This window comes from Brevundimonas bacteroides DSM 4726 (assembly GCF_000701445.1).
GTDB lineage: Bacteria > Pseudomonadota > Alphaproteobacteria > Caulobacterales > Caulobacteraceae > Brevundimonas > Brevundimonas bacteroides.
Window position 1 is genome coordinate 176,161 of the sequence record NZ_KL370782.1, and the last position, 55,427, is coordinate 231,587.

The 55,427-nt window shown below is 69.0% G+C and carries 52 protein-coding genes (2 of these 52 only partly in view); 32 read left to right on the forward strand and 20 right to left on the reverse strand.

The genetic code is table 11. The features are described 5' to 3' along the window. From Q333_RS0115690 to lepA, 6 genes are all read left to right on the forward strand, one after another. On the forward strand, positions 1-3,009 hold the 3' portion of the coding sequence (locus tag Q333_RS0115690) for an efflux RND transporter permease subunit (RefSeq protein ID WP_029418198.1). Its footprint begins 180 nt before the window's first position; the window shows 3,009 of its 3,189 coding nt (coding positions 181-3,189); its start codon lies off the left edge, out of view; it ends in the stop codon at positions 3,007-3,009. 75 nt (positions 3,010-3,084) lie between these two features. Continuing rightward, a complete protein-coding gene (locus Q333_RS17155) occupies positions 3,085-3,744 on the forward strand; it encodes a class I SAM-dependent methyltransferase (protein WP_162175594.1) in 660 nt (219 codons plus the stop codon). A 143-nt stretch (positions 3,745-3,887) separates the two neighbouring features. Continuing rightward, positions 3,888-6,890 (forward strand): 2-oxoglutarate dehydrogenase E1 component, encoded by a 3,003-nt coding sequence (locus Q333_RS0115700; protein WP_029418200.1) that lies wholly within the window; start codon positions 3,888-3,890, stop codon positions 6,888-6,890. A gap of 77 nt (positions 6,891-6,967) precedes the next feature. Continuing rightward, a complete protein-coding gene (gene odhB / locus Q333_RS0115705) occupies positions 6,968-8,188 on the forward strand; it encodes a 2-oxoglutarate dehydrogenase complex dihydrolipoyllysine-residue succinyltransferase (protein ID WP_029418201.1) in 1,221 nt (406 codons plus the stop codon). A 69-nt stretch (positions 8,189-8,257) separates the two neighbouring features. After that, the gene (locus tag Q333_RS0115710) at positions 8,258-8,614 is read left to right on the forward strand and encodes a hypothetical protein (protein ID WP_157072488.1); all 357 of its coding nucleotides are present in this window, start codon (positions 8,258-8,260) and stop codon (positions 8,612-8,614) included. A gap of 67 nt (positions 8,615-8,681) precedes the next feature. Next, positions 8,682-10,490, forward strand: a complete 1,809-nt coding sequence (gene lepA, locus Q333_RS0115715) for a translation elongation factor 4 (protein ID WP_029418203.1) — start codon at positions 8,682-8,684, stop codon at positions 10,488-10,490. A 54-nt stretch (positions 10,491-10,544) separates the two neighbouring features. Here the strand turns inward: lepA and Q333_RS0115720 are convergent, their stop codons facing one another. The 3 genes from Q333_RS0115720 to Q333_RS0115730 form a co-directional block, all read right to left on the reverse strand. Next, positions 10,545-12,212, reverse strand: coding sequence for an alkaline phosphatase D family protein (locus Q333_RS0115720; protein ID WP_029418204.1), 1,668 nt, complete (start codon positions 12,210-12,212; stop codon positions 10,545-10,547). A gap of 2 nt (positions 12,213-12,214) precedes the next feature. After that, a complete protein-coding gene (locus Q333_RS0115725; RefSeq protein ID WP_029418205.1) occupies positions 12,215-14,782 on the reverse strand; it encodes a TonB-dependent receptor in 2,568 nt (855 codons plus the stop codon). A gap of 157 nt (positions 14,783-14,939) precedes the next feature. Further along, positions 14,940-15,824 carry an isoaspartyl peptidase/L-asparaginase family protein gene (locus Q333_RS0115730; protein ID WP_029418206.1) on the reverse strand — a complete coding sequence of 295 codons (885 nt, stop codon included), beginning with the start codon at positions 15,822-15,824 and terminating at the stop codon, positions 14,940-14,942. Between the two features lie 109 nt (positions 15,825-15,933). Here Q333_RS0115730 and Q333_RS0115735 point away from each other — a divergent pair, with 109 nt between their 5' ends. Continuing rightward, complete coding sequence (locus Q333_RS0115735) at positions 15,934-16,935, forward strand: NADPH:quinone oxidoreductase family protein (RefSeq protein WP_029418207.1); 1,002 nt, start codon at positions 15,934-15,936, stop codon at positions 16,933-16,935. Positions 16,936-16,974: 39 nt separating this feature from the next. Here the strand turns inward: Q333_RS0115735 and Q333_RS0115740 are convergent, their stop codons facing one another. Next, on the reverse strand, positions 16,975-17,379 hold the full coding sequence (locus Q333_RS0115740; protein WP_029418208.1) for a YkvA family protein: 405 nt from the start codon (positions 17,377-17,379) through the stop codon (positions 16,975-16,977). Between the two features lie 54 nt (positions 17,380-17,433). Here Q333_RS0115740 and Q333_RS0115745 point away from each other — a divergent pair, with 54 nt between their 5' ends. Continuing rightward, complete coding sequence (locus Q333_RS0115745; protein ID WP_029418209.1) at positions 17,434-18,216, forward strand: SDR family NAD(P)-dependent oxidoreductase; 783 nt, start codon at positions 17,434-17,436, stop codon at positions 18,214-18,216. Positions 18,217-18,222: 6 nt separating this feature from the next. Here the strand turns inward: Q333_RS0115745 and Q333_RS0115750 are convergent, their stop codons facing one another. The 5 genes from Q333_RS0115750 to htpX all read right to left on the reverse strand — a co-directional run bounded on the left by Q333_RS0115750 (position 18,223) and on the right by htpX (position 22,295). Continuing rightward, entirely contained in the window at positions 18,223-18,738 is a 516-nt protein-coding gene (locus tag Q333_RS0115750; protein WP_029418210.1) for a hypothetical protein, read from the reverse strand. A 98-nt stretch (positions 18,739-18,836) separates the two neighbouring features. After that, positions 18,837-19,139, reverse strand: coding sequence for a hypothetical protein (locus tag Q333_RS0115755; RefSeq protein ID WP_029418211.1), 303 nt, complete (start codon positions 19,137-19,139; stop codon positions 18,837-18,839). A gap of 84 nt (positions 19,140-19,223) precedes the next feature. Further along, complete coding sequence (locus tag Q333_RS0115760) at positions 19,224-19,676, reverse strand: hypothetical protein (RefSeq protein ID WP_157072489.1); 453 nt, start codon at positions 19,674-19,676, stop codon at positions 19,224-19,226. Positions 19,677-19,740: 64 nt separating this feature from the next. Next, complete coding sequence (locus Q333_RS0115765) at positions 19,741-20,967, reverse strand: argininosuccinate synthase (RefSeq protein ID WP_029418213.1); 1,227 nt, start codon at positions 20,965-20,967, stop codon at positions 19,741-19,743. A 371-nt stretch (positions 20,968-21,338) separates the two neighbouring features. Further along, on the reverse strand, positions 21,339-22,295 hold the full coding sequence (htpX, locus tag Q333_RS0115770) for a zinc metalloprotease HtpX (protein ID WP_029418214.1): 957 nt from the start codon (positions 22,293-22,295) through the stop codon (positions 21,339-21,341). 50 nt (positions 22,296-22,345) lie between these two features. On the opposite strand from htpX, the gene Q333_RS0115775 reads away from it, so the two are divergent. From Q333_RS0115775 to Q333_RS0115785, 3 genes are all read left to right on the forward strand, one after another. After that, complete coding sequence (locus Q333_RS0115775; protein ID WP_029418215.1) at positions 22,346-22,543, forward strand: DUF1674 domain-containing protein; 198 nt, start codon at positions 22,346-22,348, stop codon at positions 22,541-22,543. A gap of 376 nt (positions 22,544-22,919) precedes the next feature. Next, complete coding sequence (locus Q333_RS0115780; RefSeq protein ID WP_029418216.1) at positions 22,920-23,942, forward strand: NADP-dependent oxidoreductase; 1,023 nt, start codon at positions 22,920-22,922, stop codon at positions 23,940-23,942. A 5-nt stretch (positions 23,943-23,947) separates the two neighbouring features. Beyond that, positions 23,948-24,355 (forward strand): MaoC family dehydratase, encoded by a 408-nt coding sequence (locus Q333_RS0115785; protein WP_029418217.1) that lies wholly within the window; start codon positions 23,948-23,950, stop codon positions 24,353-24,355. Between the two features lie 3 nt (positions 24,356-24,358). Here the strand turns inward: Q333_RS0115785 and Q333_RS0115790 are convergent, their stop codons facing one another. Further along, on the reverse strand, positions 24,359-25,159 hold the full coding sequence (locus tag Q333_RS0115790) for a SapC family protein (protein ID WP_029418218.1): 801 nt from the start codon (positions 25,157-25,159) through the stop codon (positions 24,359-24,361). 130 nt (positions 25,160-25,289) lie between these two features. On the opposite strand from Q333_RS0115790, the gene Q333_RS0115795 reads away from it, so the two are divergent. Together Q333_RS0115795 and Q333_RS0115800 are read left to right on the forward strand one after the other, a co-directional pair. Beyond that, positions 25,290-25,775, forward strand: a complete 486-nt coding sequence (locus Q333_RS0115795) for a Fur family transcriptional regulator (protein WP_029418219.1) — start codon at positions 25,290-25,292, stop codon at positions 25,773-25,775. Between the two features lie 47 nt (positions 25,776-25,822). Further along, positions 25,823-26,710, forward strand: a complete 888-nt coding sequence (locus tag Q333_RS0115800) for an alpha/beta fold hydrolase (RefSeq protein WP_029418220.1) — start codon at positions 25,823-25,825, stop codon at positions 26,708-26,710. 6 nt (positions 26,711-26,716) lie between these two features. Here the strand turns inward: Q333_RS0115800 and Q333_RS0115805 are convergent, their stop codons facing one another. Then, positions 26,717-27,049: a hypothetical protein gene (locus Q333_RS0115805; protein WP_029418221.1), complete on the reverse strand. Its 333-nt coding sequence runs from the start codon at positions 27,047-27,049 to the stop codon at positions 26,717-26,719. Between the two features lie 112 nt (positions 27,050-27,161). Between Q333_RS0115805 and Q333_RS0115810 the strand changes: the two genes are divergently transcribed. The 7 genes from Q333_RS0115810 to scpA all read left to right on the forward strand — a co-directional run bounded on the left by Q333_RS0115810 (position 27,162) and on the right by scpA (position 35,915). Beyond that, on the forward strand, positions 27,162-27,926 hold the full coding sequence (locus tag Q333_RS0115810) for an electron transfer flavoprotein subunit beta/FixA family protein (protein ID WP_029418222.1): 765 nt from the start codon (positions 27,162-27,164) through the stop codon (positions 27,924-27,926). Then, positions 27,927-28,856: an electron transfer flavoprotein subunit alpha/FixB family protein gene (locus Q333_RS0115815; protein WP_029418223.1), complete on the forward strand. Its 930-nt coding sequence runs from the start codon at positions 27,927-27,929 to the stop codon at positions 28,854-28,856. A 56-nt stretch (positions 28,857-28,912) separates the two neighbouring features. After that, a complete protein-coding gene (locus Q333_RS0115820) occupies positions 28,913-29,380 on the forward strand; it encodes a hypothetical protein (RefSeq protein WP_157072490.1) in 468 nt (155 codons plus the stop codon). 110 nt (positions 29,381-29,490) lie between these two features. Continuing rightward, positions 29,491-30,969, forward strand: a complete 1,479-nt coding sequence (locus Q333_RS0115825; protein ID WP_029418225.1) for an amidohydrolase — start codon at positions 29,491-29,493, stop codon at positions 30,967-30,969. After that, the gene (locus Q333_RS0115830) at positions 30,969-32,321 is read left to right on the forward strand and encodes an amidohydrolase family protein (RefSeq protein WP_029418226.1); all 1,353 of its coding nucleotides are present in this window, start codon (positions 30,969-30,971) and stop codon (positions 32,319-32,321) included. The genes Q333_RS0115825 and Q333_RS0115830 overlap by 1 nt, the downstream gene beginning before the upstream one ends. 67 nt (positions 32,322-32,388) lie before the next feature. Then, on the forward strand, positions 32,389-33,774 hold the full coding sequence (locus Q333_RS16750) for a methylmalonyl-CoA mutase family protein (RefSeq protein WP_029418227.1): 1,386 nt from the start codon (positions 32,389-32,391) through the stop codon (positions 33,772-33,774). Further along, positions 33,771-35,915, forward strand: a complete 2,145-nt coding sequence (gene scpA / locus Q333_RS0115840; RefSeq protein WP_029418228.1) for a methylmalonyl-CoA mutase — start codon at positions 33,771-33,773, stop codon at positions 35,913-35,915. Before Q333_RS16750 ends, scpA begins: the two co-directional genes overlap by 4 nt. A 4-nt stretch (positions 35,916-35,919) precedes the next feature. Here scpA and Q333_RS0115845 read toward each other — a convergent pair whose 3' ends face one another. The 6 genes from Q333_RS0115845 to motA all read right to left on the reverse strand — a co-directional run bounded on the left by Q333_RS0115845 (position 35,920) and on the right by motA (position 40,446). Beyond that, entirely contained in the window at positions 35,920-36,315 is a 396-nt protein-coding gene (locus tag Q333_RS0115845) for a DUF6491 family protein (protein ID WP_029418229.1), read from the reverse strand. A gap of 52 nt (positions 36,316-36,367) precedes the next feature. Then, positions 36,368-38,131: a tRNA (5-methylaminomethyl-2-thiouridine)(34)-methyltransferase MnmD gene (gene mnmD / locus Q333_RS0115850; RefSeq protein ID WP_029418230.1), complete on the reverse strand. Its 1,764-nt coding sequence runs from the start codon at positions 38,129-38,131 to the stop codon at positions 36,368-36,370. A 105-nt stretch (positions 38,132-38,236) separates the two neighbouring features. Next, positions 38,237-38,512: a hypothetical protein gene (locus Q333_RS0115855; protein ID WP_029418231.1), complete on the reverse strand. Its 276-nt coding sequence runs from the start codon at positions 38,510-38,512 to the stop codon at positions 38,237-38,239. A 187-nt stretch (positions 38,513-38,699) separates the two neighbouring features. Beyond that, a complete protein-coding gene (locus Q333_RS0115860; protein ID WP_029418232.1) occupies positions 38,700-38,978 on the reverse strand; it encodes a hypothetical protein in 279 nt (92 codons plus the stop codon). A 140-nt stretch (positions 38,979-39,118) separates the two neighbouring features. Beyond that, positions 39,119-39,442, reverse strand: a complete 324-nt coding sequence (locus tag Q333_RS0115865) for a hypothetical protein (protein WP_029418233.1) — start codon at positions 39,440-39,442, stop codon at positions 39,119-39,121. Positions 39,443-39,576: 134 nt separating this feature from the next. Continuing rightward, positions 39,577-40,446, reverse strand: coding sequence for a flagellar motor stator protein MotA (motA, locus tag Q333_RS0115870; protein WP_029418234.1), 870 nt, complete (start codon positions 40,444-40,446; stop codon positions 39,577-39,579). Positions 40,447-40,618: 172 nt separating this feature from the next. Between motA and nadA the strand changes: the two genes are divergently transcribed. The 6 genes from nadA to Q333_RS0115900 all read left to right on the forward strand — a co-directional run bounded on the left by nadA (position 40,619) and on the right by Q333_RS0115900 (position 45,640). Further along, entirely contained in the window at positions 40,619-41,695 is a 1,077-nt protein-coding gene (gene nadA / locus Q333_RS0115875) for a quinolinate synthase NadA (protein ID WP_035294575.1), read from the forward strand. Between the two features lie 199 nt (positions 41,696-41,894). Beyond that, a complete protein-coding gene (locus Q333_RS0115880; RefSeq protein ID WP_029418236.1) occupies positions 41,895-42,758 on the forward strand; it encodes a metalloprotease in 864 nt (287 codons plus the stop codon). Then, on the forward strand, positions 42,755-44,266 hold the full coding sequence (locus tag Q333_RS0115885; protein ID WP_029418237.1) for an L-aspartate oxidase: 1,512 nt from the start codon (positions 42,755-42,757) through the stop codon (positions 44,264-44,266). The genes Q333_RS0115880 and Q333_RS0115885 overlap by 4 nt, the downstream gene beginning before the upstream one ends. After that, a complete protein-coding gene (nadC, locus tag Q333_RS0115890; RefSeq protein ID WP_029418238.1) occupies positions 44,263-45,138 on the forward strand; it encodes a carboxylating nicotinate-nucleotide diphosphorylase in 876 nt (291 codons plus the stop codon). Before Q333_RS0115885 ends, nadC begins: the two co-directional genes overlap by 4 nt. Positions 45,139-45,194: 56 nt before the next feature. Next, a complete protein-coding gene (locus tag Q333_RS0115895) occupies positions 45,195-45,407 on the forward strand; it encodes a hypothetical protein (RefSeq protein WP_029418239.1) in 213 nt (70 codons plus the stop codon). A gap of 2 nt (positions 45,408-45,409) precedes the next feature. Beyond that, on the forward strand, positions 45,410-45,640 hold the full coding sequence (locus Q333_RS0115900) for a hypothetical protein (protein WP_029418240.1): 231 nt from the start codon (positions 45,410-45,412) through the stop codon (positions 45,638-45,640). Between the two features lie 3 nt (positions 45,641-45,643). Here Q333_RS0115900 and Q333_RS0115905 read toward each other — a convergent pair whose 3' ends face one another. Then, a complete protein-coding gene (locus Q333_RS0115905; protein ID WP_245591562.1) occupies positions 45,644-46,750 on the reverse strand; it encodes a cell wall hydrolase in 1,107 nt (368 codons plus the stop codon). A gap of 285 nt (positions 46,751-47,035) precedes the next feature. Here Q333_RS0115905 and Q333_RS0115910 point away from each other — a divergent pair, with 285 nt between their 5' ends. The 6 genes from Q333_RS0115910 to Q333_RS0115935 all read left to right on the forward strand — a co-directional run bounded on the left by Q333_RS0115910 (position 47,036) and on the right by Q333_RS0115935 (position 52,762). Further along, the gene (locus Q333_RS0115910; protein ID WP_029418242.1) at positions 47,036-47,365 is read left to right on the forward strand and encodes a PadR family transcriptional regulator; all 330 of its coding nucleotides are present in this window, start codon (positions 47,036-47,038) and stop codon (positions 47,363-47,365) included. Positions 47,366-47,396: 31 nt separating this feature from the next. After that, entirely contained in the window at positions 47,397-48,539 is a 1,143-nt protein-coding gene (locus Q333_RS0115915; RefSeq protein WP_029418243.1) for a hypothetical protein, read from the forward strand. Between the two features lie 45 nt (positions 48,540-48,584). Then, on the forward strand, positions 48,585-48,827 hold the full coding sequence (locus Q333_RS0115920; protein ID WP_029418244.1) for a hypothetical protein: 243 nt from the start codon (positions 48,585-48,587) through the stop codon (positions 48,825-48,827). Positions 48,828-49,008: 181 nt separating this feature from the next. Further along, a complete protein-coding gene (locus Q333_RS0115925; protein ID WP_029418245.1) occupies positions 49,009-50,121 on the forward strand; it encodes a bifunctional transcriptional activator/DNA repair enzyme AdaA in 1,113 nt (370 codons plus the stop codon). Then, the gene (locus Q333_RS17930; RefSeq protein WP_029418246.1) at positions 50,102-50,626 is read left to right on the forward strand and encodes a methylated-DNA--[protein]-cysteine S-methyltransferase; all 525 of its coding nucleotides are present in this window, start codon (positions 50,102-50,104) and stop codon (positions 50,624-50,626) included. The genes Q333_RS0115925 and Q333_RS17930 overlap by 20 nt, the downstream gene beginning before the upstream one ends. A 192-nt stretch (positions 50,627-50,818) precedes the next feature. After that, positions 50,819-52,762: a peptide MFS transporter gene (locus tag Q333_RS0115935; protein ID WP_029418247.1), complete on the forward strand. Its 1,944-nt coding sequence runs from the start codon at positions 50,819-50,821 to the stop codon at positions 52,760-52,762. Positions 52,763-52,837: 75 nt separating this feature from the next. Here the strand turns inward: Q333_RS0115935 and Q333_RS0115940 are convergent, their stop codons facing one another. Beyond that, positions 52,838-54,934, reverse strand: coding sequence for a TonB-dependent receptor plug domain-containing protein (locus tag Q333_RS0115940; RefSeq protein ID WP_029418248.1), 2,097 nt, complete (start codon positions 54,932-54,934; stop codon positions 52,838-52,840). Between the two features lie 121 nt (positions 54,935-55,055). Then, positions 55,056-55,427 carry the 3' portion of a hypothetical protein gene (locus Q333_RS0115945; protein WP_029418249.1) on the reverse strand. It continues 207 nt past the right edge of the window, so the window shows 372 of its 579 coding nt (coding positions 208-579); its start codon lies off the right edge, out of view — the gene reads right to left on this strand; its stop codon occupies positions 55,056-55,058.

Genomic DNA, 55,427 nt, shown 5'->3' on the forward strand with positions numbered 1-55,427 from the left:
GAACTGGAGACCCAGGTCACCCGTCTGATCGAGGATTCGGTCGCGGGCCTCGGCGAGGTCGACGACATCAACTCGGTGGTGAACGATTCGGTCTCGACCACCTCGATCACCTTCAATCTGGGCGTCGATCTGGAGAAGGCGACCAACGATGTGCGCAACGCCGTCGCCGGCGTGCGCCAGGACCTGCCCGCCGACGTGCAGGAGCCGATCGTCCAGCGCATCGAGTTCACCCAGTTCCCGATCGTGACCTATGTGGTCCGCGCGCCGGGCATGAACCCGGAAGAGCTCAGCTGGTTCGTCGACAACACCATCGCCAAGCGCATGCTGTCGATCCAGGGCGTCAGCCAGGTCAGCCGCGACGGCGGCGTCAACCGCGAGATCCGCGTCAAGCTGGACCCCGTGAAGCTGGCCGCCCAGGGCGTCAGCGCGGCGGATGTGTCCAACCAGCTGCGCGCCGCCAACATCAACCTGCCGGGCGGACGCGGCGAGATCGGCGGTAACGAGCAGGCCATCCGCACCCTCGGCTCCGCGCCGTCGGTCGAGGCTCTGGCCGAGACCCTGATCCCCGTGGCCGGCCGCACCGTGCGGCTGGGCGACCTGGGCGAAGTCACCGACGAGTGGTCCGAGCCGCGCGGCCGGGCCCGCTTCAACGGCGAGGAGGTCGTGGCCTTCTCGATCAGCCGCTCGCAGGGCTCGTCCGAACTGGACGTCTATGAGCGCACCATGGAAGAGGTCGAAAAGCTCGACGAAGAGCTGCCGGGTGTCACCATCGAGGAGGTGACCAACACCACCCAGGACGTGATCAACAACTTCCACGCTTCGGTGGAGGCGCTGCTGCTGGGCGCGGGCCTGGCGGTCTTGGTGGTGCTGGTGTTCCTGAGGGACTGGCGCGCGACCTTCATCGCGGCGGTGGCCATGCCGCTGTCGCTGATCCCGACCTTCCTGGTCATGGACCTGACGGGCCAGTCGCTGAACGTCGTCACGCTGCTGGCGCTGTCGCTGACCATCGGCATCCTGGTCGACGACGCCATCGTCGAGATCGAGAACATCGTCCGGCACATCCGCGACGGAAAGGCCCCCTATCCGGCCGCCATCGAGGCGGCGGACGAGATCGGCCTGGCGGTCATCGCCACCACCGCGACCCTGATCGCCGTGTTCGCGCCGACCGGCTTCATGCCGGGCGTGGTGGGCCAGTTCTTCAAGAGCTTCGCCATCGCCGCCTGCGTCAGCGTCTTCTTCTCGCTGGTGGTGGCGCGCACGCTCACGCCGCTGATGGGCGCCTATATGCTCAAGGCCAACCAGGGCAAGGAGCACGCCGATCCGGCCTGGATGCGCTGGTATCTGGTCGCTCTGCGCTGGGGCATGGGTCACTCGGCGTCTGAAGATTTGAAGCGCGACCGCGAGCGCAAGACGGGCGGCTTCTTTCGCCGTCACTTCGTCTGGCGCGGCCTGGATCACCGCATGTGGGTGATGGGGCTGGGCCTGCTGTTCTTCATCTTCTCGTTGTTCCTGGCCTCGCGCCTGCCGTTCGAGTTCATTCCGGTGGAGGACGTGTCGCGGTCCAACGTGACGGTCCAGCTGCCGCCCGGCGCGACGCTGGCCGAGACCGATGCGGCCGTTCAGCGGGTGACCGACGCGCTCACGGCCCGCGAGGAGGTCCGCTCGGTCTATGCCTCGATCGGCTCGGCCACGACCAGCTTCGGCCCAGGCGGCGGCGGATCGGCGGGCGAGGTGCGGCGCGCCTCCATCACGGTGAACCTCGTCAAGAAGAGCGAGCGCTCGATCCGCCAGCAGGCCTTCGAACAGGAGATGGGGCCGATCCTGCGCCAGATCCCCGGCGCGCGCGTCCAGTTCGGCCAGGACGGCGGGGGCGGCGGCCAGGTCTCCATCTCGCTGGTCGGTGACGACGGTGAGGTGCTGGAGGACGCGGCCGCGGCGGTCGAGCGCGAGATGCGTTCCATCCCCGGCCTGTCCAACGTCATCTCCTCGGCGGCGCTGGTGCGGCCCGAGATCCTGATCACGCCCAAGGCCGACATCGGCGCGCTGCAGGGCGTGTCGGCGTCCGACATTTCTTCGGTGGCGCGAGTGGCGACGCTGGGCGACGCCGACCAGCTGCTGCCCAAGTTCAACCTGGGCGACCGTCAGGTGCCGATCCGGGTCATGCTGACGGAGCAATCGCGAAGCGACCTCGGCCTGATCGAGAACCTGCAGGTGCCGACGGCCTCGGGCGCGACCGTGCCGCTGTCGTCGGTCGCCGACATCAGCTTCGGCGCAGGTCCGAACCAGCTCGACCGTCTGGACCGGCGGCGTGTAGCCACCCTGACGGCGGAGCTGAACGGCATCACGCTGGGCCAGGCGTCGGAGCGGGTGAACCAGCTGCCGTCGATGCAGAACCTGCCGGACGGCGTCAGCCAGGCGGTGTCGGGCGAGCTGGAGAACCTTCAGGAGACCGCGTCGGGCTTCATCTTCGCCATCACGACGGGCATCCTGCTGATGTACATCGTGCTGGTCCTGCTGTTCAAAAGCTTCTTCCACCCGATCACCATCCTGGCGGCGCTTCCGGTGTCCTTCGGCGGGGCGTTCTTCCTGCTCTTGGTGACCGGCAAGGCGCTGTCGATGCCGGCGCTGATCGGCATCATCATGCTGACCGGGATCGCGGCCAAGAACTCCATCCTGCTGGTCGACTACGCGATCATCGCCATGCAGCGCGGCATGAACAAATATGACGCCATCATGGACGCCGCCCACAAGCGCGCCCGGCCGATCATCATGACGACGCTCGCCATGGGTCTGGGCATGCTGCCGATCGCGGCTGCGTTCGGCGAGGGCACCGAGTTCCGCTCGCCCATGGCCATCGCCGTGATCGGCGGGCTGATCACCTCGACCCTGCTGTCGCTGCTGTTCATCCCGGCGGCCTTCAGTCTCATCGACGGGGTCAAGACACGGCTGGAACGGGTGCTGGAGCGTCGCTTCGGCCACCAGCACGGGGAGGTAAAGCCGGCGGAGTAGTGCAAGAGCGACTGTCTCGCCATTTTCATGTGACACTGTTATCGCGGAGCTGTTGACCGACTTTTGGAGGGCGCGGTGCACAGGCCTGTCTACGTCCAGTTCGGTGCCGGCTGGAGCGCGCCTGAGGGTTGGCTGAGCTTCGATTCCTCACCCACCGTGTGGCTCGAAAGGCTTCCGCTGGTAGGGCGGTTCATTCGGGTGAACAGTCGACGGTTTCCCGCCGACGTTCGGTTCGGCGACATCCTCCGGGGCCTACCTGTGCCCGATGGGACGGTGAGGGCCGTCTACGCCAGCCATGTCCTGGAGCACCTGAGTCGGGACGATGTCGAGATCGCCCTTCGCAACACCTTCAAGCTTCTGGAGCCCGGCGGGGTCTTCCGCCTGATTGTTCCGGACCTGAACGCACGCGCGATCCGCTATCTGGAAGCGTCGCGAGCGGGGCGGGCCGATGCCGCCGACGCCTTCATGACCGAAACCATGCTGGGTCGGCGCAGTCGGCCGCGCGGTCCGGCAGGCTTCATCCGCGCCGCGCTGGGCAACAGCGATCACCTGTGGATGTACGACGAGGCCGCGATGTCCGAGCTGCTGCGGAACGCGGGGTTCACGGACATCCGCAGATGTGATCTGGGCGATGCCGAGGAATCGGCGTTCCAGCGGATCGAACTGGCCGATCGCTTCAGGGACGAACGGATCGGCTGTCGTGAGGTCGCCATGGAGGCGCGAAAGCCGGTCTGACCCTCGCGAAAGCGGTTTTTGCGGCTTTTGGCCCCCTTTCGGTCATGACCCATAAGGAAACAGGGCCTATATGAGCCTCGCCGGCCTCACGCGGATGTGACCGCGATTGAACCCCGAGGCCGATGTCGGGACGACGAGATACGATGGCGGACGATGCCGGTCGGCTGAACCAGGTCTTTGCCGAGACCAGCTTTCTCTATGGCTCCAACGCCGCCTATATCGAGGAGATGCACGAGCGCTGGGCGGCGGACCCCGCCAGCGTGCCCGCCGAATGGCGCGGTTTCTTCGACCAGCTGAGAGACTCGGCCGAGGCGGTGAAGGCCTCTTCCGCCGCCGCCGGCTGGGGTCGTTCCTCGACGACCGAGCCGAGTGAAACCACCGCCGTGTTCGACGGCCGCTGGCCCGCTCCGAAGGCGGATCCCAAGGCCAAGGCGCCGAGCGCGGCTCCGGCTCAATCGTCCCCCGCGTCCGCCGGCGTGTCGGCGGAGGAAGTCCGCGCCGCGGCGCACGATTCGATCCGCGCCCTGATGCTGATCCGCAGCTACCGCGTGCGCGGCCACCTGGCGGCGACGCTGGATCCGCTCGGCATCGAGCAGCCGGGCTCCAACCCGGAGCTGACGCCGGAGTTCTACGGCTTCACCGAGGCCGACTTGGACCGGCCGATCTATTTGGACGGGGTGCTGGGTCTGCAGACGGGCACGCTGCGCGAGGTGCTGGCGATCCTCAAGCGCACCTACTGCGGCAACATCGGCATCCAGTTCATGCACATTGCCGAGCCGGAGGAGAAATCCTGGCTCCAGCAGCGGTTCGAGGGTCCGGACGCCTTCGAGAGGAACGGCTTCACCAAGGAAGGCAAGATCGCCATCCTGAACAAGCTGATCGAGGCCGAGGGCTTCGAGCGCTTCCTGCACAAGCGCTTCCCCGGCACCAAGCGGTTCGGCCTGGACGGCGCCGAGGCCATGGTCCCGGCCATGGAGCAGATCATCAAGCGCGGCGGGGCGCTGGGCGTCGACGAGATGGTGTTCGGCATGGCCCACCGCGGCCGCCTGAACATGCTCGCCGCCGTCATGGGCAAGCCCTACAAGGCCATCTTCCACGAGTTCCAGGGCGGCTCGACCGTGCCGTCGGACATCGAGGGCTCGGGCGACGTCAAATATCACATGGGCGCCAGCTCAGACCGGGCGTTCGACGGCAACAAGGTCCACCTTTCGCTGACCGCCAACCCGTCGCACCTGGAAATCGTCAATCCGGTCGTGCTGGGCAAGGCGCGCGCCAAGCAGGCCTTCGACATCCGCGAGGCCAACGCCGGCCTGCCGGAAAGCCAGTGGGCGCTGGACCGCTCCAAGGTCATGCCGGTCCTGATTCACGGCGACGCCGCCTTCGCCGGCCAGGGCGTGGTGGCCGAGTGCTTCGCCCTGATGGGGCTGAAGGGCTACCGCACCGGCGGCACCATGCACTTCGTGGTGAACAACCAGATCGGCTTCACCACCTCGCCGCGGAACAGCCGTTCGACCCCCTATCCGTCGGACGTGGCCCTGATGGTCCAGGCACCGATCTTCCACGTGAACGGCGACGACCCCGAAGCGGTCGTCTTCGCCGCCAAGGTGGCCACCGAGTTCCGCCAGAAGTTCAAGAAGGACGTGGTGGTGGACATGTTCTGCTACCGTCGCTTCGGCCACAACGAAGGCGATGACCCGACCTTCACCCAGCCGATCATGTATTCGAAGATCCGCTCGCTGCCGTCGACGCGGGAGATCTACGCCAAGCGCCTGGTCGAAGAGGGCGTCCTGACGCAAGCCGACGTCGACGCCGAGGTCGCCCGCTTCGAGGCCTTCCTCGACGCCGAGTTTGAGGCCGGCAAGAGCTTCAGGGCCGAGAAGGCCGACTGGCTGGACGGCCAGTGGAAGGGCGTGGGCCTGCCCGACGGCGACGAGCGCCGGGGCGACACAGCCGTGCCCGAGGCCAAGCTGCGCGACCTGGGCCACCGCCTGACGACCATCCCCAACAGCGTCGACATCCACAAGACGCTGAAGCGGGTCATCGAAGGCCGCCGCGAGATGATCGACAGCGGTGCGAACATCGACTGGGCCACGGCCGAGAGCCTGGCCTTTGCCTCCCTGCTGACCGAGGGCTTCCCGGTCCGGCTGTCGGGCCAGGATTCGGTGCGCGGCACCTTCTCCCAGCGCCACTCGGGCATCGTCGACCAGACGACCGAGGAGCGCTACGTCCCGCTGAACAACCTCGGCGCCGACCAGCAGCAGTTCGAGGTGATCGACTCAGCCCTGTCGGAAGAGGCGGTTCTGGGCTTCGAATACGGCTACGCCCTGTCGGACCCGAACACGCTCGTCATGTGGGAAGCCCAGTTCGGCGACTTCGTGAACGGCGCCCAGGTCGTCATCGACCAGTTCATCTCATCCGGCGAACGCAAGTGGCTGCGGATGTGCGGCCTCGTGATGCTGCTGCCGCACGGCTACGAGGGTCAGGGGCCCGAGCACTCCTCCGCGCGGCTTGAGCGATTCCTGCAGCAGTGCGCCGAAGACAATATGCAGGTCGCCAACTGCACCACCCCGGCCAACTACTTCCACATCCTGCGTCGCCAGATGCACCGGCCGTTCCGCAAGCCCCTGGTGCTGATGACGCCGAAGTCGCTGCTGCGGCACAAGAAGGCGGTCTCGACCCTGAAGGACATGGCGGAGGGTTCGTCCTTCCACCGCGTGTTGCATGACGACGCCCAGACGCGGCCGGAGGTCTCAGGCATTTCGATCAAGGCGGACAAGGACATCCGCCGCGTCATCCTGTGCTCGGGCAAGGTCTATTACGACCTGCTGGACGCGCGCGAGAAGAAGGCGATCGACGACGTCTACATCCTGCGGCTGGAGCAGTTCTATCCCTGGCCGATGAAGTCGCTGCTGACCGAGCTGGCCCGCTTCCCCAACGCCGAGCTGGTCTGGTGCCAGGAAGAGCCCAAGAACATGGGCGGCTGGACCTTCGTCGATCCGTGGCTGGAGCTGACGCTCGAGAAGCTGGACGTGAAGTCCAAGCGCGCCCGCTATGTCGGCAGGCCCGCCTCCGCGTCCACCGCCGCCGGATTGATGAGCCGCCACCTCAAGGAGCTGGAAGCCTTCACGACCGAGGCTTTCGCCTGACTGTCGGGCGGGATGTCTCCCGCCCGACGCCAAACCTGACTATATGACCGCCTGACCTGAACGACCGGAACTCCCCCATGGCCGACATCCTGACCCCCACGCTCGGAGAATCCGTCTCTGAGGCGACCATCGCCAAGTGGTCCAAGAAGGTCGGTGATCCCGTCAAGAAGGACGAGATCCTGGTCGAACTGGAGACCGACAAGGTCTCGCTGGAAGTCGTGTCCCCCGCCGACGGCTCGCTGGCCGAGATCAAGTTCGGCGAAGGCGACACCGTGACGCCCGGCGCCGTGCTGGGCTCCGTGACCGAAGGCGCGATCGCCGCCGAGGCCAAGCCCGAGCCCATCCCGGCCGCTGCCGCGCCGTCTGCCAACACCGGCTCGGCCGCCTTCAAAGCACCGGCGGGCGACGCCGTCCTGTCGCCGGCGGTCCAGCGCGTGGTGACCGAGAACAACCTCGACCCCGCCGCCATCACGCCCACGGGTCCGAAAGGCAACATCACCAAGGGCGACGCGCTGGCCGCCATCGGCGCGGCCGCTCCCGCTCCGGCGGCCGCCCCGGCCCCGGTGGCCGCCGCCGCCTCGGCCCCGCGCGCGGACCATCCGCGCGAGGAGCGGGTGAAGATGACGCGCCTGCGCCAGACCATCGCGCGCCGCCTCAAGGAATCCCAGAACACCGCCGCCCAGCTGACCACCTTCAACGAGGTGGACATGACGGCGATCATGGCGCTGCGGAACCAGTACAAGGACGCCTTCGAGAAGGCCCACGGCGTGAAGCTGGGCTTCATGTCCTTCTTCACCAAGGCGGTGGTCCACGCCCTGAAGGAGATCCCCGCCGTCAACGCCGAGATCGACGGCACGGACATCATCTACAAGAACCACTACGACATCGGGGTGGCGGTCGGCACCGACAAGGGCCTGGTCGTGCCGGTTCTGCGCGACGCCGACCAGCTGACCCTGGCGGGCATCGAGAAGGGCATCGGCGAGCTGGGCAAGGCGGCGCGCGACGGCACGCTGAGCCTCGACCAGCTCCAGGGCGGCACCTTCACCATCACCAACGGCGGCACCTACGGCTCGCTGATGTCCACGCCGATCCTGAACGCGCCCCAGTCAGGCATCCTGGGCATGCACAACATCGTCCAGCGGCCGATGGCGGTGAACGGCCAGGTCGAGATCCGGCCGATGATGTACGTGGCGCTGAGCTACGACCACCGCCTGGTCGACGGGAAGGAAGCCGTGACCTTCCTGGTGCGGGTCAAGCAGCTGCTGGAAGACCCGGCGCGGGCGCTGCTGGATCTGTAAGGCGTGTCAGGGGGCGGGCCGTCCGATCAACTCGAGGTCGCTCGCTTCGCTACGCTGCCGGAAGGCGAATTGGCGGTTTCGTTCCTCCGCCAGCACAGCATCGACGCGCGGTTGCCGGACCGCGATACGGCGACTGTAAACCCTGACCTTCTGTTCGCCTTGGGCGGCGTTCGCGTCTCCGCGCCCGACTTCCAGATTGGAGACGCTCGCCGCCTGATCGCCCGCATGAGGGCGGGAGAGTTCTCCGGCGGCGACCTCGAGACGGACGAATGGATGCAGGACGCCACACCCGGAAAGGTCGGCGAACTGGACGAAGCCGAGATCAGCGGCGTCATGGGCTTGGCCAAGCGGGCGGGGGTGGTCGTCATCCTCCTTTTCGTAATCGTCTTCCCCTTGGCGAGCTGCGTTCTGTCTGTGCTCGGCTAGGTTCGGACGGGACGCGCACCCGGCCGCATTGGCGCTCTGCCTGAGGCCATGCTAACCGCGCCGCACAATGACGACGCCCCCCATCGAACGCATCCGCAACTTTTCGGTCGTGGCCCACATCGACCACGGCAAGTCGACCCTGTCCGACCGCCTGATCCAGGTCACCGGAGGGCTGAGCGCGCGCGAAATGTCAGCGCAAGTGCTTGATAACATGGAGATCGAGAAGGAGCGGGGGATCACCATCAAGGCGCAGACGGTGCGCCTGCACTACAAGGCCAAGGACGGGCTCGACTACGTCCTGAACCTGATGGACACGCCGGGGCATGTGGACTTCGCCTATGAGGTCTCGCGCAGTCTGGCGGCTTGCGAGGGCTCGCTGCTGGTGGTGGACGCGTCTCAAGGGGTCGAGGCGCAGACGCTGGCGAACGTCTATCAGGCCATCGACAACAACCACGAGATCGTGCCGGTCCTGAACAAGATCGACCTGCCGGCGGCGGAGCCCGACCGGGTGCGCCAGCAGATCGAGGACGTCATCGGGCTGGACGCAAGTGACGCCGTGATGTGCTCGGCCAAGTCCGGCATCGGCATTGAGGATGTGCTGGAGGCCATCGTCACCCGGCTGCCGGCGCCGAAGGGCGATCCGGACGCGCCGCTGAAGGCCATGCTGGTCGACGCCTGGTACGACCCCTACCTGGGCGTCGTTCTGCTGGTGCGGGTGTTCGACGGCACGCTGAAGGCCGGGCAGAGGGTCAAGATGATGCAGGCCGGCTCGACCCATCTGGTCGACCGCGTCGGCGTGTTCCTGCCCAAGAACACGCCGGTCGAAAGCCTCGGCCCCGGCGAGGTCGGCTTCATCACCGCCCAGATCAAGGAGGTCGCCAACGCCGCCGTCGGCGACACCATCACCGACGAGAAGCGCCCCACGGCCGAGCCGCTGAAGGGCTTCAAGGAAGTCCAGTCGGTGGTCTTCTGCGGCCTGTTCCCGGTCGACGCCGCCGACTTCGAGGACCTGCGCGCCGCCATCGGCAAGCTGCGCCTGAACGACGCCTCCTTCACCTATGAGATGGAGAGCTCGGCCGCCCTGGGCTTCGGCTTCCGCTGCGGCTTCCTCGGCCTGCTGCATCTGGAGATCATCCAGGAGCGCCTGAGCCGCGAGTTCAACCTGGACCTGATCGCGACGGCGCCGTCGGTGGTCTACAAGATCACCAAGCGCGACGGCACCGAGATCGACCTGCACAACCCGGCCGACCTGCCCGACGTGATGCAGATCGAGACCATCAGCGAGCCGTGGATCAAGGCCACCATCCTGACGCCCGACGAATATCTGGGCGGGGTCATCAAGCTGTGTCAGGACCGGCGCGGCACCCAGCTCGAGCTGTCCTACGTCGGCGCTCGCGCGCTCGTGGTCTATGAGCTGCCGCTGAACGAGGTCGTCTTCGACTTCTACGACCGGCTGAAGTCGATCTCGAAGGGCTATGCCAGCTTCGATTACGAGCTGACCGACTACAAGGTCGGCGACCTGGTCAAGATGTCGATCCTGGTCAACGCCGAGCCGGTCGACGCCCTGTCCATGCTGGTCCACCGGGCGCGGGCCGAGACGCGCGGCCGGGGCATGGTCGAGAAGATGAAGGAGCTGATCCCGCCCCACATGTTCGTCATCCCGATCCAGGCCGCCATCGGCGGCAAGATCATCGCCCGCGAGACCGTGCGCGCGCTGCGGAAGGACGTTACGTCCAAGTGCTACGGCGGCGACGCCACTCGCAAGAAGAAGCTCTTGGAAAAGCAGAAGGCCGGCAAGAAGCGCATGCGCCAGTTCGGCAAGGTCGAGATCCCGCAGGAGGCCTTCATCGCCGCCCTGAAGATGGACGAGGATTGAAGGCCGTCGCCCGATAGTCCCTGTCGATTAGGTCCGTTCGGGCCGACGGTTGGACTAGGCTCTCTGGGGCGCGCTGATGCCGGTCTCGTCCCGCGTCACCGCGAACGTCGCCACCGTGCGCGTCTCGAACGGCTTGGCCAGGATAGTGGAGACCGACTGCAGCTTCGCCTCCGCCCGCTCGGGCGTCAGGGTCAGCAGCAGATAGCCCTTGGCCGACTGGTCGCAGAACACGACCTCGTCGTTGTTGGCGCTGAGCAGGGGGCCGAGCGGCAGGGGCGCGACGGCGTCGCCGACCGAGGGGCTGGAGATGGCGCTGGTGCCGAACTCCACCGCGCGGCGAGCTCCGGCGGAGTCCTTCAGCTCATTGACCCAATAGGCATGGCTGTCGCCCGCGAGCACGATCGGTTGGACCTCGGCCTCGGCGAAGGCGGCATACAGACGCTCGCGACCCGCCGGATAACCGTCCCAGCTGTCCAGGCTGAAGGGCACGCCCAGCCTGTAGAGCTGTATGACCTGGCGGATGCCGGGCTGGACCGCCTCGGGCAGCCCCGAGATCAGGCCCTCGATCTGGGCGTCGGAGGCGATGCGGGTGATGTCGGGGCCGTTGACGCGGGCCATGACGATCTGGTTGCCCAGCACCTGCCACGGCTTGCCCGCCGACTTCGAGGCGGTCAGCACCCCCTTCAGCCAGTCGCGCTGGGGCTCGCCCAGCAGGTCGCGCTCGGGCGCGGCCAGGGTGCGGCGGAAGGCCTCGACGTCGGGACGGCCGTCCACGACCGGCATGTCGATCTCATAGTCCAAGGGCTTGGCGCGGTTCAGCAGCCGGGTCTCGACCATCGCCAGGGTCGCCAGGTCGCCGAACTCGAAGCTGCGGTTGACGTGCTCAAGCGAGAGGCCGCCCGCCGGCTCGCGGATCGGCATCCACTCATAATAGGCGCGAAGGGCGGTGGCCTTCTTGGCGGCGAAGTCGCCCTCGGTCTCGGGCTGGTGGTTCTCGGCGCCCTGCATCCAGGCGTCGTTGGAGACCTCATGGTCGTCCCACACGCAGATGAAGGCGGCGCGCGCATGGGCGGCCTGGAGGTCGGGGTCGGACTTGTACTGGGCGTGACGCAGCCGGTAGTCCTCAAGCGTCAGGATTTCGCGTGGCGGCTGGTGCAGGCGGCTCAGCTGGACGCCGGTCGCGCCGCCGTAGTCGTTCTCGCGCGCGCCATACTCATAGATGTAGTCGCCGAGGTGGATGACGGCATCCAAGCGCGGCTCGGCCGCCATGGCCTCCCAGGCGTTGAACAGACCGCCGGGATAGAGCTGGCAGGAAGCGACGCCGAGCACGACGTCGGCGGTCGCGCCCGATGGCAGGGTACGGACCCGGCCGGTCGGGGAAACGACGTCGCCGACCCGGAAGTCATACCGGTATTCGACACCGGCCCGCAGGCCGCCCGCGATGACCTTGACCGTGAAGTCCCGCTCCGGAGAGGCCTCGGCCGTCCCTGATGCAACGACGCGCTCGCCGTCCATGACCCGCCAGGCGACGGGGATGGCGCCTGAGACGTCCGTGCCCGGAGTCACGCGGGTCCAGAGGACCACACTGTCGGAATGAGGATCGCCCGACGCGACGCCGTGCAGGAAGGCGACCGCCACAGCCTGTTTCGGCGCAGCGACTGCCGGGGCGGCGAGGGCCCCGGCTCCGAGACCGGTGAGAAGGCCGCGACGGTCTATGCGCATGGTCAGTAGCTCACGGTCAGGTTGACGCCGTAGGTCTGGGGTTCGCCGGCGATGAAGGTGGGCAGGCCCAGGCCGTCGCCGGTGTTGCCCGCGTCCTTGAGGAAGTCCTCGTCCAGCAGGTTGTCACCGAACGCCTCGACCGACCAGTTGCCCTGATCGGGCGTGTAGCGGACGCGCAGGTTCAACAGGCCATAGCTGTCCTGGAGCTCGTCCACCGCGCGGTCGGGCACGAAGTTGGAGGTCTGCAGGCTGGTGCGGTCGTTGTCGTTGTCGAAGAAGATCTCCGACTGCCAGGTGTAGGTCGGCTGGACCTCAACAGCGCCGCCCGCGACGGGGATCGACCACAGGGCGCCCAGGCTGAACTTGTGATCCGGCGACAGGCGGAAGCGGTTGCCGTCGAAGATGCCCGCCTGGAAGCGCGAGTGGTTGTAGCCATAGGTGCCGTACAGATCGAGCGTGTCGGTCGCCGACCACACGACCTGGCCCTCGAAGCCGTAGCTCTCGGCCTCGCCGGCGTTGGTGGTGATGAACTGGGTGCCGACCTGAACCGTCGTCTGGAAGTTCTGGTAGTCGTAGAAGAAGACCGCGCCGTCCAGCCGCAAGGCGCCGTCGGCGAGCACGGTCTTCAGGCCGACCTCGTAGCTGTCGACCGTCTCTTCCTCGACCTCGTTGAACACCGGCGCGCCGAAGGGCGTGGTGGGCACGCCGACGGCCAACACCGCCGGACGGCGGCCCCGGGCGTAGGTGGCATAGACGCTGGCGTCCGTCGTGATTTCGTAACGGCCGGTCAGACGCCAGGTGAAACCGTCGTCCTCCAGCGAGCGCTCGCTGAACTGGCCGTTGCCGGCGGTCGGCTGGAACGTCAGGCCGAACAGGGGGAAGGCGGCGCTGGCCGGCGCATTGGCGGCGCCCGGCGTGGCCAGCTGCGTGACCAGACCGGTGGCGAAGGCCCCGAGCTGGGCGGCCTGGGCCAGGGCGGCCGGCGTGCCCTGGGCGATCAGGGCGTTGATCTGGCCCTGAACCTGGACGAGAGCCAGAAGGCCGCCCGCGATCGAGCGGCCGTTCACGACGGTCGAGGCGAAGGCCGACGTCTTTTCGTCCGATGTGTAGCGAACGCCAGCGGCGAACTCCCAGCGGTCGGTCGGCTTCCAGGTCAGGTCACCGAAGATGTCGAAGCTGTCGAGCTCGGTCTCGGTAATGGCGTTCTCGATGTGGCTGGCCTTGAGGTTCGCTGCAATGCCGGCGCGCGCCGGGGCCGGAATGCCGAAGCCCGCCAGCAACGGCTGGAGAAAGGCCTGCGACCCATAGACCGACCGGGGCAGGGCGGTGGTGCCGACCGTGGTCGGGCTGCCGTCCAGGATGCCGGCCAGCTGGGCGAGCGCGATCCTTTCGTCGATCTCGATGGGCGAGGAGGAATCGTTGTCTTCGCGGAAGTAGCCGGCCCCGATGAAGCCCGACCACTGGCCGCCGTTGTCCCAGTTCAGACGCAGCTCCTGGCTGAACTGCTCGCCGTTCGAGATACCGATGCCGGTCAGGATGGGGAGCGAGATGCCGTCCGGATCGAAGGTCTCGGCGGTCTCGAAGCTGCGGACCGCGGTGATGGAGTTCAGCGTCAGGCTGTCGGACAGGTCATAGCGGATCAGGCCGGTCACGCCCCAGACTTCGCGGTCGATGCCCAGGCTGGCCCCGCCCGGAATGTTCGAGCCCGGCGTCAGGGCCGCGCCGTCCGACGGATTGCGGCCGCCCAGCACCGCGCCCGTGTTCGGATCCTGCGCGTCGTAGAAGATGGAGCGGAAGCTGACGCCCGACGGTTTGTCCTGCTGGTAGTTGGCGATCAGGTCGAAGCGGAAGGCGTCGGTCGGCTCATAGGCGAACGATCCGCGGACGGCCTGGGTGTCGACGCCGTTGTAGTCCGGTCCGCCCAGCAGGTTCTCGATGTAGCCGTCGCGGCTCTTCAGCCGCGCGGCGAGCCGGAACGCGCTCGTGTCAGACAGCGGGGCGTTCAGCATCAACTCGCCCATCAGATAGTTCAGATTGCCGAACCCAGCGCGCAGCTCGGCGTCGAAGCCGTCGATGTCGGCCTTGTTCTGGATGACGTTGACGGCGCCGATCAGGGCGCCCCGGCCATACAGGGTCGACTGCGGCCCCTTCGCCACCTCGACCCGCTCGATGTCGAACAGTTCGACGAAGGCGCCGGGCGCGCGCGAGATCGACACGCCGTCCTGATAGATCGACACGCGCGGCTCGTCAGCGGCGCCAGTCGAGTCCGAGGTGATGCCCCGGATCACGAAGCCCGGGTTGTTGGGCGACTGGTTCTGAACGACCAGGCCCGGCACGAAGGCCGACAGCTCCTCGAAGTCCTGGACGCCCAGGCCATCCAGGAATTCGCCATTGTAGGCGGTCAGGGCGAAGGGGACCTCGATCGGGTCCTGGGCGCGCAGCTGGGCGGTGACGATCACCTCCTCAAGCTGGGTCGGATCCTCCTGGACTTGGGCCTGGGCGGCCGTGGCGACGGCGGAAGCGGCGACGGCGCCCATGAGTACGGCGCGCGTGTTGAAGCGGTTCAGCATGACAGTCCCCCGAGTGATGACTTCGCACCTAACGGGGGTTCGCGGCGCGCGTGTTACGGCGCTGCGGCTATGCGGTGACGCTTCGACCGTATGCGGACGCTTCCATCACAGAGCGTCTGACCCTGAGGTCGAGGGGCGCGAACCGCTGAACACCAGATCATCGCCCGAAGACGTCGACGCCTATGGCCCCGTCCGAGGATAGCCAGGCGCGCTTCATGCCCTGGCTGTTGAAGGGGTCGGCGTGGCGGCCGTGGCGGTCCAGCGCGATCAGGCCGCCGTCGCCGCCCAGCGCGCCGATTTCGTCGATGACGGCCCGGGCGGCGTGGTCGACGGGGCTGCCTGAGCGGACGCGCCAGCTGACCTGGGCGGCGGCGGCGGTGCGGAGGAAGTATTCGCCCTGGCCGGTCGAGGAGACGGCGACGTCGGTGTCGGCCCAGACCCCGGCGGCGGGGATGGGGGTGTCGCCGACGCGGCCGGGCAACTTGCCGAAGACGCCGCCGGTCGAGGTGGCGGCGGCGAGACGGCCCTGGTCGTCCAGGGCGCAGCAGCCGACGGTTCCATGGGCGAGTTGGGGGGCGTGGCCGGGCGGGTGGTTGTCCTCGCCCTGGCCGGCGCGGGTGAACCAGGCGTCCGGGTCGTCGATGGGGTCGAGGTTCTGTTCGGCGGCGAAGCGGGCCGCGCCGGACCCGGCCAGCAGGACGTGGGGGGTGTGGTCCATGACGGCGCGGGCGGCGCGGATGGGGCTGCGGTAGCCCTGAAGCGCGGCGACCGCGCCGGCGCGGCGGCTGGGGCCGTCCATCAGGCTGGCGTCCAGTTCATACTCGCCCGCGAGGTTGGGGGAGGAGCCGCGTCCGGCGACGTAGAGGCCGCTCTCCTCCAGCATGACGACCGCCTCGACCACGGCGTCGAGCGCGGACAGGCCGTCGGTCAGGCGGGCGGCCATCGTTTCGACCACCTGGCGCATGTGGACGATCTCGGCGGAATAGTCGCGTGAGCGGCGGGCGCCGGCGCCGCCGTGCAGGATGAGGGCGGGGGCGGGCATGGACGTCTCTCCTGCGATACGCGTTCGGCCTCTTTGACGGCGGGCCGGGGGCTGATTAGCGTTCCGGAGAAGCGCGCGCCACGGGGGCGGCGCTCCGGAAGGTTCATTCATGCGCGCTGTGTTGTCCAAGACCGTTGGCGGTCCGTCCTCGCTGGTCGTGGAGGACATCCTCGATCCGACGCCCAAGGCCGGCGAGGTGGTGATCGAGGTCAAGGCGGTGGGCATCAACTTCCCCGACACCCTGATCATCGAGGACAAGTACCAGTTCCGCCCCGAACGCCCCTTCGCCCCCGGCGGCGAGGTCGCGGGCGTGATCGAGGCGGTCGGCGAGGGCGTGAAGGGCCTGTTCAAGGGCGACCGGGTCATCGCCGTGCCGGGCTGGGGCGGGCTGGTCGAACGGATCGCGGTGCGCGCCGACAGCGTCATCAAGATGCCGGACGGCATGGGGTTCGAGGAGGCGGCGGCGCTCGTGCTGACCTATGGGACCGCCTACTATGCGCTGAAGGACCGGGCGGGGCTGAAGGCTGGCGAGAACCTGCTGGTGCTGGGCGCGGCGGGCGGCGTGGGGGCCGCGGCTGTGGAGCTGGGCAAGGCGATGGGGGCCCATGTCATCGCCGCGGCCTCGACCGCCGACAAGGTTCAGTTCGCGCTCGAGCTGGGGGCCGACAACGGCCTGATCTATCCCTCAGGGGCCATGGACAAGGCGGCGCAGAAGGAGCTGTCGGGCGAGCTGAAGCTGGCCTCGGGGCGCGATGGGCCCGACGTCGTGTTCGACGGGGTGGGCGGCGACTACGCCGAGCCGGCTCTGCGGGCGATGGATTGGGGCGGGCGGTATCTGGTGATCGGCTTCCCGGCGGGGATTCCCTCCTTTCCGCTCAATCTGACGCTGCTCAAGTCGGTGTCGGTGGTGGGGGTGTTCTGGGGGGCCGCGGTGGCGCGCGATCCCGAGGGGCACAAGGCCAACATGGCCAACCTGATGCGGCTGTGGTCCGAAAAGAAGATCAAGCCGCGCGTCAGCCGCACCTTCCCGCTGGAGCGCGCCCACGAGGCGATCCAGGCCCTGTCGGATCGGACCGTCATGGGCAAGGTGGTGGTGACGAACGAGGATTGACCTGAAGAGCTGCCGCTCGGCGCACGGCGGCGCGCTGCCCTAGCTCAGTCCCCCCGCGAGGCGTTTCAGGGCGCGCTCGGCCGCCTCGCGGTGCTTTTTCTTCACATTGGCGCCGAGGGTGGCGATCAGGGCGGTGATGACTGCCGCGTCGTCGGTGAAGCCGATGCCGGCGAGCACGTCGGGGATGGCGTCGGTCGGCAGGACGAAATAGGCCAGAGCACCCATCATGATCCCCTTGGCCGCCAGCGGCGTCTCGGGGTCGCGGGCGGCGTACCAGACGCTGACCAGACGGTCGGCGAAGGGGATGCGCGCGGCGACGCGGCCGAGCTTGGGCCAGAAGGCCGTGCGGACACGCTGCTCGTTGACGCGCTGGACGGCGGGCAGCAGCGCCTTGTCCGGGTCGATGGCGTCTTCGGGCGACGTCGGGTTTGCGTTTGCGGTCATGGCGGCTAAATCCCCCCAACTTCGACGGGTTCAGACAACATAGGGACGGACGCCATGAAACTCGACAGCGGCATTTCTGCGGTGGTCACGGGCGGGGCCTCGGGGCTGGGCGAAGGCACGGCGCGGGCGCTGGCGAGCCACGGCGTCAAGGTCGCCCTGTTCGACATGAATGCGGAGCGTGGCGAGGCGATCGCCAGGGAGATCGGCGGGGTGTTCTGCGCCGTCGACGTGACCGACGACGCCTCGGTCGCGGCGGGCTTTGACAAGGCCCGCTCGGCGAACGGACAGGAGCGTCTGGTGGTCAACTGCGCCGGCATCGCCACCGGCCAGAAGACGGTCAGCCGCAAGAAGGACACCGGCGAGATCCGCACCCACGACATGGCCAGCTTCGAGCGCACCATCCGCGTCAATCTGTTCGGCACCTTCCGCGTGCTGAGCCAGTCGGCGGCGGGGATGATCACGCTCGACCGCATGGACGACGGGGAGCGCGGCCTGATCGTCAACACGGCCTCGGTGGCGGCCCAGGACGGTCAGGTCGGCCAGGCGGCTTATTCGGCGTCCAAGGGCGGCGTCTATGCCATGACCCTGCCGATCGCGCGGGACCTGGCCCAGGAAGGCGTGCGGGTGAACACCATCCTGCCGGGCATCATGTGGACGCCAATGATGGCGGGCATGGACCAGAAGATCCAGGACGCGCTCGCGGCGCAGATCCCCTTCCCCAGCCGCTTGGGCACGCCGGCAGACTATGCGTCGCTGGTGCTGGAGCTGGCGAGGAACGTCTACATCAACGGCGAATGCATCCGCCTGGATGGCGCGATCCGGATGGCGCCGCGCTGAGCGGGTTTACTCCGGCGTGGCTTCGTCCACATCGGCTTCGGCCTCGGTGACGGCTTCGGCGGCCTGGTCAAGCGCGTACTGGGCGACGAGACCGTAGGTCTGAATGTGCTCGGGATCCTGGGACGCCCAGGCGCCGTTGGTCGCCATGCCGACGCCGCCCTGGATGGCGGCCTGAACCTCGGGATCGTTCAGGGCGTCGGCGACGAGGGCCTCGACGTCGATGTCGGCCAGGGCCTGCTGGGCGATGGCGCCGGCGTGACGGCTGATCTCGGCGGTGAAGCGGCTGACTTCGGGGGCGTATTCGGCCCACAGGGCGCCGATGCGCTGGTCGCGCTGGTCTTCGGTCAGGCTCTCGTCCTCGGCGATGGCCTCGGCGCGTTCGCCGAAGGCCTCCATGCGGGCTTCGAAGGCTTCGGACGCGGCCTCGATAGCGCGTTCGGCCTCGGTCTCGGGGTCGGACGCCAGGGCGGCGTTGAGCGGCAGGACCGCGAGGGCGGCGGCGAGGCTAAGGACGCGGATCATGGCGGGGGCTCCCTTGTCTGGCGCGCAAGCTCCGCCCGAACACGGTTCCGCTCAAGTGAAATCGCGGTAAGGCGTCCGCGCCGCCTCCGGATCGCGTCCTACTTCGGTCCCGGGCGGCCGCGCGCGCCTTGCGCCTGGGCAGCCTCTTGGTAGCGGGCGGCGATGGCGTTGATGGCGCGGCGGGCGGCTTCCTGATCGCCGTTGGCGTCGCGGATGGCCTGGACGATTTCGGCGTTCATGCGGGCGCGCATCTCGGGATCGGTGACGGCGGGCGCCAGCTGGGGATTGTCGCGCCACTGGTCGGCGGGCGGGATCTGCTGGATGGCGGCCGTGGTCACGAACGGCGCGGCCATGAGGGCCACGGCCAGGGCCGAGGCGGCGACGAGACGAAGGCTTCGCATGGGCGTCACTCCTGAACAGCGTTCGACAGGATGACGGCGAACGCCGAAGGCATCAAGCGTGGCCGTTCCGCGCGGAGGCGGGCCTTACTGACCTGGCGTCGGCGGGGTCGGGGCGGGCGGCGCATCGGCCGACTGCTCGGCCTGGGCGCGGACCATAGCGGGAAGGCCGCGAATCTGGGCCATGCCAGCCTCGAAACCGGTGCGCGCGCCCGCCTGCTGGTCAGCCGGAAGGGCGGCGAGCTGGGGCCCGACGAACGCTTCCAGTTCCGAGGCGAAGGCGTCCGCTTCCGGCTGATAGCGCGCCTGAATGGCGTCGAGGTCGGCGGCGCGCTTGGCGCGATCCGGTCCGGCGGCGGTGATGGCGGCGCCCATCTCCTCGCCCATCTGGCGGATGCGGCCCTCGAAGGCCTCGGCGCGCGCCTCGATGGCGGCTTCGGCGGCGGCGGTATCCGTGGCAGGCGGCGGCGGGGGAGCGGTCTCCTGCGCGAGAGCCGGAGTGGCCGCCATCAGGACGGCGGCGAAGACGATCGAACGCATGGGCAGGAACTCCACTGGGCAGGCCCGGACCCTCGCACGCAGGGTCCGGGTCGCCAAGCGGGGATCAGCCCCGCCGGTCGCGCTTGGCCAGAACCCGCAGGCGGAGCGCGTTCAGCTTGATGAAGCCAGCGGCGTCATTGTGGTCGTAGGCCTGGACGCCTTCCTCGAAGGTGACGAGGTCCTGATCGTAGAGGCTGTTGGTGCTCTCACGGCCGATGACGGTGACGTTGCCCTTGTAGAGCTTCACGCGAACCGTGCCCGACACCTTCTGCTGGCTGTGGTCGATGGCGGCCTGGAGCATTTCGCGCTCCGGCGCGAACCAGAAACCGTTGTAGATCATCTGGGCGTAGCGGACCGCGAGCTCGTCCTTCAGGTGCATGGCGCCGCGATCCAGCGTGATGGACTCGATGCCCCGGTGGGCGGCCAGCAGGATCGTGCCGCCCGGCGTCTCATAGACCCCGCGCGACTTCATGCCGACGTAGCGGTTCTCGACCAGGTCGAGGCGGCCGACCCCGTTGTCGTGGCCGAGCTGATTGAGCTTGGTCAGAAGCGTCGCCGGGCTCATGGCCTCGCCGTCGATGGCGACGGGGTCGCCCTTCTCGAAGGCGATGGTGATGACCGTCGGCTGGTCCGGCGCGTCCTCCGGGCTGATGGTGCGCTGATGGACGAACTCGGGGGCCTCGACGGCAGGGTCCTCCAGCACCTTGCCTTCGCTGGACGAGTGCAGGAGGTTGGCGTCGACGCTGAAGGGGGCCTCGCCGCGCTTGTCCTTGGCGATGGGGATCTGGTTCTTCTCGGCGAAGTCCAGCAGGGCCTCGCGGGAGCGGAACTCCCACTCACGCCAGGGGGCGATGACGCGGATGTCGGGCTCCAGCGCGTAGTAGCCGAGCTCGAAGCGGACCTGGTCGTTGCCCTTGCCGGTCGCGCCGTGACAGACGGCGTCGGCGCCGACCTGACGCGCGATCTCGATCTGGCGCTTGGCGATCAGGGGACGGGCGATGGAGGTGCCGAGCAGATACTGGCCCTCGTACAGGGCGTTGGCGCGGAACATCGGGAAGACGAAGTCCCGCACGAACTCCTCGCGCAGGTCGTCGATGAAGATGTTCTCGGGCTTGATGCCGAGCTTGAGCGCCTTCTCGCGAGCGGGGGCGAGTTCCTCGCCCTGGCCCAGGTCGGCGGTGAAGGTCACGACCTCCGCGCCGTATTCGGTCTGCAGCCACTTGAGGATGATCGAGGTGTCCAGACCGCCGGAATAGGCGAGGACCACCTTCTTTACGGGCGGCTGGGTCATGGGCGCGGGTCCTTGGGGAGAAGTTCGGCGCGCTTAAAGGGCCAAGCCGCGTCGAGCGCAACCCTCTCCCGGCTAGAAGCGTGGCGCGCTGGTGAAGGGTTTCATCACAACGAGCACAGCGAAGGCACAACGAACACAACGGGACCGAGGGGCGGCGACGGCGACGATCGGTCACCGGGTCAATCGGAGTTCTTGATGGCGGCTCACGCCGCCGGACCTGATCGACGCGAAGCGTCCATGATCGGCATAATGGTACAAGTGAGCGGTCGATGAGCGTGACGCGCGCTCGGTCTCGTTGTGTTCGTTGTGCCTTCGCTGTGCTCGTTGTGATGAACGCTTTCAGGCAGCTGCGCATACGCTGCCTTAGGGCCTCAACCCCAAGGCCCGCGCGGGCGGGGTGCCTCACCTGTCAGGGGGATCGAGGTGGTCGGCGCCGACGTCGGGACGAAGGTCGAGGCGGCGCGGGGAGTCATGCCCATGCGCGTCCCGAGCTCCATCAGGGCGCGGACGCGGTTGCCGGTGTTGGGGTGCGTCGAGAACAGGTTGTCCGCGCCGCGACCCGCCAGGGGGTTGATGATGAACAACTGGCCCGACGCCGGATTGCGCTCAGCCGTCAGGTTCACGATGCGCTTGGAATAGGCCTCGATCTTCTGCAGCGCGCTGGCGAGCGCCTGGGGGTCCTGGGCGATCTCGGCGCCGACGCGGTCGGCCTCGTACTCGCGGGCGCGGCTGATGGCCATCTGCACCAGACCCGCCGCCATGGGGGCGAGCAGCATCAGGGCGAGGGTGCCGATGATGCCGCCCGGACGCTCGCGGTCGCCGCCGCCGAAGAAAAGCGCGAAGTTGGCCAGCGCCGAGATGGCCCCGGCCAGCGTCGCCGTGACCGTCATGGTCAGGGTGTCGCGGTTCTTCACATGGGCGAGCTCGTGAGCCATCACGCCGCGAATTTCCTCGCGCGTAAGCATGTCGAGCAGGCCGGTGGTGGCGCAGACGGCCGCGTTCTGGGGGTTGCGGCCCGTGGCGAAGGCATTGGGCTGGTCGTTGGGAATGATGGCGATCTTGGGCCGGGGCATGCCCGCGCGTTCGGCCATCTGCACCGTGTCGGCGACGTAGGTGCGGATGCGGGCGTCGGGGTGGGTCTCGTCCACCATCTGGGCGCGATACATCCGCAGCACGATCTTGTCGGCGTTCCAGTAGCTGAACAGGTTCATGCCGCCGGCGAACACCAGGGCGATCAGCATGCCGTTGGCCCCGCCGATCAGGAAGCCGATGCCGCCGAAGAGGGCGGTCAGGACGGCGATCAGGGTGAAGGTCTTCAGATGGTTCATGGTCGCGATTATGTGGTTGGACGCATCCTTCCGCTCAAGAGGCCGACCCCGTGACCGATGATCCCACGCCTGAACCGGCCGAGCCCCGCGTGCTGAGCGAGGCGGCCAAGCGGGCGCTCGCCGAGGCCGAGGCGCGTCGGGCCGCCGCCGCCATCGTCGTCCTGCCGCCCGAGGACGGCGGACCGCGCGGGCCCGAACCGACCCGCTACGGCGACTGGGAGAAGAAGGGGCTGGCGGTCGATTTCTGAGGCTCAACCAACGTGGGTCGTGAGTGGTGAAGGCTGCAGGTTTCATCACGGAGAGCACGGAGGAGGCACTGAGAACACGGAGAGACCGAGCGGACGTCGAGGGCGACGACTGCTCATCTCAAACGCCGAGCCGGGGAATGGACGCTTCGCGTCGAAAGCCTGGAGGCGGCGAAGCCGCGTTCACCGTGCACTGGCGCGTCCGGTGACCGATCGGCGACCTGACCGTCCGCTCGGTCTCTCCGGGTTCTCAGTGCCTCCTCTGTGCTCTCCGTGATGACCCCTCTTCTCCAAACACCGCACCCGTTTTCCGCTTTCCCCCCGCTGCCCCGCGCGGCATGATGCCCGTCTCGATAAGAAACCAACCGGGAGACGACCGATGGGCCTGATGAACCGCCAGTGGGTGCTGCGCCAGAGACCGCACGGCCTGGTGCAGGACAGCGATCTGGAACTGGTCTCGACGCCAGTGCCCGATCTGGCCGACGGCCAGGTCCTGGTGCGGACCATCTATCTGTCGCTCGATCCGACGAACCGGACCTGGATGAACGACGCGGTGGGCTATCTGCCGCCGGTGGGGCTGGGCGATGTCATGCGTGGCCTGACGCTGGGCGTCATCGAGCAGTCGAAGTCCGAGCGGTTCGCGGCCGGCGACATCGTGACGACGGCGATGGGCGGCTGGGCCGACTATGGCGTGGTGCCGGACTCAGGCGTCAGCCGCGTGCATCGCTTCCCCGGCCTGCCGCTGACGGCGAACATGTCGGTGCTGGGCATGACCGGCCTGACCGCCTGGGCGGGCGTGACCGATGTGCTGAGGCCCGAGCCGGGTCAGACGATGGTGGTGTCGGCGGCCGCCGGGGCGGTGGGCTCCATCGCCGGCCAGATCGCCAAGCAGAAGGGCGCGCGCGTCATCGGCATCGCCGGCGGACCCGAGAAGTGCGCCTGGCTGACCGGCGAACTCGGCTTCGACGCCGCCATCGACTACAAGAACGAGGACGTGGGCGAGGCGCTGGATCGCCATGCGCCGAACGGCATCGACCTCAACTTCGAGAACGTCGGCGGCGACATCATGATCGCGGTGTGGAACCGGCTGAACATCCACGCCCGCATGGCGGTGTGCGGCATGGTCTCGGCCTATAACGCCACCAAGCGGCCGCCCTCGCCCGACCTCAGCCGGCTGATCACTCACCGGATGACGATGCAGGGGTTCCTGGTCATGGACTACAGCCCGCGCGCCAAGGAATTCGTGTCCGAGGTCGGGCCGTGGCTGGCGGGCGGTCAGGTCAAGTGGAAGGTCCACGTCGACAACGGCCTGGAAGGCGCGGTCCGCTCGCTGAACCGGTTGTTCACGGGCGACCATGACGGCAAGCTGCTGGTTCGGGTGTCCGAAGAACCGACGAGCTGAAACCGATGAGCGATCCTCTCCACGTCCATTTCGAGGATCTGGAAGTCGGCCAGGTGCTGAACCTGGGCGCCTGCGCCGTCGACGAGGCGGCGGTTCAGCTGTTCGTGGAGCATTTCGCGCCGGGGTGGGACAGCGCATACGGCGCGCCCGACGCCCTGACCTATGCGCTGTGGAGCCGGCTGGCGTCGGACAAGTCCGCCGAATGGGCTCAGTCCAAGATGCTGGCCGTCGACGGCCTGCGCTTCATGCGCAATCCGCCCGCGGGCGAGCTGCTGCGCGGACGGATGACGGTGATGGGCAAGGACCCGGTCGGCGACGAGAAGGGCATCATCATCGCCCAGCACGACCTCCTGGACGAAGGCGGACGGCTGGTCTTCTCGTGCCTGACGCGGGGATTGTTCGTCCGGCGATAGGGATCAGGCGTTGCCTGCGGCCACTTCGCCCTGACGCACGCGCTCGAAGGCCATGGCGACCAGTCGGTCCCAACCGAGCAGCGACACCAGATGGGCATAGATCTGGCCAAGGGCGCCGTTGTCGCGCAGTTCGGCGAGCTTCTCAGCCGGGAGCGCCTTCAGCTTGTCTTCTGAGACGGCGAAATAGTCCGCCAGCTTCTGCGGCTGGCCAGGCTGGCCGTTCTCGTCGCGCGGCGTGAACACGGCTTCCTTCACCTCGAAGAGGTCCAGATCGTTCAGAAGCTTGACGAAGCTCTCGGTGCGCAGGCGCTCCTGCTCGAAGTTGTTGCAGAACTCCATGGCCTGGTTGACGTAGTCCGAGGGCTTGCCGTCCGCGAACAGCGGGGCCTGCCCGCCTTCGACGATGAAGGGCGCGGCGCGGTCGATGCACAGGATCAGGCGCTGCTGCGGCGCATCGTTTGCGAAGACGAACGGATAGCGACGGATGTAGGCCGGGATGTAGGCGTCGGGGCGGAAATCGCCGGCGGCCGACACGAACAGGTTCTCTCCCGAGCGCAGGCCCATGACCGCCACGGGCATCTTGTTGTCGCCCAGGAAGATCACCGGATAGGACAGCGACGCCGGGGCAAACTCAGTCACCGTCATCGGCACGACGTGGGCGGCGGCGACAAAGGCATACGGCTTGTCGACCGGGTTGACGCCCAGCTTGCCGTGCATCTCGACCGAGAGGGGCTCGGGCTTGGAGTAGAAGAGGACGTTGCCGTCCAGCTGGCCCTGGGCGTTGGCGGCGGTGGTGTCGGTCATGAGGTCGAGCGGCTCTGGATTGTCGGGAAAGGGGGGCCTCTTAGCGGAACCCGGCGGACGCGGCAAACGGGGTCGCCACCCAGGGGATGCGCCGGTTGCGAGGCGGGCCGCGAGGCCTTAGCTCTGGGCCATGTTCCACGCCTGCGGCCACGACCATCCGGACACCGGAATGAGCCCCGGCCAGATCGTGCGCGCGCTCGACGAGGCCGAGGCCCGCTGCGCCTCGGGCGGCGAGCGCCTGACGCCGCCCCGCCGGCGGGTGCTGGAGCTGCTGCTGCAGGCCGGCGAGGCGGTGAAGGCCTATGACCTGATCGCCCGCTATGGCCTCGACGGCGTGGCCGCCAAGCCCCCGACCGTCTATCGCGCGCTGGAGTTCCTGGAGAAGAACGGCCTGGCGCACCGGATCGCCTCCATCAGCGCCTATGTCGCCTGCTCGGTGGGGGACCGGGCGCATGCCGCCGCATTCCTGATCTGCGACTGCTGCGGGGCGACGGTGGAGGTCACGCCGCCCGAAGGCGAGGCCCTGCGCCGCGCGGCCGATAGCGCGGGCTATGCCCTGGAGCGGACAACCATCGAGGGCCACGGCCGCTGCCCGGCCTGCCGGATCGCCGCATAGAGGTCTCCGCGCTGGCGAGGCGAACTCGCCACGCCTAGATTGTCGGCATGGACGCCGCCCGGCTCTCTCCGCCCCGTCGCCTGATGGTCCCGCTGCCCGCGCGCGGGGGCGAGATGGCCGTGCTGGACTTCGGCGATGCCAACCGGCCGGTCGATCTGGTGTTCAGCCACGCCAATGGCTTCAACGCGGCGACCTATCGCTCCATCCTGGCGCCGCTGGGTTCCTCCTTCCGCATCCTGGCGCCGGACCTGAGGGGTCACGGACGCACCACCCTGCCGACCGTCCCGGAGGGCCGGCGCGATTGGTACGACCATCGCGACGACCTTCTGGCCCTGCTCGATGCCTTTCCAGGGCCGCCGGTGGTAATGGCCGGGCATTCGATGGGTGGGACGGCGTCGCTGCTGGCCGCGGCCGAGCGGCCCCAGAGGGTGTCGCGGCTGCTCCTGTTCGATCCGGTGATCTGGGGCGGGCTGACGTCGGTGGTCTTCCGCTCGCCGGGTCTGCGTCGGTTCTCGGACCGCATTCCTCTCGTGCGGACCGCGCTGCGTCGCCGGGCGGTGTTCGACAGCCGGGAACAGGCGCTGGAAGGCTATCGCGGACGGGGGGCGTTTCGGGGCTGGGCCGACGCGGCCCTGATCGACTATCTGTCCGACGGTCTGATCGAGCGGCCCGAGGGCGGCTTCGCCCTGGCCTGCGCTCCGCAATGGGAAGCCTCGAACTACGTCGCCCAGGGCCACGATCCTTGGCGAGCGATGCGCGCCTATCGCGGCCCAGTCCGCATCCTGAAGGCCGAGACCGGCTCGATCACCCAGGTGCCGGAGAGGCCGCGCGGTCTGGCCCATGTCACGGTCGAGGCCGTGCCGGGAAGCCATCATCTGTTTCCGATGGTCCGGGCCGACGTAGTCCGCGACGCCCTGTTCGACGCGGCGGTCTAGACGACCTCAGCGGCCCTCCAGCGCCTCGCGCTGCTGACGCACTGCCGCGTCGCGCGCCTCGCGCTCGGCGGCCAGACGCTCCTCGACGGCCAGAAGCTCGCGGTTGGCTTCGTCCGAGGCTTCCTGACGGGTCACGCCGGCGGGGCGGCCGGTGATGTCGGGCAGATAGATTGGGGTCAGGCAGCGACGCTCCTCCGGATACCACCAGCGGCCCTCCTGTTCGCAAGCCTTCTCCGGCCCGATCCAGAAGCGGTCGAACAGGACCAGCCCGCCGACCAGGAAGGCGAACATCACGCCGAACAGCAGCGCCAGGCGCGGAAAGGTCAGAAAGCGTCTCATCGTCTGGATCGTCCCGGATGCGACGTGAGTTCACGTTGCGTTACGTTGACAGGCCCGTTCGCCCGTTCCATTCCCTGCCCGAACATTCCGGCCATCCTAGGACAGTGCGAACATGAAGGTTCTCGTCCCCGTCAAACGGGTGATCGACTACAACGTCAAGGCCCGCGTGAAGGCGGACCAGACCGGCGTCGATCTGGCCAACGTCAAGATGAGCATGAACCCCTTCGACGAAATCGCCGTCGAGGAGGCCGTGCGCCTGAAGGAAGGCAAGGAGCATCACGCGGCCGGCACGGCGTCGGAGATCGTCGTGGTCTCGATCGGCGTGACCCAGGCCCAGGAGACCATCCGCACGGCCCTGGCCATGGGCGCGGACCGGGGCATCCTGATCCAGTCCGACGCCGACCTCGAACCGCTGGCCGTCGCCAAGCTGCTGAAGGCCGTGGTCGAGGAGGAGAAGCCGGACCTGGTGCTGATGGGCAAGCAGTCGATCGACGGCGACAACAATGCGGTCGGCCAGATGCTGGCGGCCCTGCTGGACTGGCCCCAGGCGACGTTCGCGGCCAAGCTGGAGATCGCCGGCGGCAAGGCGACCGTGACGCGTGAAGTGGACGGCGGGGTCCAGACCCTGTCGGCGCCGCTGCCGGCGGTGGTGACCGTGGACCTGCGGCTCAACACGCCGCGCTATGCGTCGTTGCCCAACATCATGAAGGCCAAGAAGAAGGAGATCGCTATGAAGGCGGTCGCCGACTACGGCGTCGACGTGGCCCCGCGCCTGAAGGTGCAGAAGGTGACCGCCCCGCCGACGCGCTCGGCCGGGATCAAGGTGGCCGACGCCGCCGAACTGGTTTCCAAGCTCAAGACCGTGGGAGCGCTGTAAATGGCTGTCCTCGTCATCGCCGATCACGACGGTTCGACCGTCCGCGACACCACCCACAAGACCGTGACGGCAGCCCTGGCCATCGGCGGCGACGTCGATGTGCTGGTCGTCGGTCAGGGATCGAAGGCCGCCGCCGACGCGGCCGCCAAGATCTCGGGCGTGCGCAAGGTGCTGCTGGCCGAGAGCGGCGAGCTGGCTCACACCCTGGCCGAGGCCGTGACCGCCACGGTCGTGGGTCTGGCGGGCGGCTATGACGCTGTCGTGTCCCCGGCCACCATGGACGGCAAGAACGTCATGCCCCGGATCGCCGCCAAGCTGGACGTCGCCCCGATCTCGGACATCATCGAGGTGGTCTCGGCCGATACCTATGTGCGCCCGATCTATGCCGGCAACGCCCTGGAGACGGTCCAGACGTCGGACGCCAAAAAGGTCATCACCGTGCGCGCCACCAGCTTCGCGCCCGCGGCCGAGGGCGGCTCGGCCCCGGTCGAGGCCGTGGCCGGTCAGGACGCCGGCAAGGCGGCCTTCGTCTCCGAGGAAATGGTCAAGTCGGACCGCCCCGAACTGGGCGCCGCCAAGATCGTGGTCTCGGGCGGTCGCGCGCTCGGTTCGGCCGAGGAGTTCTCGGCCGTGATCGAACCGCTGGCGGACAAGCTGGGCGCCGCCGTGGGCGCCAGCCGAGCCGCCGTCGATGCGGGCTATGCCCCCAACGACTATCAGGTCGGCCAGACCGGCAAGGTCGTGGCGCCGGGCCTGTACGTCGCCGTCGGCATCTCGGGTGCCATCCAGCATCTGGCGGGCATGAAGGACTCCAAGGTGATCGTCGCGATCAACAAGGACGCCGACGCCCCGATCTTCCAGGTCGCGGACTTCGGCATCGTCGGCGACTACAAGACGGTCGTGCCGGAGCTGATGGCCGCCCTCGGTTGAATCATCAAACGACGCGCGCTAGCCGTGTTGTCGATATTCAATCAGAGGGGTTCTATATGAGGGTTCAATTCGCACTTGCGTTGGCATGCGTTGCGGTTGCGACAAGCGCATCGGCACAAGGGCTGGGGCAACGATTCCGGGAAGTTGGCGATTGGGATATCTTCAGGTCCACCGATGCAATGACCGATGAGCCCTCATGCTTAGCCACGTACGACGACAAACCGTACCTGCAACTGACTGACAACAGTTTTGCGGTAAGCTACCGCGGTCGGGGCGGTATTCAAGGCTACTTGTATCGGTTCGACGATGAACCTGCGTCTTCGATGCAGCTGCCGAGCGACATTGAAGAACGGGTCAGCGCGATATTCCTTGAAGGCCAGACTTTTCAGCGGATCCTAAGTTCGCGTCGCCTTCGCATTCAAGGGCTGACGCTCGTCAGCGGGTCAGTTGTTGAGGACATCGACCTGACGAACGTCCCGGAGGTTATGTCAGTGCTCACCAGTTCGGACTGTCAGGGCACGTAGATCAGCCGCCTTACCGATCCGTAATGTTTCCGCCTTTGACGGACGGCTTTTGAAGCCTTTGTAATCCTCCCCGTTCGTCGCGCCCGGCGCGACAGGGGAGGATTTTTCACATGATGCGTCGTTCGCTGCGGGGCCCCAGCCTCGCCGTCGTCGTTTGCGCGGCCGCGCTGTCGGCCTGCACCACCACCTCGGGCTCCGGGTCCGACGAGGCCGAAACGCCCCGGCGCGAGGCGCGCGCCCTGCCGGCCGGGCTGGACTATGCCGCCAATCCCGACCCCTTCCCCTCGACCTACGCGCCCCTGCCCCGGGACAACATGGCCATCGTCGGCGCGACGATCCTGACCGGGACCGACCAGCGGATCGAGAACGGCGTCGTCGTCATCACAGACGGTCGCATCACCGCCGTGGGCGGGGCCAACACCCCCGTGCCGGGCGGCCATCGCGTCGTCGATGCGCGCGGCCGGTTCGTGACACCGGGCATCATCGACGTGCACAGCCACCTCGGCGTCTATCCCTCGCCCGGCGTGACCGGCATGAGCGACGGCAATGAGGCCACGAGCCCCAACACCGCCCAGGTCTGGGCCGAACACTCCATCTGGCCCCAGGACCCCGGCTTCAACACGGCGCGGGCGGGCGGTGTGACGACGCTCCAGATCCTGCCCGGCTCGGCCAACCTGTTCGGCGGCCGTTCGGTGACGGTCCGCAATGTCCCGTCCGTCACCATGCAGGGGATGAAGTTCCCCGGCGCGCCCTATGGCGTGAAGATGGCCTGCGGCGAGAACCCGTCGCGCGTCTATGGCGGGCGCAACCAGAGCCCGGCGACGGGCATGGGCAATGTCGCCGGCTATCGCGCCGCCTTCATCGCGGCCCAGGACTATCGCGACAAATGGGACCGCTGGCGCGAGACCGGCGAGGGATCGCCGCCCACCCGCAACCTGCAGAACGAGACCCTGGCGGGCGTCCTGGACGGCTCGATCATGGTCCAGAACCACTGCTACCGCGCCGACGAGATGGCCGTGATGATGGATATCGCCGACGAGTTCGGCTTCCGCATCACCGCCTTCCACCACGCCATCGAGGCCTACAAGCTGGCCCCGCAGCTGGCTGAAGCCGGCATCTGCGCCGACATGTGGACTGGCTGGTGGGGCTTCAAGATGGAGGCTCTGGACGCGGTCGAAGAGAACGCCGCCCTGGTCGACGCCCAGCCCGGCTCCTGCGCCGTCATCCACTCCGACGACGCCCAGCTGACCCAGCGCCTGAACCAGGAGGTGGCCGCCGCTCTGGCCGCCGGTCGCCGGGCCGGCATGAACATCACCGAGGAGCGTGCGATCAGCTGGATCACGTCCAACGCCGCCCGGTCGCTGGGCATCGCCGACGAGACCGGCTCGCTGGAGCCCGGCAAGCGCGCCGACGTCGTGATCTGGAGCGCCAATCCGTTCAGCGTCTATGCCCGCGCCGATCAGGTCTACATCGACGGTGCCCTGACCTTCGACCGCGCCGATCCGCGCTACCAGCCCCTGTCCGACTTCGAGCTGGGCCAGCCGGGTTACGGCATCGCCGCCGCCAATATCGCTCCGGGAGCCCGCTGATGCGCCGCCTCATCTCGCTCCTCGCCACGGCCGCGACCCTGGTCGCCGCCCCCGCCCTGTCTCAGGAGCTGACCGCCATCACCGGCGGCCGCGTCCTGACCGGCACCTCCGTCATCGAGAACGGCACCGTCGTCATCCAGAATGGCCGCGTCGTCTCGGTCGGGATCGGGGCCGCCCCGTCCGGCGCCCGCGTGATCGACGCCCGTGGCCGGGTCGTGACGCCGGGTCTCGTCGTCGTCGACGCCGGTCTGGGCGCCTCGGAAATCTCGTCGGTGAACGGATCGGACGACCTGTCCAACAGCGCCAACTCGATCTCGGCCTCGTTCGACGTGTCCTATGGGCTGGACCCCTGGTCCTTCACCCTGCCGGTCGCGCGACTGGGCGGCATCACCCGCGCGGTGGTGATCCCCAGCCACGGCGGCGGCGGCGGAGGTCATTCGCACCACGTCGATGACTCCGACTTCGCCGGCGTGGGCGAGGGCGGGCTGCAGTCGCCGGGTCTGTTCGCGGGCCAGGCCTCGGTCATCCATCTGGCGTCCGGGACCGACATCCTCGTTCGGCCGCGCGTGGCCATGGCCGCGCCCTTCGGCGAGGCCGGAGCCGGGATCGCGGGCGGGGCGCGCGGGGCACAGTTCGTGCAGTTCAAGGAGACCCTGGCCGAGGTCCGCCTCTATGCCCGCAATCGCGCGGCCTACGACCGGGCGGGCATCCGCGACCTGTCTTTGTCGCGCGCGGATCTGGAGGCCCTGATCCCTGTGGCCAACGGCGACATGCCCCTGATCGTCACCGTGCGCCGCGCGGCCGACATCCTGCAGGTGCTGCGTCTGGCCGACGAGGAGGGCATCGACCTGATCCTGGACGGCGCCGACGAGGGCTGGCTGGTCGCGTCGCAGATCGCGGCGGCGGGCGTGCCGGTGCTGCTGAACCCCATCGACAACCTGCCCGGCAACCTCGAGACCCGGGCGGCGCGCATGGAGAACGCGGCGGCGCTGAACGCGGCGGGCGTGGTCATCGCCATCAAGGGCAATGGCGTGCACCGGGCGCGCGAGGCCCGCTTCAACGCCGGCAACGCGGTGTCGCACGGCCTGCCGTTCGAGGCGGCCATCGCGGCCCTGACGGTCAACCCGGCCCGCATCTTCGGCATGGGCGGCCAGTTCGGCGAGCTGCGTCCGGGTGCCGCGGCCGACGTGGTGGTCTGGGACGGCGATCCGCTGGAGCCGCTGAGCTCGGTCACGGCCCAGTTCATCAACGGCCAGCAGCAGGACCTGACCAGCCGCCAGATCCTGCTGCGCGACCGCTATCGCAACGGCGGCCGTCCGGCAGGCGGCATGCCGCTGGCCTACGGGAACTAGCGCCCGGTCTGGACGAGACGGTCGGGTGGTCGCAAAAGGGCCGCCTCGCCGTTTCCCGGAGCCCGCCTTGACCCAGCCCTTCCCCATCCCAACGCCGACCGACTGGCGCGCGGAGGCGGAGAAGGCGTTGAAGGGCAGGCCACTGGAGGGGCTGGTCCACCTCGACGCCGACGGCCTGACGATCCGGCCGCTCTATGGTCGCGCCAATGCGACCGAGCCCGTCTTCGCGCCCCGCGCCGCTGACGCCGACGGCCGCCCTTGGGACCTGCGCACCCTCGTCGAGGGCGATGAGCCCGAGGCCGTCAACGCCGCCGTCCTGACCGACCTCGAAGGCGGGGCGGCCTCGGTCATCCTGGCGGGCGCGGTCCTGTCGGACTCTGAGCCCCTGTCGCGCGCCCTGACCGGCGTGGCGATGGAGCTGGCACCGGTCGCGCTCCACGCCGGGATCGACGGGCCGGACGCGGCCAATGCGCTCGCGGTCGCCGCCAAGGGCTCGCCGCGCGCCCAGCTGCAGTTCCACATGGACCCGCTGACCGCCTTCGCCACGGAGGGCGGGTCACCCCGGCCGATCACCGCCCATGTCGAACTGGCCGCCAACACCGCCGCGCGCCACGCCGGGGCCTATCCACTGGCCCGGTTCTTCCTCGCCACCGGCCGGGCCGCCCATGAGGCGGGCGGGTCGCATGGACAGGAGCTGGGCTTCGCGCTCGCGGCCGCCGCCACCTATCTCCGCGCCGCTGTGGACGCAGGCTTGCCGATCGAGCGGGCGCTGGCGGGCACGGTGTTCGGCGTCAGCGTCGATGCGGAATACTTCGACAGCCTGGCCAAGGTCCGGGCGCTGCGGTTGCTGTGGCGCTCGCTCAGCCGCGCCTTCGGCCATGAGACGCCCGCGGTCATCGAGGCCCGGTCGTCGCGGCGCATGCTGGCCGCGCGCGATCCCTGGCCCAATCTGCTGCGCCTGACCGCCGCCGGATTCGCCGGCGCGGTCGGCGGGGCCGAGGTCGTCGTGCTGGACGGCTTCAGCCGCGCCCGGGGCCGTCCCGATGCGTTCGCCCGACGTCAGGCCCGGAATACCCAGCTGGTCCTGATGGAGGAAGCCCGCATCGGCCGCGTCGCCGATCCGGCCGCCGGCTCCTGGTTCCTCGACCACCGCACCCGCGACCTCGCCGAGGCCGGCTGGGCCGAGTTCCAGAGGATCGAGCGCGAAGGCGGACTGGTGGCCTCACTGCATGGCGGCGCGATCCAGCAACGCGTGGCCCAAAGCCGCGCCACGCTCGCCAAGACCTTCGGCGAGGGCGGAACGCATATCGTGGGTGTGACCAAGTTCGTCGACGCCGAGCCCCGGCCCGTCTCGGTCGAGGCCGATCCGCCGCCCGCGGCGGGCGACGGCGACCGCTGCGCGCCCCTGAGCCCCGTCCGCTGGGCCGAGGCCTTCGAGGGAGAAGCGGCATGAGCCTGCATCCCGACCTGACCCGCGCCACGCTCGACCTGTCGCCGCTGGACGCCCCGACCGGCCCGGCCGCCGCGACGCCCGAAGGCATCGACATCGCCGCGTCTTACGGCCCCGCCGCGCTCGACGGCGTGACCCACGCCGACGGCCTGCCCGGCTTCGCGCCGTTCGTGCGCGGGCCCTATCCGACCATGTATGCGTCCAACCCCTGGACCATCCGCCAGTACGCGGGCTTTTCGACCGCCGAGGCCTCGAACGCCTTCTATCGGCGGAACCTGTCGGCCGGTCAGAAGGGGCTATCGATCGCCTTCGACCTGGCCACCCACCGGGGCTACGACTCGGACCATCCGCGCGTGGCGGGCGACGTCGGCATGGCGGGGGTGGCGATCGACTCCATCCTGGACATGCGGACCCTGTTCGACGGCATCCCGCTGGACCAGATGTCGGTGTCGATGACCATGAACGGCGCGGTCCTGCCCGTTCTGGCCCTCTATGTCGTGGCGGCCGAGGAGCAGGGCGTGCCGCACGCGGCGCTCACCGGCACCATCCAGAACGACATCCTGAAGGAGTTCATGGTCAGGAACACCTACATCTATCCGCCGGCGCCCAGCATGCGGATCGTGTCGGACATCTTCGAGTGGACGGCGAAGGAGACGCCGAAGTTCAACTCCATCTCCATCAGCGGCTACCACATGCAGGAGGCCGGAGCCTCCGCGGACCTGGAGCTGGCCTACACCCTGGCCGACGGGCTGGAGTACATCCGCGCGGGCGTGGCGGCGGGCATGGAGGTGGACCGGTTCGCGCCGAGGCTCAGCTTCTTCTGGGCCGTCGGCATGGACTACTTCATGGAGGTGGCCAAGCTGCGGGCCGGACGCCTGCTGTGGGCCGAGGCCGTCCAGGCCGAGTTCGCGCCGAAGGACCCGCGCAGCCTCAGCCTCCGCGCCCACTGCCAGACCTCGGGCTGGTCGCTGGCGGCGCAGGACGTGTTCAACAACGTGAGCCGCACCATGGTCGAGGCCATGGCGGCGGCGGGCGGCCAGACCCAGTCGCTGCACACCAACTCCCTGGACGAGGCCCTGGCCCTGCCGACCGACTTCTCGGCCCGGATCGCGCGGAACACCCAGCTGCTGCTCCAGCTGGAGACCGGCCTGACCCGCGTCATCGACCCCTGGGGCGGCAGCTTCTACGTCGAGCGGCTGACCCATGACCTGGCCGAACGCGCCCGCGCCCACATGGCCGAAGTCGCGTCGCTGGGCGGCATGGCCAGGGCCATTGAGGCCGGCCTGCCCAAGCGCCGCATCGAGGAGGCCGCCGCTCGCACCCAGGCCCGCATCGACACCGGCCAGCAGACCGTGGTGGGCGTCAACCGCTACCTGTCGGACACGCCCGACGACATCCCGGTCCTGAAGGTCGACAACGCCGAGGTCCGCGCCCGCCAGATCGAGAAGCTGCAACGCCTGCGCGCCGAACGCGACGAGGCCGCCACCCAGGCAGCCCTGTCCGCCCTGACCGAGGGTGCGCGTGGGACCGCCAACCTGCTGGAACTCTGCGTCCGCGCCGCCCGGGCCCACGCCACGGTTGGGGAGATGTCGGATGCCCTGGAGGCCGCCTTCGGCCGCCACGTCGCCTCGGTCGAGACGGTGTCGGGCGTCTATGGCCGGGCCGCCGGGTCCGACGCCCGGGTCAGCCGCGCGCGCGACATGGTCGCCGCCTTCGTCGAGAACGACGGCGGTCCGCCGCGCATCCTGATCGCCAAGCTGGGCCAGGACGGGCACGACCGGGGCCAGAAGGTCGTGGCCACCGCCTATGGCGACCTCGGCTTCGACGTCACCGCCGGGCCGCTGTTCCAGACGCCTGCGGAGGCCGCGAAGGACGCGGTGGAGAAGAACGTCCACGTCGTCGGCGCCTCGTCGCTGGCGGCGGGTCACCTGACCTTCCTGCCGGAGCTCAAGGCCGAGCTGGAGCGTCTGGGGCGGCCCGACATCATGATCACGATCGGGGGCGTCATCCCGCCCGACGACGTCCAGACCCTGATCGACATGGGCGCGGCGGCGGTCTATCCGCCCGGCTCGGTCATCGCCGAGACGGCCATCGACCTGATCGAGAAGCTGAACCAGCGCCTGGGCTACGCCCAGAAGCCCTGAGGCCTCAGGGTCGGTTCCGCGACGGCAGGGCGGCGACCTCGGCCTCGGTCAGGCGCGGCCCGACGCGGGCGGGGCAGGACTGGACGTCCGACGTATAGCCGCGCGCGATCAGGCGGGCGCTGTCGCCCTGGCACAGGCGGCTCGAGGCCCCAAGACCGGAGTCGAGACCGATCTGGAAGTTGGTCTCGAGCCCCGGGCAGGCCACCGCATCGAGGCGGAAGACCTCGTCGCCGATGGTGCGGACATAGACGCTCTGGCGGCCGTCGGAGCGGAAGCTCGTCACCTGCTGCACAAGGAAGCAGGCGCGGGGTTCAGACGATCGGACGGCGTCGGCGCCGTCCACGGGCGCGCAGCCCGCCAGAGCCAGTGCAGAAGCGATGAGGAGGAAACCCGAACGCATGACACTCTCCCTAAGCCCTAAGCCCTAAGCCCTAAGCCCTAAGCCCTAAGCCCTAAGCGTCCTCCCGCTCGACCGGTTGCGCAAGAGCCGCCGGTCGGCCGGGGTCGATCCGTCGCGCGATGCCCGCCGGCAGGGGCGACGGCCGATCCAGCACGAGCGCCGCCACATGCTCGGCCAGCAGGGGCGCCAGACAGAAGCCTCGCGAACCCAGCCCGCCCAGCACGAACAGGCCCGTCCGCTCCGGAACGGCTCCAGCCAGCGGCAGCCGGTCCCGCGTCGTCGCCCGGACGGCGGCGCCAGACCGCACTGTCGCTTTCCGCGCGGTATCCGCCAGCTCCGGCAGACGGGTGGCGAGCGTGGTCAGGTTCCGCTCGGTGTCGCCCGGCCGGACATCCGTCGCCGTGTCCCCCCGGTCATGCGTGGCGCCGAACAGGAAGCCGTCGGCCGTCGGCGCGACATAGCCGCCCCAGGCCAGGGCGGGCGGCGGGTCCGCCTCGACCCAGTCGGCCTGGCCGCGCACGGGGCTGACCGCGATCTCGCCGAGCAAACCCGACAACCCCCACCCGGCGGCGATGATCACGGCGTCCGCGTCCAGCGCCTTCCCGGTCGCCGTGCGGATCGACCAGCCGGAGGATGCCGGTATCAAGCCCTGGACCCGCGCCTGAACGGGCTCGACGCCCTCCAGCCAGTCGTCGAGGATCGCCCTGGGCCGTACGGTCAGGGCGGCGGCCATGTTCAGCGAGCCGTCGGCTTGGGCGGTCATGGAGCCCGGTTCCCACAACGCCTGCTCCGCCACGCGGGCGAACCGGGCGATGTCGCGCTCCATCGCCGGGCGCTGGATCACGCCCTCGGCGACCACCGCGTCGGGGATGGTGCGATAGAGCGCCCCTGCCCGCTCCAGCGCCTGGGCGAACAGAGCGGCGATCTCAGGGTCGCCGAGGTCAAAGCGGGGCGTCACGAGCGCCGACGGAAAACCCGAGGCCCCGGCCCCCACGCCTTCGGCCTCCAGCACCACTGGCGTGACGCCCTCGGCACGGAACGCCCGAGCGAGCGCCGCGCCCGCAACGCCCGCGCCGAGGATGGCCACCTTGGGCAGACTCGCCGCCTCGACCGGCGGACCGATGCGGCGCGCCTCCAGCCGCTCGCGCTTGCGCCCGTGGCCGGGCCGCTTCTCGACCCGAAAGCCCCGCTGCGCCAGCCCGCGCCGCACGGCCCCTGCGACCGTGAAGGTGGCCGCCCGTGCATCCGCGGCAGAGCGCGCGGCGATGCTGTCCAGCACGGCGTCGGACCACATGTCCGGATTGGTCGAAGGCGCGAAGCCATCGAGAAACCAGGCGTCGGCCCGTCCTTGCCACTGCCCCAGCGCCCAGGCCGCGTCGCCAAGAGCGAGATCGAGGACCGCGTCCAGCTCGGGCAGATCGATCCTGTGGAAGCCCGGCGTCGCCGCTGGCCAGCGCGAAAACAGCAGATCGGCGATCGACCGGACCTCTGGCCATCGCGATAACGCGCGGGCCGCTTCGTCATGGGACAGCGGGTAGCCTTCGATGGAGAAGACGTTCAGCCGCGCCCCCTCCGGTCGCGTCCGCGACCAGAGATCGAGCAGGGCGACGATGTTGAGCCCCGTGCCGAAGCCCAGCTCTGCGACGGTGAAATGCCGCCGTCCCGCCCAGGCCTCGGGCAGGCCGCACCCGTCGAGGAACACCGCCCGACTCTCCGCCAGCCCATCCTCGGCGGAAAAATAGACATCGCCGAAGCGCCCCGAGCGCGGCTCGTCCGCTTCGGTCCAGATCAGCTGGGGATCGCGCTCGTGGGTCACGGCCGGTCCATACGCTGGTGATCGGGCAAAGAAAAAGGGGCCGCCGAGGCGACCCCTTCTCCCGACGGGCGTGAACCCGTCGAAGCGACTAAAGACAGATAGGTCTTAGGCGGCCGGCTTTTCAGCGGCCGGAGCAGCTTCAGCGGCCGGAGCCATGGCGCCTTCGGCGGCCGGGGCAGCGCCCGCGGCGGCAGCGGCGTCGCCAGCGGCGGCAGCGGCGTCAGCAGCGGCGGCGTCGGCGGTCGCGGCGGCGTCCGTGGCGGTGTCGGCGGCGGCGGCGGCTTCTTCAGCGCCGGCTTCGGCGGTTTCTTCAGCGGCGGGCTGGCAAGCGGCCAGAGCCAGGGCAGCGGCCGAGGCGGCGATCAGGGCGACGATGCGCATGATGGTTATCCTTCAGAAGGGGTTCAAACGGGGTCATGAATCCCCGTCACGGCGAGATAACGGGATCGTGAGCGGAATCGCAAGCGATTTCTCACGGCTTCGTGATCGGCCGTGTTCCGGCGTGGCGGAACCTTCTGGAGCGGAGGACCGGCCGGGCCCTGTCAGGACCCGACCGGTCGAAGGCGTATCAGGCGGCGGGCTTCTCGGCCGGCGCCATGGCGTCGGCGGCCGGAGCCATCTTGTCGCCCTCGGCCGGGGCCATCGCGTCGGCGGCGGGGGCCATCGCGCCGTCGGCGGCCGGAGCCATAGCGCCGTCGGCGGCGGGAGCCATGGCGCCTTCTTCGGCGGCGGGGGCCATCGCGCCCTCGGCGGATTCGGCGGACTCTTCGGCGGCCGGCTGACAGGCGGCCAGGGCGAGCGCGGCGGCCGAAGCGGCCACGACGGCGATCAGATTGCGGTTGGACATGGGGAACCCCTCGAGATGCGGGACCGGACGGCGCGCCCGGCCATGGAAAGACGCCCACGACCCTGTCGGGTCGTGGGCGCGATCCGGCCTACGTCGGCGACAGGCCGCGCGTTACACGCGGCCGTTCGCCCGATGTGAGTTTACTGCACCGGCGGCGGCGCGCCCGTCGTGTCCGGAGCCGTGGTCGGCGGCGGCGAGCCGGGGTTGGCCGAGCCGTCGCTCATCGTGCCATCGGGGTTCATCGTACCGGTCGTGCCGGTGGTCGAGCCCGGAGCCGTCGAGCCAGGCGCGGTCCCGGTCATGGAGCCGTCGCTCGGCGCCATCGCGCCGCTGTCGGCCGGAGCCATGGCGGAGGCGTCGGCGGCGCTGTCGGTGGCGGCGGCGGTCTCCTCCTCGGCCGAGGGCTGACAGGCAGCCAGGCCGAGGGCGGCGACGGCGGCGACGGCCATCAGGGTGGTCTTCATGGATCGGTCTCCCGCATCTTCGACCCGCCGGCCCCTATGGCCGCCCCTGAGGGACATGACGGGCGCGTGATGGCTCGGGAACCGGCGTGAACCGCCCGTGTTCCAGCGTGACCGGAAAGAAACTTATCGGCCGATCAGGCGTCGGTCGGCGCGGCCGAAAGGGCCTCTTCCATTTCTGCGAACGAGGGCTGGGCGGTCGAGGGAATGTCGCCCCGGCCGATCTCGACCGAGATCTGGGCCGCATTGCCGTGCAGGTGGGCCACCAGCACCGACTGGATGATCTTGTAGTAGGCGGCGTCGCCGTTGATGATTCCGGTCAGACGCGCCGCCAGCGGCCCGACCAACCCGTAGGCCAGGAACACGCCGAGGAAGGTGCCGACCAGGGCGCCGCCGATCATGCCGCCCAGCACTTCCGGCGGCTCGGTGATGGCGGCCATCGTCTTGATGACCCCCAGCACGGCCGCGACGATGCCGAGCGCCGGCAGGGCGTCGGCCATGTTCTGGAGCGCATGCGCCGGTTCCAGCGCCTCGTGGTGGTGCTTTTCGAGCTGCTTTTCCATGGCGTCCTCGATCTGGTGCGGATCCTCGAGGTTCATGGTCATCATCCGCAGGGTGTCGCAGATGAAGTCGGTGGCGAAGTGGTCCTTCAGCACCTTGGGATACTTCTGGAAGATGGTGCTCTCGGCCGGCTTCTCGATGTGGCTTTCCAGCGCGATCACGCCCTTGGACTTCATCGTCTTGGTCAGCTGGAAGAGCAGGCTGAGCAGGTCCTTGTAGTCCTGCTTCTTCCACTTCGGCCCGGCGAAGATGCGGCCGAACCCGGCCCCCACGCCTTTCAGCGTCGAGGGGGCGTTGGACGTCAGCAGCGCCGCGATCGCCGCCCCGCCGATCATCATCATCTCATAGGGCAGGGAGTGCAGGATCACCCCCATCTTGCCCCCGGCGATGGTGTAGCCGCCGAAGACCATCGCGAAGAGCACGACGATGCCGATGATCTGAAACATGAAACGCCCGAGCCCAGAGTGAGGCCGCGATCTTGGCCGTTAATGCTTAACGGCGGCTTGCCGCGCGCCGGGGTCGCAGGGGGCGCGAACGCCGCAGCCTTGCGCCCCTCCGTCATCGGCCTATATTGCCGAGAGTTATGCTAACTTTGAGCATAAGTATCGGGAGGGCGTCTTGGGCGTCACGCTGCAACTGGATCGAGCCACGGCGGAGGCCACCGCGCCGGTCTGGGCGAAGGTCAAAAGCCACGTCACCCCGCTGGAGTGGCCGGACCAGGCGCGCCTGATCACCGAGATCAATGCGCTGAAGCGCGAGCGCGACGCCGTCATCCTGGCCCACAACTACATGACGCCAGAGATCTACCACGGCGTGGGCGACTACGTCGGCGACAGCCTGGGCCTGGCAAAGGAGGCGGCGCGGTCGGATGCCAAGGTGATCGTCCAGGCGGGCGTTCACTTCATGGCCGAGACGTCCAAGATCCTGTCGCCCGACAAGACCGTCCTAATCCCGGACCTGAAGGCCGGCTGCTCCCTGGCCGAGGCCATCACGGGCGCCGATGTCCGCCTGATCAAGCAACGCTATCCGGGCCTGCCGGTTGTGACCTACGTCAACACGACCGCCGACGTGAAGGCCGAGACCGACATCTGCTGCACCTCGGCCAACGCCGTCCAGGTCGTGGAATGGGCGGCGAGGGAATGGGGCGTCGATCGCGTCATCCTGATCCCCGACGAGTTCCTGGCGAGGAACGTCGCGGCCCAGACCACCGTCGGCATCATCGCCTGGAAAGGCCGCTGCATCGTCCACGAGCGGTTCAAGGCCGAGGACATCCATGCGATGCGCGAGGCCTATCCGGGCGCCGAGATCCTGGCCCACCCGGAATGCCCCGAGGACGTACTGGGCGCCGCCGACTTCGCCGGTTCGACGGCGGCGATGACCGACTATGTGATGGCGAAGAAGCCGCGTCAGGTGGTGCTGATCACCGAATGCTCGATGGCGTCCAACATCAAGGGCGACGTGCCCGAGGTCGACTTCATCGGCCCGTGCAATCTGTGCCCCTATATGAAGCGGATCACGCTCACGAACATCCGCGACTGCCTGCGTGACATGCAGTTCGAAGTGACCGTGCCCGATGACATGATCCACAAGGCGGCCCTGGCCGTCCAGCGCATGATTGACCTGCCGGCGCCGGCCGTCCCCGCCCGCTACGACATGATCAAGGCGCGTCACCATGTGCCGGTGGAGCTGATCTGATGCACTACGTGGCTCCGCGTGGGTCGAGGTTCGCTGGCTTTGTCCTTCTCCCCTTGCGGGAGAAGGTGGCCGCGAAGCGGACGGATGAGGGGTACGAGGCCGCGCACTCCGCTCGCGGAAACAGACCCCACGTCGTGGATTGCCTTTCACCCCTCATCCGGCCCTCCGGGCCACCTTCTCCCGCAAGGGGAGAAGGGACATGAGCGACATCGGGCCTTGGGGGTCGAGGGACGGCAGGCAGGCGGCGCCCTCGGCGGCGCTGCCGCCGCGCGAGACGATCCAGTCGAGCACCCCGCGCGCGCCTGTGATCGACAAGGGTCAGAGCCCGGCCTGGGTGGTGATCTCCACCCTGCTGATGCTCGGCTTCATCTGGTTCCTGACCGGCAGCTGGATCGTGGCGGTCGCGGCCATCTTCGGCCTGTTCGTGCACGAGTACGGCCATGTGCTGGCGATGAACCGGCTCGGGATGGGTCCGGCGAAGATCTACATCATCCCGTTCCTGGGCGGACTGGCGCGTGGGCAGCGAAATCCGACCAGCGAATGGGACGGGGTGCTGGTATCCTTGGCGGGTCCGGCGTTCGGCCTGCTGGCTGTGCTCCCCGCTGTCGGTCTGTGGTTCGCCACCGGCGACCGCGAGTGGATGATGGGGGCCTTCCTCATCGCCATGATCAATCTGGTGAACCTGGCGCCCGCCCCGCCGCTGGACGGCTCCAAGGCGCTCGGCCCGGTACTGGCCCGCATCGACCCGATGGTCGAGAAGGCGGCCCTGATCGCGATCGGGGCGCTGGTCGTTTGGTGGGGTTTCTCCACCGGCCGCTACATCCTGGCCATCTTCCTCGGCATCGCCGTGCTGGGCTCGCTACGACGCGGCGCTTGGCGGCCGGGCGAACGCAAGCTCAGCTGGGGCGAGGCCATGAAGTCGCTGGGTCTGTTCCTGGCCGCCGGCGCGGCCTGCGCGGGCGCGGCTCTCGGCGTGCTCCTGCCGATCTCGGACGGCTCGGTGCTGGGCGCGCTCGACATCGCCGGGCGCTTCATCGGCTTCGATCCGGGACTGGCGCGATGAGCCGGATTGAGCACGACGGCCCGCTGATCATCGGGGGCGGCCTGGCCGGCCTGTCCGCCGCCCTGTCGGCCGCGCCGCGTCCGGTGCTCGTCGTCAGCCCCGCGCCGCTGCTGGAAGCCGCCTCCAGCGCCTGGGCGCAGGGAGGCGTCGCCGCCGCCCTGTCCGCCGACGACGCGCCTTCGCTGCATCTGAAGGACACCGAGGCCGCCGGGGCCGGTCTGGTCGACCACGCGGCCGCGCAAGCCCTGACTGCCGACGGCCGCGCGACGGTGGAATGGCTGGCCTCGCTCGGCGCGCCCTTTGACCGCGACGCGTCCGGCGACTTCGCCGTCAGCCTGGAGGCCGCCCACTCCCGCGCCCGCGTCGCCCGCGTCGGCGGCGACGGCGCGGGCCGCGCCATCCTGTCGGCGCTCGTCGCCTCGGCCCGCGTGGCCGACCACGTCACCGTCTGGGAGGGCGCCCGCCTGCGCACGTTGGTCCAGGACGCGACCGGCCGCGTCGCCGGCGCCGTGATCGAGAAGGACGGCGAGCTGATCGAGGTGATCGCCCCGGCCGTGGTTCTGGGGACCGGCGGCGCGGGCGGCCTTTTCGGGCGCACGACCACGCCTGTGGCCCTCAAGGGCGAAGGCCTGGCGCTCGCATGGGCGGCGGGCGCCGAGATCCTCGATCTCGAGTTCGTCCAGTTCCACCCGACCGCCATCGATGTCGGCCTCGATCCCATGCCGCTTGCGACCGAGGCCCTGCGCGGCGACGGCGCGCGCCTGATCGACGCCGGGGGCCGCTATCTGCTCGGCCCCGAACCCGACGCCGACCTTAAGGCCCGCGACATTGTCGCCCGCGCCGTCCACGCGGCCGTGGCCGAGGGACGCGGCGCCTTCCTCGACGCCCGCACTGCCATCGGCGACCATTTCCCGCAGGCCTTCCCGGCCGTGTTCGCGGCCTGCATGGCGGCGGGGCTCGATCCGCGCGTCAGCCCTATCCCCGTCGCCCCCGCGGCGCACTACCACATGGGCGGGATCGTCGCCGATCCGGACGGACGGACGACCCTGTCGGGCCTGTTCGCCGTCGGGGAATGCGCCGCGACCGGGGTCCACGGCGCCAACCGCCTGGCGTCCAACTCCCTGCTGGAAGCCGCTGCCTTCGGCCGTCGCACGGGCCGCGCCGCCGCCGCCGAGACGAGCTGCCCGGTCGGGTCCGTCACAGCCGGCTCCGTGATCGACGACCTGCCGCCCGACGCCCTGTCAGAGCTCCGCGCGGCGATGAGCGCGGACTGCGGCGTGGTGCGCGACGCAGGCGGCCTGACCCGGCTCGTCGCCCTGATCGATCGGCTGCAGGCCGTCCACGGCGCCCCGCCCGCCCTCGTCGCCGCCCGCTTGATCGCCGAGGCCGCCCTCGCCCGTCGCGAGAGCCGGGGCGGCCATTATCGCAGCGACCATCCCGTGACGGCGCCGACCGCGACCCACACCCGCCTGCGCCGTGATCTGGCCGCCGTCCGGGCGGCCGCATGAGCACGATCGCGGCGCTGCCCGACGTCCTCATCCGCCCCGTCGTCCGCATGGCCCTGACCGAGGACCTGGGCCGGGCAGGAGACGTCACGGCCGCCGCCTGCATCCCCGAAGGCGCCCGCATGCGCGCTCGGTTCGTGGCGCGCAAACCCGGCGTCGCGGCCGGTCTGGCCTGCGTCCGCGTCGCGCTGGAGGAGATGGACGCCGGGGCTTCGATTACCCTCAACGCCGCCGACGGCGAGGCCTTCGCGGCCGGGGCCGTGCTGGCCGAAGCCGAGGCCGACGCCCGCGCCTTCCTCTCGGCCGAACGGACGGCGCTGAACCTTCTGGGGCGCCTGTGCGGCGTCGCCACCCTGACCCGCGACTACGTCCGCGCGGTCGAGGGGACCGGCGCACGCATCGCCGATACCCGCAAGACCACGCCGGGCCTGCGCGCTCTCGAGAAGCACGCCGTGCGCTGCGGCGGCGGGGTCAACCACCGCTTCGGCCTGGATGACGCGGTGCTGATCAAGGACAACCACGTCGCCGTCTGCGGTGGTGTGGAGGCGGCCGTCCGCGACGCCCGCGCCCACGTCGGCCACCTGATGAAGATCGAGCTGGAGGTCGACGGGCTCGACCAGTTCCGGCGGGCGCTGGCTCTTGTCGAGGCTGGCTCCGGCCCCGACGTCGTCATGCTCGACAACTTCGCGCTCGCCGACCTGTCCGGGGCCGTTCGGTTGCGCGATGCGGCGGGCGTCCGGCTGACGCTCGAGGCCTCCGGCGGCGTCAATCTCCAGACGGTGCGCGCGATCGCCGAGACCGGCGTGGACGTCATCTCGGTCGGGGCCCTGACGCATTCGGCGCCTGTTCTCGACATCGGCCTGGACGCCGTTTGAGGGAACGGCCGACGCCGGGCGGGGTTGTCTTTCGTGACAGCACCCAAGGAGCCCACATGGCCACGCCCCCGAAAATCCCCAAGGAACAGACGAGCTTCGCCGACCACGGCGCGATGGATCCCGACGACCTGCTGGCCGATCGTCGCGATCGTCGCACCGGCGTGCCGACCGGTCAGCCCGGCGACGCCGACGTGAACACCAAGCAGCAGGGCCGCTTCGGCGACATCAAGCAGAACACGACCCATCAGGGCTATCAGCAGGACCGCTGATCATGGCCGACAACAACCAGCATACCCCCGAACCTGTCGACCAGAAGCGCTGGGGCGGTCCAGGCTCCAGCCATCAGAACGCCAAGGCCGAGCCGCCGTCCTTCGAGGATCCTCGCGACGGCGGTCCGACCAATCCCAAGAACAGCAAGGTCTCAGGCGGCGGCGGCGAGCGGGACATCAAGCACAGCCACATCGACGAGCGCCGCCCGTCCAAGGGCGACCGCGACGCCTGAGCCTCAGGCCTCGGGCGCGGAGACGGAAGCCGCGTCCACCGCGACCGGTTCGATCGCCGGGGCTGGAGTCGCCGCGGGGGCTGGCGGAGTCGAGGCGGAGGCAGCGGCCGGCGCCTCTCCGTTCGCCAGACCTTCCTGGGCCAGCAGGGCCGTATAGGCGATGGCCTGTCCCGCCTGACGCAGCGGGGAGGTCGGATCGAGGCTGGCCTGAACCAGCTGGGCGCCGTCGTTCACGGTCGAGGGACGCGCGGCGTAGCTGAAGGCCGTCGACGAACCCGCCCGTCCGCCGAAGCGGTAAAAGACGTGGCTGCCGACCTGGTTGACGCGGATCAGGCTGTTTCTCCAGCGCGGCGCGACATTGGTCGTGTGGAAGTGGGTGGCGTTGCCGACGCCGGCGTAGACCGCGCCGGACAAGGCGGCGGAGGCGATGTCGCGGGCCCGGTTCCAGGCGGCCCGGTTGACCGGTCCGCGCATGGAGCCGTCGCAGGTGAAGCTGAACTGGCAGCCGACGCGGCGTCCCGAGCCCTGGAACACCACGCCGCAGACGGTGTTGGGGAAGGCCCCGTGCCGCGCGCGGTTCAGGACCACCTGCGCCACGGCGCGCATGCCGTCCGAGCCTTCGCCGCGTGCTTCATAGTAGGCGGCCTGCGTCAGGCACTCGAGATCGCGCGAGGCGTCCAGCGCGCTCGACAGACGGAAGGGCCGCGCGGCGTCGGCGAGCGTGTTCAGATTGGCGCGGCGCAGATCCGAGGGACCCTCGGCGCCGCGAAGCTGCTCAAGCCGCGCGGTCAGCAGTTCGGCCTGACGGTCGCGCTGGGCCGAACCGGCGACGGTATAGGGATCATGGCGCCGGGCGATGGCCAGCGCGCTGGCGTCGAGACCCCCGGCCGCGGCGGCCAGGGCCTCTTCGGTGAAACCAGCGGCGGTGGCGCCTTCCAGGCGCTCGGCCTGGGCCCGCACGGTCGTCGCCTTCGCCACGCTGCCGCCCAGATAGGCGCAGCCGATCGCCAGTCCCACAAGGCCTCCGAACAGGGCCGCCGCCGTCACGGGCCGGATCCTGGCCACATGGTCGGGACGCGCGTCGGCGCTCGTGGAAGACGAATCGAACAAAGGCTCAGTCCTGTGCGGCAGGGCGGAAAGCGTCGCCCCCTGGGGTCGTCTCGCGTGGGGACCGGGCGCGCAACCCGCCACATCCAGTCCCTCGCGGATCGGAGATCGACGAACGCGCCGATATCCGGAAAGCGGGCCTTTATCCCGGACAGTATGGCCAGAATGGGGCTGATTCGCAAGTCGTTGTTGCAGCGCAGCAATTTCCGGCAGATCCCTGCTTGACGCCTCACACAGTATGCGTCATACACTGTGCGGCACACACTATGTGTCGCACGGAGAGTTATTTTGTCCGCCGACGACGAGCTTTTTGAATCCATGCGGCTGGAGCTGCGGCGCGGGTCGCTGGTGCTGGCGGTGCTCGCCTGTCTGCGGACCGAACGCTACGGCTACACCCTGCGCCAGGCGCTGGCGGCCGACGGGCTGGAGATGGAGGAATCGACCCTCTACCCCCTGCTGCGCCGCCTGGAATCTCAAGGGTTGCTGCTCAGCGAGTGGCGGGAGGAGGAGAAGCGCAGGAAGCGCTTCTATGTGCTCTCGCCGCTGGGCGCGTCCCTGCTGGAACGACTGACCGCCGAGTGGCGCGCCATCGGCGGCTCGCTGGACCGGCTTCTCTGACATCCGAACATTCATTGGGGAGGGACAGGCCATGACCACGCCGTCCGAGGATATCATCGACCGCTGGCTGGAGGCCGTGGCCGCCCAGCTGCCACCCGAGACCCGGGCCGACATCACCGACGAACTGCGCGAGCTGATCGTCTCGCGCATGGAGGCGAAGGAGGCCGAACTCGGCCGCGACCTGACGGCCGACGAGGTCGAGGGCGTCCTGAGGGAGATCGGCCATCCTCTCGCGGTCGCCGCCCGCTATCGCGCCGGCCCCGACAGCCTGATCGGGCCGGAGCTTCTGCCCTGGTGGCTGTACGGGGTGAAGGCGGGGCTGCTGGTGCTGCTCGCCATCCACGCCCTGTCGCTGGTCGTGACCCTGATCAGCGGCCCGCGCGATCCCGGCCAGGCCATCAGCCAGGCCTTCCACGGCTTCTTCGGCTCCGGCCTGACGCTGATCGGGGCGCTGACGCTGGCGGGCGCGATCATGGAGCACTATCGGATCCGGCCGAAGTGGATGACCGAGTGGCGGGCCAAGGACCTGTCCCTGTTCGGCCTGTCCGACCCCACGACCTGGGGCGTCAAGGCCAGGGAGGCCTCAAAGACCTCGACCGCCGGCGGCGTGAACATCCGCCCCGTCCAGGTGCGCGTCGGCGGCTCGAGCCCGGCGGGCGAAGCGGTGTTCTCGATCCTGGCGCTCGGCCTGTTCGTCCTGTGGTGGCTGGGTCTGGTTAGCTTTCCGGGCCTGGCGACCTTCGAGGTCGCGGATCAGCCGGTCACGGTGGCCGGGGCGCCGGTGTGGACCACGCTCTACGCCCCCATCCTGGCCTTCGCCCTCGTGCAGATGGCGGTCGATCTGTTTACCCTGATCAATCCGACGGCCGAGCGGTTGCGGGCCCTGTTTCGCGCCGCCGTTGCCGCCGCCAACCTGGTTCTCCTGTGGTTCATCGCCCAGGCGGGCGACCTGTTCGTCCTGACCTCGGCCGGACAGAAGGCCACCGTGGCCATCGACCAGGCCTACCTGACGCTCGACTGGCTGCGCATGCTCGACGAGCGGGGCCGCGACTTGCCCGGCGTCGCCTCGACCCTGTCCATCGTGCTGACGTGGTCGGCGGTGGTGATGGCGATATCGCTTTTGGGGTCGGCGATGCTAAACCTATGGCGGACTGTTCGGCCGAAGGTTGCGTAAAGGGTTGGACGGTGAGACCCTCGATCTTTACCGACGGAGGGGCTCATGCTCGTTTCTTCTGGCGTTCTCGCGGCCCTTTTCCTTCTCGGCCCGCAGGTCACCGACCCGACCGCTCGGACAATCCTGAACCCGCCCACCACGACCCTCAGCGAGGTCGCTGTGGAGGGAGAGGCCGAGGAAGTCCGCGAGGATATCGCCCTGCGCCGCAATCCCGATGAGGTCATCTGTGAGACGCGCGCCGTTACTGGCAGCCGCTTCAACCAGCGCCGTTGTCGCACGCGCCAGTAGGCGGCGACGGCGCAAGGCGAGGCCCAGCGCCTTGTCGGGGAACTAACCCGCGGCTCCGGCTCGACCGACGCCGCCCTGACGGCTGGTCCAGCGACCGGCCCGCAATAGGACGCGGTCTCCTGGCAACCTTCATGTCCGAAAACCGCGAGACTTGGATCGGCCGACGGTCCATTCTCGCGGCATGGACACCGTCGCGACCCTTCTGGACCAGGACGCCTGCTATCGCGCGGTGCTGACGCGCGACGCGCGGTTCGACGGACGGTTCTTCGGCTGCGTTAAGACGACGGGCATCTACTGTCGCCCCGTCTGCCCGGCCCGGACGCCGAAACGCGAGAACATGATCTTCGTGCCGACGGCGGCGGCGGCCGAAGAGGCCGGGTTTCGCGCCTGCCTGCGCTGCCGGCCCGAGACTGCACCCGACATGGGCGCGTGGCGAGGCACCTCCAACACCGTCAGCCGGGCGCTCAGCCTGATCGAGCAGGGCGCGCTCGACGAGGGCGACGTCGATGCTCTGGCCGGTCGGCTGGGGGTCGGCGAGCGCCAGCTGCGCCGCCTGTTCCGCCAGCATCTGGGGGCCGCCCCGGTCAGCGTGGCCCAGACGCGGCGGGTGCTTCTGGCCAAGGCCCTGATCCAGGAGAGCGACCTGTCGATGGCCCAGGTGGCGCTGGCGTCCGGGTTCGGCTCGGTCCGGCGGTTCAATGAGACCTTCCAGGCGCTCTACGCCCGCCCGCCATCGACCCTGCGTCGTCGTGCCGAGCGGCCCGGCGACGGCGGGGTGCGGCTCAGCCTGCCCTATCGCCCGCCCTACGACTGGGACGCCCTGCAGGCGGCGCTCGCCGCGCGGGGCGATGCGGTGGTCAGGGGCGTATGGCGGCGCGATCTGGCGCGCGACATCGACGGGGCCGAAGGTTTCGTCACGGCGACGCCCGGCGAACCGGGGCGCTTGAAGCTGGTCGTCGAGGCCGACGACCTGCGGGCCTTGCCGGGCGTACTGGCCCGCGTGCGGCGGGTGTTCGACCTGTCGGCCGATCCCGAAGCCATAGCGCGAGACCTCTCGGCCGACCCGGTGCTGAGGCCTCTGGTCGAGGCCCGACCCGGGCTGCGCCTGCCCGGTCTGTGGGTGGACGCCGGCGACGACGCGCCCAGCGACCGGCTGGCGGACGAGGATCAGGCTCTGGCCCGGCGGGCTGAGAGCTGGCGGCCCTGGCGGGCCTATGGGGCGCTGCAACTGCGCATGGCGGGGATTGCGGCGGCCGAACTGACGGAGAGAGACGATGAGCGACAAGCGGCCTGAAACCCTGACCGTCGACCGGATGTCGACGCCGGTCGGCGAGGTGCTGATCGTGACCGACGCCGAGGGCGCGGTGCGGGCGCTGGATTTCACGGACTTCGAGGCGCGAATGATGCGGCTGCTCGCCCGCCATGCGCCCGGAGCGATCCTGGTCCCCGGCCGGGCGCCGGAGCCGGTGCGCCGGGCCGTCTCGGCCTACTTCGACGGCGACGTGCGCGCGCTCGACGCCTTGCCCGTGCGAACCTCCGGCACCGCCTTTCAGGCCGAAGTCTGGGCGGCGTTGCGCACTATTCCGGTCGGCGAGACCCGCAGCTACGGCCAGCTCGCCGCCGCCATCGGCCGCCCGGGCGCGGTACGGGCCGTGGGGCTGGCCAACGGCTCCAATCCCATCGGCGTCATCGTGCCCTGCCACCGGGTGATCGGCTCGAACGGAACCCTGACCGGCTATGCGGGTGGACTGGAGCGCAAGCGCTGGCTGCTGGCGCACGAGGCCGCGCACGCGGTTTGAGCTCTGGTTCAGCCTGCGTTCATCCGCGTTTCGTGACGGTTCGGTTACCATAAGGGTTGTCGGGGCTTTCCCGTCGTGCTGCTTATGCCGCCGTCCCGGATCGGGGTCCGGGATGACAAGAGCGCCAGGGAGAGGCGCGCCAGCAGGGAGTTAGCTTTTGATCCGGTCACCACAGGCGGCGAGGCCCGCCAGATGAATATCGTCATCCTTCTGGGGGTGATCATCACCCTGGTGACCGGCATTCCGGTCCTGCTGCAGATTCTGAAGGGCCACCCCAAGGGCCTGATCGTATGCTTCTTCGCCGAGATGTGGGAGCGCTTCTCCTTCTACGGCATGCGCGGCCTGCTGATCTTCTTCCTGACCCAACACTTCCTGTTCGACGACGACTTCGCCTCGGGCCAGTACGGCACCTATGGCTCGCTCGTGTACCTGCTGCCCCTGATCGGCGGCATCGTGGCGGACCGCTATATCGGCACCCGCAAGGCCATCATGTTCGGCGCCATCCTGCTGGTCATGGGTCACGGCCTGATGGCCTATGAAGGCCGTCCGGCGACCCAGACCCTGACCTATGGCGGTCAGGAGTACGCGGTGCAGATCGAGGGCCGCGGCGAGGCGCGCGAGACCCGCCTGCTGGTCGACGGCCAGCCGTATGAATACACCTCCGGAGAGACCGGCCTGACCATCGAGGGCCTGGCCCCCGGCGGCGCCCTGCCCAACGTCCTGCCGACCGGCCAGTACGAACTGTCGGCCGAGCGCGACCAGAACGGGGTCAACGCCTTCTACCTGGCGCTATCGCTGATCATCATGGGCGTGGGCTTCCTGAAGCCGAACATCTCGACGCTGGTGGGCCAGCTCTATCCGCAGGGCGATCCCCGGCGGGATTCGGGCTTCACGCTTTACTACTACGGCATCAACCTGGGGGCCTTCTGGGCGGCGGTTCTGTGCGGCTATCTGGGCCAGAACTACGGCTGGGGCTGGGGCTTCGGCCTCGCGGGCATCGGCATGTTCCTCGGCCTGATCGTCTTCTGGCTGGGCAAGCCGCTGCTGCAGGGCAAGGGCGAAAGCCCCTTCCCCGAGCTGATCAAGAAGCCCGTGATGGGCTTCCTGAACCGCGAGACCATCATCTATCTGCTGGGCTTCGTCGGCGTCGGCGCGCTTTTCTTCATCGTGCCGAACCACACGCTCGTGGGTCAGGGCCTCTTGATCTCGACCATCGCGGCCCTGGGCTTCATCGCTTGGTTCATCATCTTCAAGCTCAGGGGCGACAAGGTCGCGCGCGAGCGGATGATGCTGGCCACGGTGCTGATCTTCGGCTCGGCGGTGTTCTTCACCCTGTTCGAACAGGCCGGCTCCTCGCTGAACCTGTTCGCGGATCGCAACGTCGATCTGGCGGTGACGCAGCAGGCCGGGACCTTCCTGGGCATCCCCTACGGCACCCCGGCCCAGCTGGAAGCCGCGGGCATGGCCGTCAGCGGCTGGGGCTGGATCGACACCTCGATCACCGCGGCCCAGACCCAGTCGTTCAACGCCGGCTTCATCCTGATCTTCGCGCCGGTGTTCGCCGCCCTGTGGGCCTTCCTGGGCTCGAAGAAGATGGACCCCAATCCGGTGGTGAAGTTCGGCCTGGGCATCATCCAGGTCGGCCTCGGCTTCCTGGTGGTGGTCTGGGGCGCCAACTCCGGCATGGTGGACGACAGCTTCCGCACGCCGCTGGTGCTGCTGGGCCTGCTCTACATGCTGCACACGACGGGAGAGCTGTTCCTGTCGCCGGTGGGCCTGTCGGAGATCACCAAGCTGTCGGTCGCCTCGATCGTCAGCTTCATGATGGCGGTGTGGTTCATGGCCTCGGCCATCGCCCACTTCCTGGGCGGCGAGATCGCCAAGCTGGCGGGCACCGAGACAGTCGGGGGTCAGGTCACCAATCCGGAGGCGGCGCTGCAGACGTCGCTGGAGACCTTCAACCTGATCGGCCTGTGGGGCGTGGGCATCGGCATCGGCTTCATCGTGCTGAGCTTCTTCATCGCCAAATGGTCCAACGGCGCCAACGACCCGGACGCCCATCCGGGACCCACGGTGACGGACATGGGCCGCGAGGACGGTAACGTCGCCCGGCCGGGAGCCACCACCACCGGCTGATCCAGCCGTCGGTGGAAACGAAAAGGGCGGCGTCCGCGAGGACGCCGCCCTTATTCGTCGCGCCTGACCCTTCGATCAGAACGTCTTGCGCACCCGGATCTGCCAGAAGGTGCGCGGATCGGTCGGACGCAGTTCGGTGAACAGGATCGGCCGCGCCGGGGTGCGGTCGGCGAAGACCGTGCGCTCGGCCTGGAAGTCGTTCCAGACATTGACCTGGCCCCGGATCGACCAGGTCGCCGTCGGCTTCCACTCGATGTTCGCCTCGAAGTAGTCGCTGCCGGTAAAGCCCGAGATCTGGTCCGGCCCATAGTTGAACTGACGCAGGCTCTCCAGATAGGTCACCGCCCAGTTGATGCGCCAGGTCGTGATGTCCTGAGCGATGGTGAAGCCGGGCTGCGACGGCCGCACGCCCGAGATCGGCCGCTCACGGCCCGTCGTCGGATCGATCACCGAGGTGTCGTTCCAGGTGTTCCGGAACCGGAACTCGCCGCCCGAGAATCCGGCCCAGTCCATCGGCAGGACGACGTTGACGGCCAGCTGGTCCAGCGTGGCGTCGCCGATGTTGCCCACGGCCGACAGGCCGTTCGGCAGGGGCAGGCGGTCGATCACGCCCACGATCTCGTCGTGGCGGTAGCCGATGGAGACGATGCCGTCGCCGAGGAAGCGCCGCTCATAGGTCAGTTCGCTGATCCAGCGTTCCTCAGGCACCAGGTCGACGTTGCCGCCGAACAGCTGCTCGTCGTCCAGGTCCGCGCCGGCGGCGAAATCGCCGAAATCGAGCTGGCCCAGTTCGCGCTCGAAACGGAAGCGAAGCTGGTTCTGCGGCATCGGCGTCCAGGTCACCTGCAGGCGCGGCTTGGCGTAGAAGAAGCTCTCTTCGCGGTCAGCGTCGCCCGACTGGCTGATGGTCGAGGCCTCCAGCCGGACCCCGCCTTCCAGGGTCAGGTTGGGCCGGATGCGCCAGGTGCCGCGCGCGAAGACCTCGCCCCGGGTCTCCTCGACCTTGATCTGGTCGCTGGGCAGCGGAATGACCACGCCGCCGTCGCTCAGCTCCTGGGCGATCTCCAGCATGTTGTAGGCGACCTCGCCCCCGGCCTCGAGCGTCACCGACGCCGACCGCTCCCACCGCAGCAAGGAGCGCAGGATGCTCTCGGACGTCTCGCCCTCCGATCCGAACCGCTGCAGGGGCCCGGCCACGCCGTTGGTGGTGGTCACGAAGGTCGAGGCGTTCTCGAACTCGCCCCACTCGTGGATGAAGCGCGTCTCCGACGTCAGGCCGGTCCGCAGCGGCCGTGTGAACACCGCCCCGAACTCGCCGTTCGCGCCGTCTTCCTCGAAGCGGCTGTCGCGCAGGATCCCGGGGCCGTCCTGCAAGCTGAACTGGTTGTAGTCGTTCAGGCCATAGCGCGCCGTCAGGTCGATCTTGCCGCCCAGGAAGGCGTCGGCGAAGTTGACCCGGATGGCCTGCCCCCCGCCGTTCTGGCCGTCGCGCCAGCCCTCGTCGCGGGTGATGTTGCCGGCCGCATCACGCCGGACGACCCGGCCCACGCCGCGCGAATCGTCGATGGCCACGCCGTCGGCCAGGGTGAAGCCCCAGACCCGCTCGCCCTCGCGGCGCGTGAACTGGTAGCGACCGAAATAGCGATCCTCGCCGCCCTCGAAGAAGGCGCCCTCCATCGTCAGGATCTGCTCGGTCGAGGCCGTGGATTTGGTGATGACGTTCACCACCACCGAATAGCCCTGCATGTCGATGCCGGGGGCGCCGCCGCGCACCAGCTCGATGCGCTCGACCTGCGCGACCAGGATGCGGCTGATGGCGTTCGACCCCGTGTCGCTCTTGGACGCCGGGCGAGCCCCGTTGATCAGGATATTGCCCACTGCGCCCTCGAAGCCTCGCGAGCCGTCGCCGTCCTGAACCGAGAAGCCGGGGATGCGGTTGACCATGTCCAGCGCCGTGTTCGGGCGCTGATCCGCGAAGAAGTCCGGCGTGAACACCAGAACGCCCTGCTGGCTGGCGTCGACCAGCGGGGCCTGGGTGGTAGGGCCGGTGGGAACCGGCGTCTGGGCGGTGGCCTGCGGCGGGGTCGCCGGCGGGGCGGGTGCCGTTTGGGCCAGGACGCCCGTGGCGCTGAAGATCATGGCCGTCGTGGCCAGAAGAATGGACTTGGTCATCGCCTTGGGGTTCCCCTCATTGTGGCGAGAGGTGTGGCGGGATGACGCGTTTCAGTCTCGTTACAAGCGTGACAGGTGGATTAAATCGTCGTCACGATTACTGCGCTGTAATCATTGCGACTTATTCGGACGAGTACTGGCCGTGGTCCGAGTAATACGGGCGAGGTCCCGAAGGCGGCGGCGCCTCGACCGACGGATCTTCGGGGTCATCCCAGCGAGGATCGGGGGTTGCCTCGACCCGCTCGACGCGACGCGAGGGTCCGAACCCCAGCAGCCGGTCCAGCCCAAACCAGCGCGAGCCGTCGTCCAGGGCATCGCGCCGCGGCGGGGGCGGCGCCTCGACCGGCGGGAAATCCTCCATGGCGATCGGGCGCGGCATCGGCATGCGTGGCAGATAGGCGAGGTCTCCCTCCGGCCCGGCATAGGCGTCTTCGGGCAGGAAGGTCGGGTCCTCAACGACGGCGATCCGTTCCAGGGCCGCGTCATCGAAGCC

What these genes read in the sequence shown, in the direction of transcription:
- Q333_RS0115885 (WP_029418237.1), top strand. Translation starts at nt 42,755, where the DNA reads ATGAGCCGGATTGAGCACGACGGCCCGCTGATCATCGGGGGCGGCCTG.
- Q333_RS0115700 (WP_029418200.1), top strand. Translation starts at nt 3,888, where the DNA reads ATGGCGGACGATGCCGGTCGGCTGAACCAGGTCTTTGCCGAGACCAGC.
- lepA (WP_029418203.1), top strand. Translation starts at nt 8,682, where the DNA reads ATGACGACGCCCCCCATCGAACGCATCCGCAACTTTTCGGTCGTGGCC.
- Q333_RS0115915 (WP_029418243.1), top strand. Translation starts at nt 47,397, where the DNA reads ATGACCACGCCGTCCGAGGATATCATCGACCGCTGGCTGGAGGCCGTG.
- Q333_RS0115740 (WP_029418208.1), bottom strand. Translation starts at nt 17,379, where the DNA reads ATGACCGCAAACGCAAACCCGACGTCGCCCGAAGACGCCATCGACCCG.
- Q333_RS0115895 (WP_029418239.1), top strand. Translation starts at nt 45,195, where the DNA reads ATGGCCACGCCCCCGAAAATCCCCAAGGAACAGACGAGCTTCGCCGAC.
- Q333_RS0115865 (WP_029418233.1), bottom strand. Translation starts at nt 39,442, where the DNA reads ATGAAGACCACCCTGATGGCCGTCGCCGCCGTCGCCGCCCTCGGCCTG.
- Q333_RS0115720 (WP_029418204.1), bottom strand. Translation starts at nt 12,212, where the DNA reads ATGCGCATAGACCGTCGCGGCCTTCTCACCGGTCTCGGAGCCGGGGCC.
- Q333_RS0115940 (WP_029418248.1), bottom strand. Translation starts at nt 54,934, where the DNA reads ATGACCAAGTCCATTCTTCTGGCCACGACGGCCATGATCTTCAGCGCC.
- Q333_RS0115745 (WP_029418209.1), top strand. Translation starts at nt 17,434, where the DNA reads ATGAAACTCGACAGCGGCATTTCTGCGGTGGTCACGGGCGGGGCCTCG.
- Q333_RS0115920 (WP_029418244.1), top strand. Translation starts at nt 48,585, where the DNA reads ATGCTCGTTTCTTCTGGCGTTCTCGCGGCCCTTTTCCTTCTCGGCCCG.
- Q333_RS0115925 (WP_029418245.1), top strand. Translation starts at nt 49,009, where the DNA reads ATGGACACCGTCGCGACCCTTCTGGACCAGGACGCCTGCTATCGCGCG.
- Q333_RS0115825 (WP_029418225.1), top strand. Translation starts at nt 29,491, where the DNA reads ATGATGCGTCGTTCGCTGCGGGGCCCCAGCCTCGCCGTCGTCGTTTGC.
- Q333_RS0115755 (WP_029418211.1), bottom strand. Translation starts at nt 19,139, where the DNA reads ATGCGAAGCCTTCGTCTCGTCGCCGCCTCGGCCCTGGCCGTGGCCCTC.
- Q333_RS0115810 (WP_029418222.1), top strand. Translation starts at nt 27,162, where the DNA reads ATGAAGGTTCTCGTCCCCGTCAAACGGGTGATCGACTACAACGTCAAG.
- Q333_RS0115765 (WP_029418213.1), bottom strand. Translation starts at nt 20,967, where the DNA reads ATGACCCAGCCGCCCGTAAAGAAGGTGGTCCTCGCCTATTCCGGCGGT.
- Q333_RS0115760 (WP_157072489.1), bottom strand. Translation starts at nt 19,676, where the DNA reads ATGCGTTCGATCGTCTTCGCCGCCGTCCTGATGGCGGCCACTCCGGCT.
- Q333_RS0115880 (WP_029418236.1), top strand. Translation starts at nt 41,895, where the DNA reads ATGAGCGACATCGGGCCTTGGGGGTCGAGGGACGGCAGGCAGGCGGCG.
- Q333_RS0115785 (WP_029418217.1), top strand. Translation starts at nt 23,948, where the DNA reads ATGAGCGATCCTCTCCACGTCCATTTCGAGGATCTGGAAGTCGGCCAG.
- Q333_RS0115795 (WP_029418219.1), top strand. Translation starts at nt 25,290, where the DNA reads ATGTTCCACGCCTGCGGCCACGACCATCCGGACACCGGAATGAGCCCC.
- Q333_RS0115935 (WP_029418247.1), top strand. Translation starts at nt 50,819, where the DNA reads ATGAATATCGTCATCCTTCTGGGGGTGATCATCACCCTGGTGACCGGC.
- odhB (WP_029418201.1), top strand. Translation starts at nt 6,968, where the DNA reads ATGGCCGACATCCTGACCCCCACGCTCGGAGAATCCGTCTCTGAGGCG.
- Q333_RS0115845 (WP_029418229.1), bottom strand. Translation starts at nt 36,315, where the DNA reads ATGCGTTCGGGTTTCCTCCTCATCGCTTCTGCACTGGCTCTGGCGGGC.
- Q333_RS0115730 (WP_029418206.1), bottom strand. Translation starts at nt 15,824, where the DNA reads ATGCCCGCCCCCGCCCTCATCCTGCACGGCGGCGCCGGCGCCCGCCGC.
- Q333_RS0115800 (WP_029418220.1), top strand. Translation starts at nt 25,823, where the DNA reads ATGGACGCCGCCCGGCTCTCTCCGCCCCGTCGCCTGATGGTCCCGCTG.
- motA (WP_029418234.1), bottom strand. Translation starts at nt 40,446, where the DNA reads ATGTTTCAGATCATCGGCATCGTCGTGCTCTTCGCGATGGTCTTCGGC.
- htpX (WP_029418214.1), bottom strand. Translation starts at nt 22,295, where the DNA reads ATGAACCATCTGAAGACCTTCACCCTGATCGCCGTCCTGACCGCCCTC.
- nadC (WP_029418238.1), top strand. Translation starts at nt 44,263, where the DNA reads ATGAGCACGATCGCGGCGCTGCCCGACGTCCTCATCCGCCCCGTCGTC.
- Q333_RS0115735 (WP_029418207.1), top strand. Translation starts at nt 15,934, where the DNA reads ATGCGCGCTGTGTTGTCCAAGACCGTTGGCGGTCCGTCCTCGCTGGTC.
- Q333_RS0115900 (WP_029418240.1), top strand. Translation starts at nt 45,410, where the DNA reads ATGGCCGACAACAACCAGCATACCCCCGAACCTGTCGACCAGAAGCGC.
- Q333_RS17930 (WP_029418246.1), top strand. Translation starts at nt 50,102, where the DNA reads ATGAGCGACAAGCGGCCTGAAACCCTGACCGTCGACCGGATGTCGACG.
- Q333_RS0115815 (WP_029418223.1), top strand. Translation starts at nt 27,927, where the DNA reads ATGGCTGTCCTCGTCATCGCCGATCACGACGGTTCGACCGTCCGCGAC.
- Q333_RS0115780 (WP_029418216.1), top strand. Translation starts at nt 22,920, where the DNA reads ATGGGCCTGATGAACCGCCAGTGGGTGCTGCGCCAGAGACCGCACGGC.
- Q333_RS0115790 (WP_029418218.1), bottom strand. Translation starts at nt 25,159, where the DNA reads ATGACCGACACCACCGCCGCCAACGCCCAGGGCCAGCTGGACGGCAAC.
- Q333_RS0115805 (WP_029418221.1), bottom strand. Translation starts at nt 27,049, where the DNA reads ATGAGACGCTTTCTGACCTTTCCGCGCCTGGCGCTGCTGTTCGGCGTG.
- Q333_RS0115830 (WP_029418226.1), top strand. Translation starts at nt 30,969, where the DNA reads ATGCGCCGCCTCATCTCGCTCCTCGCCACGGCCGCGACCCTGGTCGCC.
- Q333_RS0115855 (WP_029418231.1), bottom strand. Translation starts at nt 38,512, where the DNA reads ATGCGCATCGTCGCCCTGATCGCCGCCTCGGCCGCTGCCCTGGCTCTG.
- Q333_RS0115750 (WP_029418210.1), bottom strand. Translation starts at nt 18,738, where the DNA reads ATGATCCGCGTCCTTAGCCTCGCCGCCGCCCTCGCGGTCCTGCCGCTC.
- scpA (WP_029418228.1), top strand. Translation starts at nt 33,771, where the DNA reads ATGAGCCTGCATCCCGACCTGACCCGCGCCACGCTCGACCTGTCGCCG.
- Q333_RS0115820 (WP_157072490.1), top strand. Translation starts at nt 28,913, where the DNA reads ATGAGGGTTCAATTCGCACTTGCGTTGGCATGCGTTGCGGTTGCGACA.
- Q333_RS0115725 (WP_029418205.1), bottom strand. Translation starts at nt 14,782, where the DNA reads ATGCTGAACCGCTTCAACACGCGCGCCGTACTCATGGGCGCCGTCGCC.
- Q333_RS0115860 (WP_029418232.1), bottom strand. Translation starts at nt 38,978, where the DNA reads ATGTCCAACCGCAATCTGATCGCCGTCGTGGCCGCTTCGGCCGCCGCG.